This is a genomic window from Paraburkholderia sp. EG304 (genome assembly GCF_046543485.1).
Classification (GTDB): Bacteria; Pseudomonadota; Gammaproteobacteria; order Burkholderiales; family Burkholderiaceae; genus Paraburkholderia; species Paraburkholderia youngii.
On sequence record NZ_JBKGUA010000017.1, the window covers coordinates 1 to 56,350 of the forward strand.

Genomic DNA, 56,350 nt, shown 5'->3' on the forward strand with positions numbered 1-56,350 from the left:
GGCAGACTGGCGATGTCTCTCGCCATACCGAAAGATGCCAGGCCGGTCTGACACTATCTCATCTTAACGAGGACACGGAGAGTTTCCTGAAGGCGGCGTAGCCCGGCACCCGAGCAACCCGCGATTGGACTATGCAACACATCTTATGCGACTTGCGACTTTAGGTAGCGGCAGGCTCATAGGGCGGACCACAGTAATGCGGTAACCAACCCGCGGATATCAGTGTGACCCACCGTCGAGACGTACTGCTACGTCGCCCTCAGGAAATTCAGATGTACCCAGACCGAGAACCGATCGCGATTGACACGGAAAGTCATATCAGTTCACCGCCTTGACGAAGCCAGGATCGCCGATCAACGTATCGACGCTGAGCTTGACCGTGTCTTCGATCGCGATCGTGTTGCTGGTGAATTTCGGCGACTTCTGCTTCACGGTGCGCGTGGTCGTGTACACGACCTTCTGGGTCGCCGCATCGACGACCACGTAGTGCATTTTCAGCGTCCACAGCGCCGGCGAGCGCTTATCGTCCACCGTAAAGGCTTCGATGCTGCCGCTGAGCACGCGCTTGTTGTCGTCGATACGGAAACCGGCCACTCGCAGGCTGTTCGCGACGCCATTGCGCACGACGAGGCTGACCTCGTCCTTCAGCACGAGCCCGGTCATCCCGGTGTTTTCGATGCGGTTCGGGGACAGACGACCGTCGCGCGCGGGCAGATACGCGAAGTCGCTTGCAGGGGCGACGCTCAGCGAGCCGGTGCCGTGGGTCTTCGGGTGCGTCGCGCTGGCGCTGCTATTCAGGCCGAACCACGACCACGAGCACGCGGACAGCAGCGTGGGCAGCAGCACGGCGCCGCAGCCCTTGAGCACAACGGATTTCAACGGCGAACGCGCAGCAGCCATGCGGGAGAAAGCGGCGGTCGAAGTCAGAGGAGTTGCCCTTTTAAGTGGAGTCAGCCCGGTGAAGAACAGCATGGTAGCAGCGAAGCTTGCGTCTGGCTGGCTAGCCCGGCCATCATAACGGGCCGCGATAGCGATGGACATCGGGACAACGCCCGAAGGGCGTTCGACCACAGCCGCTCAGAAAAAGCCCGCCTTGCCCTGCGTGATGTCGGTCAGCGTTGCCTTGGCGCCGTCGAAAGCATTGGCGGGCACGCGCATCGTCATCTTCACCAGCATGCCGTAGGCGCTGTCCACCAGCGGATAGCCTTCGGCGTCCATCCATCGACGGACTTTGGCTTCGTCTGCATAGCTGACTTCGACGCCCAGCGAAACCTGGGCAATCCTCTCGACGCGCGGCGCGTCGAGCAGCGCGGACGCGATCGCATCGGTGTACGCGCGCACCAGACCGCCAGCGCCGAGCTTCACACCGCCGTAATAGCGCACGACGGCCGCGAGCACGCCATCCAGATCGTGATGCCGCAGCACTTCGAGAATCGGCCGACCGGCGGTGCCGGACGGTTCGCCGTCGTCGGACATGCCGGATTGGCCGCCCGCGAGCAGCGCCCAGCACACGTGCGTCGCGGCCGGATGTTCGTCGCGCAGACGCTGCAATTCGGCCATCGCGGCATCGCGATCGGCGACCGGGAGCGCATACGCGATGAAGCGGCTCTTGCGAATCTCGAGTTCCGCGCTCAGCGGCGCGGGCAGGGTATAGGTGGGCAAGGCGGAAACGTCGGTGGATGAAAAGAAGCACGCGGTACGCGCCGCGATGTCCGACATGGTAACGGATCGTCCAGGCGAGCGAGGCGCCGCGGGCAGGTTCGCGGCTTCGACTACAATGGTCCGCTGAACCCGCGCCCATCATTTCGATGCCGCGCATCGCGAGGAGACGACATGCTTGATCTATCCACGTTGGGGACTTTCGTTGCCGTCGTACTCGGGCTCTTTCTGATTCCAGGCCCGGCCGTGCTGCTGGTTTTGACGCGCACCATGCAAGGTGGACGCAAGGCCGGCATTCTGACCGGTCTCGGCATTGCAGCCGGCGATTTCGTGCATACGCTGGGCGCCGCGATCGGCCTCTCCGCGCTGCTGATGACATCCGCGCTCGCGTTCAATGCGGTGAAATTCGTCGGTGCCGCATACCTCGTCTATCTGGGCATTCGCGCGTTGCGCGAAAAGCATGCGAGTGCGCATCTGCCGGTCGTCGCGCCGGTGTCGGGTTCGAAGGCGTTCTTGCAGGCGATTCCCGCCGAAGTGCTGAACCCGAAAACCGCGCTGTTTTTCCTCGCGTTTCTGCCGCAATTCGTTCGCCCCGAACATGGCTCTACCTTCCTGCAGTTCGCGACCCTCGGGCTGATTTTCGTTGCCATGAGCGCGCTTTATACGACGCTGATCGTTCTGACGATCCGGCCGCTGGGCAAACTCGTGAAGCGTTTGACGTGGTTGACGCGTTGGCAGAATAAGCTCATCGGCGTGCTGTTCATTTCGCTCGGCCTGCGCGTGGCGGTGCAAACACGCTGAGTGCGGATGCGCGAGTGGCACGCACGATTCGGGAGACAGCGATGAATGAAGATCCAACCTCGTCGGCGCGCGCGATCGAGTTCTGGTTCGACTTCGGCAGCAACTACAGCTATCTGAGCATGATGCGGATCGAAGCGTTGGCGGCCGCGCGCAACGTGACGATCGTCTGGCGGCCGTTTCTGCTCGGCCCGGTATTTCGCCAGCTCGGGTTCGAGAACTCGCCCTTCGTATTGCAGAAAGAAAAAGGCGCATACGTGTGGAAAGACATGGAGCGTCAATGCCGCAAATACGGCCTTGCGCTCACGCGTCCCAGCACGTTTCCGCGCGCGGCGCTTCTCGCGATGCGCATCGCGCTGCTGGGTGCGAACGAGCCGTGGATCGGTGCCTGGCGCCAGATCATGCGGTTGAATTTCGCCGACGACCGCGACATCGGCTCGGTCGACGTCGTCAGCGAAGCGCTCGACTCGCTTGGCTTACCCGTGCAGAGCGTGATCGACGCCGCGCAAAGCGACGCGAACAAGCTCCGCTTGCGCGAGCAGACCGAACGGGCCATCGGCAAGGGCATCTTCGGTGCGCCGACGTTTTTTGCCGGCGGCGAGATGTTCTGGGGGAACGACAGGCTGGAGGACGCGTTGGACTACTGCGACGCGATCGCGGCGCGCCATTGAACGTCGAACGGAGCGCTCAATCAGCCTGCTGACAGAAGCGCCGGCCCGGTACATGTGAGACCACGGCCTGGGCGATTTCGAGTGGAGTACTTTCGGCGGGAACGACGCGACGGCTCGATTCGGGCTCGTGCTTCATCGTCCATTCGACGAGCCGGTATGAGCGGCCCCAAGGCTGTTGCAGCGGATCGGAGACCTTGCAGGAATGAATCTGGCGAGTCCACTGATGGTCGGGCATCGCACGCAGGTGTTCGACTACCATCTCTTCAACCATGATTTACCTCCTTCTTCTTGTGCGCGGGACCATGCTCGGCCGCGTTTTTGGCACCCTTCAAGAAAAAACGCCGCCGATGTTCTGGCGGCTCAACAGGGGATGAAGTACATACTTGCAGCGAACTATTAAGCGAAACTTAAGAACCGCAATCATTACGCAAACGGACCTCGCAGCGTGTAAGCGAGTGCAAGCGAATGCAAGCGAGAGTTGACAACAGTGGACGCGCACGCTCCCATGCTGGCCGAAGCGTCGCGAGCCTGCCCTCAAGACCCCGGCGGATCGGCCGTTATCAGTAGAGTTGGGGCGTCGACCCCGTTCGCCTTCAGGGCCGCCTTGCTGATACCGTGACGAAACCCGCCCAATCGCCGCTTTCCGAGCGTCTTCGCTCGCTCGTCGACACCGTGCAGTACAACGAGCGCACGTTGCGGCGCTTCCAGAACGTCGAGTTGCGTTTGATCGGCGCGCAGGATTTCGCGTCGTTTCTCGATACGTTGTTCAGCCATCTGCCGCGCGAATTCGCTCTCGCGAACGTGGTGCTGTGGCTCGACGACCGCGCGCCGATGCTGCTCGAACTGCTCGAGCCGGGCAACCTGCAAGCGCTCGATCATGCGCAGCTGAAGACGTCGCGCGAGGGCGGTCTCATCGCGCGGTCTCTGTGCGAGGACGATCGGCCGTGGCTCGGCCGCCCTGGCGAGATCGACGACGACGCGCGCCGCGCGTTGTTCGGCGCCGTGCCGGCCCAGGTGCCGGCCAGCGCGATCCTGCTGCCGCTCGCCGCGGGCAAGAGCGTCAGCGGCTATCTATGCCTCGGCAGCGACGACCCCGCGCGCTTCGTCGCCGGCATGGCCACCGACATCCTGGAGCGCTTCGCAAGCATCGTCACCGCGAGTCTCGACAACGTCGCGCATCGCGAGCGGCTCAAGCAGCTCGGCATGACCGATGCGCTGACCGGCCTCGCGAATCGCCGCTATTTCGACGAGCGGCTGCGCGAGGAGTTGATGCGCGCGGTCCGTTATCGCGCGCCGGTCGCGTGCCTGTTCATCGATATCGACGGTTTCAAACGCATCAACGATAGCCATGGCCATCAGATCGGCGACCGCGCGCTCGCCGCGGTGGCGGCCTGCGTGCGACAGCAGGTGCGGCTTGGCGACACCGTCGCGCGCTATGGCGGCGAGGAGTTCGCCGCGCTGGTGCAAGGCGATCTCAGCGACGCGCTGACCGTCGCCGAGCGCGTGCGGCTGGCGGTCGAGAATCTCGATGTGCGCGACGCGCACGGCGAGCGCATCGAGTTGTCGGTGTCGATCGGCGTGGCTGCGCGCGTGGTCGCGGGCAGCCCGGCCGACGCGATGTCGCTCGGTCAGGCGATGATGGACGAGGCCGATCGCGCGATGTATCAGGCCAAGCGCAACGGCCGCAATCGCATCGAGGCGCACGCCGATGCGCTCGATGAGCAGGGCTGATCGAGCGACGCCAACCCCAACACCAACTGCGCATCACACCCCGGCCGCATCCGGCGGCACCCCGAGCAGCTGCAATGCGCCGCCCATCACGCCGCTGAACACCGGTCCGGCGACCGTGCCGCCATAGAACGCCTTGCCGGCCGGGTCGTCGATCATCACGGCGACGATCAGGTGCGGATCGCTCATCGGCGCCATCCCGACGAACAGCGCGCGGTAGCGATTCGGCGCGTAGCCCGCGCCGATCTGCTTGCGCGCGGTGCCGGTCTTGCCGCCGACGCGATAACCCGCCACGCTCGCGGCGCGCCCGGTGCCGCCTGCGCCCGTGGCCATTTCGAGCATGTTGCGGATCGCGCGCGCGGTGGCGGGCGTCGTGACCGGTTCGCTGCGAGCGGCGAACGACGTCGGGTCGTTCGCATCGAGGGGCTCGCGCAGCAGGCTCACGCGCCGCAGGGAGCCGTCGCCGGCATAGGCGGTGTAGACCTGTGCGATTTGCAGCAGCGACACCGACAGCCCGTAGCCATACGCCATCGTGGCCTGCTCGATCGGGCGCCAGCGGCTGTACGGCCGCAGCTTGCCGGCGGCCACGCCGGGGAAGGGCAGCTCGGGCTTCATGCCAAGACCGTATTGCTGGTATTTGGTCCAGATCGTTTCGGCCGGCAGGTTCAGCGCGAGCTTCGCGAGCGCGATATTGCTCGACTTCTGCACCGCCTCGGCGACCGTCATCGCGCCGTGATTCGACGTGTCGTGAATCACGGCCGGACCGATCCGATACCAGCCTGGCGCGGTATCGATGATGCTTTGCGGCCGCACCTTGCCTTCGTCGATCGATAGCGCGACGACGAGCGGCTTGATCGTCGAGCCCGGCTCGAACGTGTCGATCACCGCGCGGTTGCGCAGTTGCCGGCCGGACAGGTGCGTGCGGTCGTTCGGATCGAAGCTCGGGTAGTTGGCGAGCGCGAGGATTTCGCCGTTGCGCGCATCGAGCACAACCACGCTGCCCGCTTCGGCGCGATGCTCCGCGATCGCGGCTTTGAGTTGCGTGTACGCGAGTTGCTGGATACGCCGGTCGATCGTCAGCTGGATCGTCGCGCCGTTGCGTGCGGGCACGAGCGGCCGCGTCTCCGAGATCACGCGGCCGAGCCGGTCGCGGATCACTTCACGCTCGCCCGGCACGCCTTGCAGTTGCGCGTCGGCGGAGAGCTCGACGCCTTCCTGGCCGTGGTCCTCGATGTCGGTAAACCCGACCACGTGCGCGGCCGACTCTCCTTCGGGATAAAAGCGTTTGGTGTCGGCGACCTGCGTGATGCCGGCGAGCCCGAGGCGCGACAGATGCTCGGCGGTGTCGGCATCGACCTGGCGCTTGAGCAGCACGAAGCTGCGCTCGCCGTTCAGACGCCGGCGCAGTTCCGCGGGCGGCAGATCGAGCAGCTTCGTGAGCGGCGCGAACGCGCTTTCGTCGACGAGCTTCGGCGTGGCCCAGATTTCGTACGTCGCGAGACTGACCGCGAGCATCGAACCATTGCGATCGACGATCCGGCCGCGCGTCGCGTCGAGTTCGAGCAGGCGCTGATAGCGCTTCTGCCCCTGGTCGACGTAGAAGTCCTGATTTACGACCTGCACCCAGAACGCACGGGCTGCGAGCGTCGCGAACGCGGCGAACACCAGCAGCACGATGAACTTCGAGCGCCACGCGGGCAGCCGCGCATCGAGCAGCGGGTTCTTCGCGGCTAACGCATAGGGATCGGGTGACGGAGGTTTTTTCTGGCGGATCATGGCGGCGGGCAGCGGACGTTACGTACCTTCGATTGAACAGGGCCGCCAAAACCACGCGGCTTGGCGGTAAGGACTATCGCTGGGCCGAGTGTAAACAAAACGTAATTTAAATGCGAGGAGTGTGAAAGAAGCGGCGTTTGGCTTCGAGCAACCGCGAGCCGAGCCGAAGCTCAAAAACGAACAGCCGCGCGGACTTGCAAAATCCGCGCGGCTGATTCGTTCGATCGATGCGTCGACTCCGACGCGGCGTGTTGATGAGGCGCTCCCCGCCTGTGGAGCGCCTTCTTCTTATGCGCGCCCGTCGCGGGCGCGGCGCGGGAGCGTCAAGCCGGCAACGCGAAACTCGCAATCGCGTCGCGCAACACGCCGACCTGGTCCTTCAGCGAATGCGCGGCGGCCGCGGCCTCTTCGACCAGTGCCGCATTCTGCTGCGTGACCTGGTCCATCTCGCCGACCGCGCGATTGACCTGCTCGATGCCCGCGCTCTGCTCGCGCGACGCGTGGCTGATTTCTTCGAGAATTTCGTTGACGCGCCGCACCGACTGCACGATCTCGCCCATCGTCGCGCCCGCGTTCGCGACCAGCGACGCGCCGGTCTCGACGGTATCGGTCGAAGTTTCGATCAGTGCCTTGATCTCCTTGGCGGCGGTCGCCGAGCGCTGCGCGAGGCTGCGCACTTCGGCCGCGACCACCGCGAAGCCGCGGCCCTGTTCGCCGGCGCGGGCCGCTTCCACGGCCGCGTTCAGCGCGAGGATATTGGTCTGGAACGCAATGCCGTCGATCACGCCGATGATGTCGCCGATCTGCCGCGAGCTCGCGGTAATCTCGCCCATCGTGCGCACCACGTCGTCGACGACGCGGCTGCCGCGCGTCGCGACGCTCGCGGCGTCGCTCGCGAGTTGCGCGGCCTGGCTTGCGCTGTCCGCGTTCTGCTTCACGTTGACCGTCATCTGATCCATGCTCGACGCGGTTTGCACGAGCGCGGCCGCCTGCTCCTCGGTGCGCTGCGACAGGTCGGTGTTGCCCGCGGCGATTTCGTTCGCGCCGACGTTGATGTTCTCGGTGCCCTGGCGCACGCGCGAGACCGTGTCGACGAGTCCCGCCTGCATCGTGCGCAGCGCATGCAGCAGGCTGCCGTTGTCGTGCGGCGCGATCGGCACCGGCGTCGCGAGGTTGCCTTGCGCCATCAGCCGCGCATGCTTGACCGCCACTTCGAGTTCGCCGCCGAGCGAGCGGCGGATGCTGCGCAGCACGACCAGCATCACAGCCGTGGAGAGCGCGCCGAGTGCGACCGTGATCGCGAGCCAGCGCAGCAGATTGCGGTAGAACGCGCTTTGCACGTCGTCCATATACATGCCGGTCACGAGGTACCAGTCCCATGGCGCGAAGTGCATCGAGTAGCTGGTCTTCGCGACCGGCTGCTCGCTGCCCGGTTTGGCCCACAGATAGTCGACGAAGCCGCCGCCGTCGTGATTGCCCGCGTTGACGATATCAACGAACAGATGATTGCCGGCCGGATCGGTGAACTGCGCGAGGTTCTTGCCGATCAGTTCGGGCTTGAACGGATGCATCAGCATGACCGGCTGCGAGTCGTTGATCGACAGGTAGCCGTCCTTGCCGTAGCGCATCGCGCCGAGCGTCGCCAGCGCCTGTTTTTTCGCGTCATCCTCGGACAGCGCATGCTGCTGCGCGAGCGTGTAGTAATGGGCGGTGACGTGGTTCGCCTCTTCGATCAGCGAGCGCAATTGCTCGCGTCGGTCCGAGATCATCGACGCGCGGTTCTGCCACGCGCCGAACGCGCCGATCAGGATCAGGCCAACCCACAGCACGGCGATCATCGACGTCAGTTTTCGGTTCAGAGTCATAGCGAGGGAAATGTACGTTGTTGCCAGTAGGTCTAGTGGTTTGCGGTCGGATGCCGCTCGCTGTGTTAACGGCGGGAAATCTTGTTAGTCGAGGCAGGGGAAACCCGCTGTCTTACATCGCTATTCATCTGATTAATAAGCGGATTTATTGGTTTTTTAGCGGCGCATGCGCGCGCCTAATTCGAAAAAGACATTTGCGCAATATTCGGGAATTTGAATTAACCGGCGATTTTTCGATAAGGCACAGCGATTGAAAAATGCGCACGAAAATCGACGTAAAAACGGCCGCCACGAGGTGCCGGATAAGCTGTGGAGCCAAATCCAGCAGGGTTCGCGTCAACATTCCACAAAACGCCAATCAAATGCAGGAATCCCATTAAATGACGGCGCATGCAAAAAAACGACACATTTTTCCACTTAAGCGCAACCACGAAAAACCGCTCAGACATTCAAAAGACTCGCGATAAAAAATTCCACTATAGTCGCCCTTTTCCGATTGCCAGCCGGGCATAGAAGAACGTCAATCAGCCCGCCACCAGGAGTCCCGAAGAATGAATGCACGCGAACCCGCTTTCGTTTCCCAGTCCCGCAGCGCGCGCCTGCGCCAGATGCTCGTCAGCAGTGAACTCGAATTCATGATGGAGGCGCACAACGGCCTGTCCGCGCGCATCGTTCGCGAAGCCGGGTTCAAGGCGATCTGGGGCTCGGGTCTCGCGATCTCCGCGCAGTTCGGCGTGCGCGACAACAACGAGGCGAGCTGGACCCAGGTGGTCGATACGCTCGAATTCATGGCCGACGCGAGCGATCTGCCGATCCTGCTCGACGGCGACACCGGCTACGGTAACTTCAACAACGTGCGCCGCCTCGTGCGCAAGCTCGAACAGCGCGGCATCGCCGGCGTATGCATCGAGGACAAGCAGTTTCCGAAGACCAACAGCTTCATCAATGGAGAGGCTCAGCCGCTTGCCGATATCGACGAATTCTGCGGCAAGATCAAGGCCGGCAAGGACTCGCAGAACGACGAGCATTTCTCGATCGTCGCGCGCGTCGAGGCGCTGATCGCGGGCTGGGGCATGGACGAAGCGCTGCGCCGCGCGGAAGCGTATCGAAGGGCCGGCGCCGATGCGATCCTGATTCACAGCAAGCTGTCGCGCCCCGACGAGATTCTCGAATTCGCGCGCGAATGGGCCGGCCGCGCGCCGCTCGTGATCGTGCCGACCAAGTACTACAGCACGCCCACTGAAGTGTTCCGCGAAGCGGGCATCAGCACCGTGATCTGGGCGAACCATCTGATCCGCGCGGCGACCTCGGCGATGCAGGCCGTCGCGAAGGAAATCCATGCGAGCGAGACGCTCGTCAACGTCGAGGACAGCATCGCCGCGGTCAACGAAATCTTCCGTCTGCAGGACGCCGACGAATATTCCGAGGCCGAAGACCGCTATCTGTCGGGCGGCCGCGCGGCCGGCTCGGCCGTCGTGCTCGCCGCGAGCCGCGGCAAGGGCCTCGAAGCGGTGACCGGGGAGCGTCCGAAGGTGATGCTGCCGATCGCCGGCAAACCGCTGCTGCGCTGGCTCGTCGATGCGTTCAAGAAGCAGGGCGTCAACGACATCACCGTGGTCGGCGGCTATCGCGCCGACGCGATCGATACCGCGGGCATCCGCCTCGTCGTCAACGAGCAGCACGCGCAGACCGGCGAGCTCGCGTCGCTCGCATGCGCACTCGATAAACTGACCGGCGATACCGTCATTTCGTACGGCGACCTGCTGTTTCGCAGCTACATCCTGCGCGATCTCGTCGAAAGCGAGGCCGCCTTCAGCGTGGTCGTCGATTCGTCGCTGACCGATACGGAGAACGCGAGCGTGCGCGATTTCGCGTGGTGCTCGGCCGCCGACGATCGTGGTCTGTTCGGCAACAGGATCGTGCTGCGGCATGTCGCGAGCGGGCCGGAGCAGTCGTCGGCGGCAAGCGCCGCGCAAGTGCCGCACGGCCGCTGGGTGGGTCTGCTGAATGTGCGCGGCGCGGGCCTCGAACGCCTGCAAGCGGTGATGCGCGAGTTGCAGACGCGCGGCGATTTCGCGTCGCTCGACATGCCCGCGCTGCTGAACGCGCTGATCGAAGCGGGCGAGTCGATCGAGGTGCAATACGTGCACGGCCACTGGCGCGGCGTCAACGATCTCGACGATTTCCGCCGCGCGGGCGACTTTGCGCACGCGCAGGTGCCGTTCGCGACGGCCGTCGGCGGCGCAACGGCGAACGATGCACACGGAGGCGCGCAATGATCGAAGCAGCACAGTTCGTCGAGGCGGCGCGCGAGCGCGGTTTCGACTGGTATGCGGGCGTGCCGTGCTCGTATCTGACGCCGTTCATCAACTACGTGCTGCAGGACGAATCGCTGCACTACGTGTCGGCGGCCAACGAGGGCGACGCGGTCGCGCTGATCGCCGGCGTCACGCTCGGCGCGAAGAGCGGCCGGCGCGGCATCACGATGATGCAGAACTCCGGGCTCGGCAACGCGGTCAGCCCGCTGACGTCGCTGACGTGGACTTTCCGTCTGCCGCAACTGCTGATCGTCACGTGGCGCGGCCAGCCCGGCGTTGCCGACGAGCCGCAGCATGCGCTGATGGGCCCGATCACGCCGGCGATGCTCGACACGATGGAAATTCCGTGGGAGACGTTCCCGACCGAGGCGGACGCGATCGGCCCGGCGCTCGATCGCGCGATCGCGCACATGGACGCCACCGGCCGTCCGTACGCGCTCGTGATGCAGAAGGGCAGCGTCGCGCCGTATGAACTGAAGGACGGCGGCGCGCCCGCGCGGCGCACGCCGGTCGAGCCGCGCGCTCAGTTCCGCGGTGTCGCCGCGAACGAACTCGCAACGCGCCACGACGCGCTGCAAAAGGTCATCGCGCATACGCCGCTCGACTCGACGGTGGTGCTCGCGTCGACCGGCTTTTGCGGCCGCGAACTCTATGCGATCGACGATCGCGCGAACCAGTTGTACATGGTCGGCTCGATGGGCTGCGTGACGCCGTTCGCGCTCGGCCTCGCGCTCGCGCGCCCCGACCTGCGCGTGGTCGCGCTCGACGGCGACGGCGCCGCGCTGATGCGCATGGGCGTGTTCGCGACGCTCGGCGCGTACGGACCGTCGAACCTCACGCACGTGCTGCTCGATAACGGCGCGCACGATTCGACCGGCGGCCAGGCGACGGTGTCGTCGCAGGTGTCGTTCGCTGGTGTCGCGGCCGCATGCGGTTACGCGTCGGCGGTCGAGAGCGACGATCCGGCCGTCATCGACGAGCTGTTCGCGGCGCCGCCGCTCGGCGGCCCTCGCTTCGCGCGCCTGACGATCCGCCGCGGCACGCCCGACGGCCTGCCGCGCCCGACCATTACGCCGCCCGATGTGAAGACGCGCCTGATGCGCCACATCGGCGCGATCTGAACCCGTACCAAATAGGAGCGCCCATGCTGCTGCTCAATCCCGGCCCGGTGACGCTCACCGAACGTGTCCGCAACAGCCTGTTGCAGACGGATCTGTGCCATCGCGAGAGCGAATTCTTCGATTTGCAGGAAGAGGCGCGCACGCGTCTCGTCGACGTGTACGGGCTCGACCCGAACGAATGGCAGGCAGTGCTGATGACCGGTTCCGGCACGGCCGCCGTCGAAAGCATGACGGCCGCGCTGGTGCCGCAGAACGGCAAGCTGCTGGTCGTCGAGAACGGCGTGTATGGCGAGCGCATCGCGCAGATCGCCGCGCAATACGGCATCGCGCACGAAGCGCTGAAACACGACTGGATGGCCGCGCCCGATCTCGCGAAGATCGCCGAACGTCTCGACGCCGACAAGTCGTTCACGCACGTCGCGGTGATTCATCATGAAACGACCACGGGCCGTCTGAACGACATCGCGGCGCTCGGCGCGTTGTGCCGCGAGCGCGGCCTGCGTTTGCTGGTGGACGGTGTCAGCAGCTTCGGCGCCGAAGCGATCGATTTCGCGGACGCGAGCCTCGACGCGCTCGCGGCGACCGCCAACAAGTGCCTGCATGGCGTGCCGGGCGCGTCGTTCGTGCTGGTGCGTCGTGCGGCGCTCGCACGCGCGGCGAGCCGCACGTACTACCTCGATCTTGCGCGGCTCGCGCGTTTGCAGGATCAGCGCAACACGCCGTTTACGCCTTCGGTGCACGCGTATTACGCGCTGGTCGAGGCGCTGCGCGAGCTCGCCGACGAAGGCGGCTGGCGCGCGCGTCATGCGCGCTATGCGGCGCTTGCCGAGCAGGTGCGCGCGGGGCTGGCCGCGCGCGGCATCGGCAGTGTGTTGCCGGCCGGGGAGTCGTCGGTGGTGTTGCGCGCGTACCGCTTGCCCAACGGTATCGCGTATCCGCAACTGCACGACGCGCTGAAGGCGCGCGGCTTCGTGATCTATGCGGGGCAGGGCGGGCTGTCGGCGGAGCTGTTCCGCATCTCGACGATGGGCAACATCCACGCGGCCGATATCGACCGCCTGCTGCAGGGCTTCAGCGACTTGGCAGGCTGACGCTGCGTCGAGCGCGGCTCGCTTATACCGGGTCTTTGTCCGGCGGCCCGTCGGGCCGCTGCGGCTCCTCGACATGATGCCCCGGCGACGGCGGCACCAGCGGGTCGGCTTCCGGGTCGCGGTTCGGATCGGCGTTCGGGTCGGGAATCGGGCTGGTATGCATGTCGTAGCTCATTGCGTCACCCTTGTGGTTGAAATGCGCGGGTCCGGCGTGGGCGGTTGTTACCGCCGATGCCCGCCGCCGCGTCGGTTATCTGTCTTCAAGCGTAGGCGCTCGCCGCGCTTCCTGCTCGTTCCTTTTGCTATTTTCTCGGGCGCTTGCGGCCGACGCTGAGCTGCCAGTAGCGCTCGGTCGCGAACACGTCTTCGTAATTGCCGGGGCCGAACGCCCGCAACTGGCTCGCGTACGCGTTGACCGCTTCGCGTTTCAGATGCGCGCGGCGCTGCACGTCGATCGTGTGGCCCGCGCTCGGCGTCGCCGGCGTAGCGACGATGCCGCGCTGCGCGAGATCGGCGAGCCGCGCCTGCACCGCGCCCGGTGTGAGCCGGTGAATCGCTTCCTCGTAACCGAACCAGTCCAGATGCGTGAGGCGCGGCAGGATTTCGCAGCACGCTTCGAATACCCGCGCATGATCCTCGTGATGCAGGCCGAGCGGCATCAGCAGCGTGTTGGCGGTCGTGCGGTAAATCGTTTCCTCCAGCGCCGCCGCCATCTGGCTGATCGACGGCGAGTCGGCGTACTGGCTGTCGCGAAACGGCATGCGCAGCGGAATCGCGTCGAGCACTTCGAGCGCGCGGTTGTCTTCGACCGTGCGTTCGCGGACCGCTTCATGGGCGTTCGCGAAGCCCGCTTTCTGGTCCCACTCGGTATGCATGTCGTGTTCGGGCGGCGCGGCGAACACGGTGCAGACGGCGGCGTCGGGATGGGCTGCGAGCAATGCGCCGCAACTGAACACGGCGTCGTCGAAATGGGGCGAGACGATGAAAAGGCGTGGAGTGGTTTCGCTCATGGGCTTGCGTCTGGGGGTTCGAGGCGGGGCGGATGAGGCGTCGAGGCCATCGGTCGTCATGGCGCCGCACGTGAAAAAAATGTGGCGTCACCTCAGCTTAGGCCTAATCGGCGCGGCTTGCGCGCGAAACTTGCAGCGCGCAAATCACGTGCCTGAAGTTCGCGGACGAAGGTCTCAATCGGTCCATCCAGCGACGGTCGCGGCTTTTCGGCTCGTCGTGCGTCGCTGTAGTGGCCTTTGGAGCGCACGTGTTTTGTGTAGTTCGCGAATTCTCCGAACACTGTCCTCCCGCCTCCCCCGTTCAGGGGATTGTTCCCCCGCGCAGCCGCGCCGATCATTGGCCCATTCGGGAAGGCCATCCATCCAGTTCAGGACTCAAGGAGACTCAGATGCGCGACAACGCCACGGCCGACGCGCCCTCGGCCTACGCCTATCCATTGCTGATCAAGCAGTTGCTGCACACGCCGTTCGTTCAGGCGCCGGACCAGCAGATCGTGTATCGCGGACAGCTTCGCATGACCTATACGACGCTGCGCGAGCGCATCGCGCGGCTCGCCAATGGACTGTCGCGGCTCGGCGCGCGGCACGGCAGCACGGTCGCGGTGATGGACTGGGACAGTCATCGTTACCTCGAATGCTATTTCGCGGTGCCGATGATGGGCGCGGTGCTGCAGACGGTCAACGTGCGCCTGTCGCCGGAGGAGATCGCTTACACGATCAACCATGCCGGCGCGGAGATCCTGTTCGTCCACAGCGATTTTCTGCCGCTCGTCGAAGCGATCAGGGGACAGCTCGAAACGGTGCGCACCTTCGTCTGGATCGACGAGGAAGGCAGCGAAGTCGCTACCCATACGATTCCGTTCTCGGCGGAATACGAAGCGATGCTCGAAGAAAGTTCGGATCACTATGAGTTCCCCGACTTCGACGAGAACACGCGTGCGACGACCTTTTACACGACTGGCACGACCGGCTTGCCCAAGGGCGTCTACTTTTCGCATCGGCAGCTGGTGCTGCACACGATCACCGGAATGGCGGCGTTGGCGAGCCCCGAATCCGGGCAGCGCTTTCACCGCGGCGATGTCTACATGCCGCTCACGCCGATGTTTCACGTGCACGCCTGGGGCATGCCCTACATCGCCACCGTGCTCGGCGTGAAGCAGGTCTACCCGGGCCGCTACCTGCCGGACCGGCTCGTGAAGCTGGTGCGCGACGAAGGCGTGACGTTCTCGCACTGCGTGAGCACGATCCTGCACATGATGCTCGGCTGTGAACAGGCGCGCTCCGTCGACTTCAGCAAGTGGAAGATCGTGATCGGCGGCGGTGCGCTCACGCACGGACTCGCGCGTGCCGCGCTCGAGCGCGGCATCGACATCTTTGCCGGCTACGGCATGTCCGAAACGTGTCCGTTGCTGAGTCTCGCGCAACTGCCGCCGGGTGCCGAGGCGCTCGACGCGGAACAGCAGTTGCGCCTGCGCTGCACGACCGGGCGGCCGGTTCCGCTCGTCGATCTGCGCATCGTCGACCAAGGCATGGAGGAGGCGGCTCACGACGGCAGCGCGTACGGAGAAATCGTCGTGCGCGCGCCGTGGCTCACGCAAGGCTATCTGAACAACCCCGAAGCGTCGGTGCAGCTGTGGAGCGGCGGCTACCTGCACACGCAGGACATCGCGACGATCAGCCCGATCGGCAGCATCCAGATCACCGACCGACTGAAGGACGTGATCAAGTCGGGCGGCGAATGGATTTCATCGCTGGAAATCGAGAGCCTGATTTCGCTGTACCCGGGCGTATCGGAAGTGGCGGTCATCGGCATCAGCGACGAGAAATGGGGCGAGCGGCCGGTCGCGCTGGTGGTGCTCAGCGAAGGCGCCGCGGTCAGCGAGGACGACATCAAGCGTCACGTGCTGACGTTCAGTGAGTCGGGACGAATCTCGAAGTATGCGGTGCCGCAGATCGTCAGGTTCGTCGACGCGCTCGAAAAGACCAGCGTCGGCAAGCTGAACAAGAAGTGGTTGCGCGCGCAGTTCGCCTGATGGATCGCAACGCTTCAAAAGCCTTGGCGCAATGGCTGGCGCGATAGCGCCTCATTGGCCGTTGCGCAGCAGTCCCAGCGCTTGCGCGCGCGACACCGCATGCGCGCGCTTGTCGACCGCGAGCTTCACGAAAATACTTTTCACGTGCGATTTGACGGTCTCGGGCGCAATGCCGAGACTGCGCGCGATTTCCTTATTCGACTGCCCCTGCGCGATCAGCCCGACGATTTCGCTTTCGCGCGCGCTCAGCGCTTCGCGTTCGGCGTCGCGCTGCGCATGGCTGCGGGGCTGATAAAGAGCACGCCAGCCGTCCCAAAGACGGTCGATGTAATGCGCCGCGTCCTTCGTTCGCACGGGGTTCCCCGCGACGCTGCGGCTATCGTCGCGCATCGCCTGCAGCAGCGAACCGATGCCGGCGCCCTGGTCGAGAATCGACTGATAAATGCCGGCCGGCGCGGCGACTTCGACGACCTCGCCGAACGCCTCGATCGCCTCGCTCAACCGGCCCGCGCTCATCCACGCGAGCGCGAGCGTGGTGCGCAAGCGCAATGCCAGGTAGTCGCCGTGACGGCTCTCCGCGCTGCGCCGTGCCGCGTTCAGATGGTCGACGGCCTCGCTCGTGCGGCCCCGCGCCATCGCCAGGCAGCCCGCGGCGAGTGCGCGATAGTTGTCGATTTCCGCCGACACGGGTGTCGACGATTGCGGGTCGCGTGCCGGGAGTCCGTCGAGTTGATGAACACATGCGGCGGCTTCGGTCATTCTTCCTTCGGCGATATGCAGCCGAGTGCGTTCGACGAACCCCGCGGCGACCAGACGCCGCCAGCCTCGCCGATGGCCGAGGTCTTGCGCGTGCTCGAGCAGCGCATAGGCGTGCGCGGTGTTCGCGCGCGCCATCGCGATACGGATCAGCACTCGATACGCGATCAGCACGCTATCGAGCAGCACGGCCGCATCGACGATCGGCATCAGATCGAGCAGCAGCGCTTCGGCTTCGTCGAGGCGGCCCTGCTCGTAGCGGATCTGCGCGAGCATCGGCGCGCACAGCGCGGCGGAGATCGACTGCGGGCCGGAGTAACGCTCGGCCAGATGCATCGACCTGGTGAAATACCGCTCGGCCAGCACGAAGTGCATCTGCTGCATTTCCGCGTGGCCGAGCAGGCACAGCCGGTATGTGGAGGAGAACACGTTGCGCTGGTCGTCCTCGATCGAATCGGGAATCCACGGGGTCGCATACAGCGCTTCGAGGCGGCCAGCCTTCCAGTGCGCGAAACGGATCACGTTGGACAGGACGTTGGCGGTCCACGCGTCGGCCGCTGGATGATCGAGGCAGGCCTGCGCGAGCGACAGCGCGCGTTGCGGATCGTCCTGCAACGCCGCGAGCACCGCTCGGATCGCTTCGCACTCCCAGCGCATGCGCGTGGTTTTGGGGTCTTTGTCGATTGCGGTTTCGCGTTCGAGCGCATCGAGCATCGTCAGCGCGTCGTCGAAGCGCAGTGCCAGCGCCATGCCCCACGTGATCGCGAGCCTGACCTGCAACTGCCCGCGCATCAGGTGCGCGGGGAACTGGCGCTGCCAGCCGAGCAGCGTCAGCAGATCGCCTTTCGTGACGAGCGACATCGCGCAGCGACCCATCAGCGCGATCGCGTCGTCGGTTGCCCCTGCCGCGATCGCGTGGCGCACCGCGTCCGTCCATTGCTGCTGTTGCGCGTACCACCGACAAGCGCGGCGATGCACGTCGGCGACTTCTTTACCGTACCGGGTTTCGAGCCGCTGGCACAGGTAGTCGCGCATCAGATGGTGATAGCGGAACGCGCGTCCCTCGATGTCCAGCGGTTGCAGCAGAAGCTGACGCGCGACGATCGCCTCCAGCATGTGCTGGCTGTCCTCGACGCCCGTCACCGCCGCGCACAGCGATGCACTGAGCCGGTCGAGTATCGACGTGCGCAACATGAAGTCGACCATGTCCGCCGGCAGATGCTTGAGCATGTCTTCGAGGTAGGCGGCGAACGGCCGCGACGCGCCCGATGGCATATCAGCTTCCGCACCGGGGGGACGTTGCTCGCGGGCCAGCACTGAGGCCGAAATGCGCAGCGCCGCGGCCCAGCCCTCGGTGCTCGCGAACAACGACTTGACGGTGGACGGACCCAGGCCCGGACATTCATGTTCGATGAAGCGCTGCGTCTCGTCGAAGCTGAAGCGTAGCGCCGCCGAGTCGATTTCGAGCAGTTCGTTGCTGGCCCGCAAGCGCGCGAGCGGCAGCGCGGAATCGTTCCGCGTGCAGACCACCAGGTGCACCCGCGACGGCATGCGCTCGATGAAGAACGCAACGGCATCGTGAATGACGGGCAGGCCGATCAGGTGATAGTCGTCGATAAACAGATAGACCTGATCATCGACTTCGACGAGTTCGTTGATCAGCGTTGCGACGATCGATTGCGCGGGCACGAGGGACGCCTCGGCCGTCAGGCCGATCGCCGACGCGCCGACATTGCCGCACGCGTGTCGCAAGGCCTGCGCGAGATAGTGCAGGAAGCGGGCGGGCTCGTCGTCCTCGGGGTCGAGCGACAGCCACGCCACGTGAGCGCCGGTGGCGCGCAGCCGCTCGAGCCACACGAGTGCGAGCGACGTCTTGCCGAAGCCCGCGGGCGCCTTGATCACGATGAGCCGTTTGTTTTCGGCCTGGGCCGTCAGAGCGACGAGCCGCGGCCGCTCGATCAAGCCGGATGGCAAGCGCGGCGGCACGAGTTTCGTGGTCAGAAGCAGGGAGGGTTTGCCTCGCGATGTCACGTCGATCTTTTGCATTGGTGGTTACGCAGGCCGGGGGCAACCCTGACGATCCCCCACAGCGCTACACCGAGTCACTACGGATTCCATCGCGCAGATCGATCTGCAGCCCCGGATAACGGTTCGGGAACCTCGTTCGATGATACGCCAACGGCCTCGCCGGAGGACACGCGTTTGCCGAGCCGTCGCAATCCTGGAACGAAAGAGTCAACCGTCGATAAAAGGGCCCGGGGAAGAACGGTGCAAGCGCCGCCAGCATCTTGAGCAAGGGCGAGATGATCGGGCTCCTGGCAAAACCACCCGAGAGCACCAGGCCCTTCAGCCCTTCGGCTGCCGCGTCGCAACCGCGATCGAGGAAACCGCGCGGTACGAATCGCCAACCAACACCCTCTAGTCCGCAAAGCCGGGGTTACGGCGCTCGAGCCGTCGCAGCAGCCCCGGCCAGACGAGCGCGCCTGGCGTCGCGCCCCTCGTCACAAGCTTGATCTGCTCCTTGATGTTGTCGAGAATCGGCGGCGCGATAGGGAGAAGCTTGCCGCCGCCCGCCTGCGCGCGGACCTGGATCATGCAGGCCGCTTCGAAGAAATACATCGCGACGAACGCATCCGCCGGCGTCCGGCCGACCGTCAGCAAGCCGTGATTGCGCAACATCAGATTCGTGTTGTGCCCGAGGTCCTGAACGAGGCGCGGTTTTTCCGCTTCGTTGAGCGCGATGCCCTCATAGTCGTGATAGCCGAGCGACGCGAGCACACCCAGCGACTGCTGCGACAGCGGCAACAAGCCTTCCGCCTGAGCCGATACGGCCACGCCGTTGATCGAGTGCGTGTGCATCACGCAAAGCGCATCTTCGCGTGCCGCATGTATGGCGCTATGGATCGTGAAGCCGGCCGGATTGATCTCGTACGGCGATTCGCTGACCTTGCGGCCGTCGAGGTCGATCTTGACCAGTGATGACGCGGTGATCTCATCGAACATCATGCCGTAGGGGTTGATCAGGAAATGATGCTCGGGGCCCGGCACGCGCGCCGAGATGTGGGTAAACACCAGATCGTCCCAGCCGAACAGCGCGGTGAGACGGTAGGCGGCCGCGAGATCGACGCGTGCTTCCCACTCGGCCGGGGAGACGTCGTTCTTCAGACTGATGGCGGATGAGCTCACGTCGATACTCCTCGTTTGACGATACGAGTCCATATGATGTACTCGAAGCCGCCAAAAATCTGTCAGATACGCGACAGGTCGCGTCCCGGCAACGCGGAGGTTAGCCGCTAAAGCGTGCGCAAATCGTCCGGCGTATCGACGTCGCGCAGAATGCCGGGATCGTCGACGTCGATGCGTGTCAGCGTTCGTGACTTGAGCAGCGCTTTCGCGCCCGTGTCGCCGTCCAGCGCGAGCAGCGCGTCGCGGTGCTCGCTGCCGAAGCCGACCGGATGGCCGCGCTGGCCGTCGTAGAACGGTGCGACGAGCGGCGCGCCGTTGTCGAGCGCGCGGGCTACCGCTTCGATCGTCGGAATTGCGATGCGCGGCATGTCGGCGAGCGCGACGATCCACCCTTCGGCGTCGTCGCTCGCTTCGATGCCGGCGGCGAGGCTCGCGCCCATGCCGCGCTCGGCGCTAGCCGCGAACACAACATCGCAGCCGGCATCGTTCAGCACGCGGGCGAGCGCGTCGGAGCCCGGCCGCACCACGGCGAGCACCCGCGTGACGACCTGCAGCAGCCGATGCGCGGCTTCATGCGCGACCAGCGTGCCATCCGGCATACGTGCGAGCAGTTTGTTGTGCAGCCCGCGCGGATCGAAGCGCGAGCCGTAACCGGCGGCGAGCAACACGCCAGTGGCGAGCGAGGCATAGGCCATCGGCGGATACCGGTAGAGAGGAATGCGCAGATTGTGCGATGCAACGGGGCGGGAGGCAAGCGCGGCAACGCAAGCCCGCCGCTCCCGCTTTCGCTGTTGCTCATTTTCCGGCGCTGCCGCCGGTTCAGGTCCGCACCACCTTGTCCAGCGTGATCGGCAGATCGCGCACCCGCACGCCGGTCGCGTTGTACACCGCGTTCGCGATCGCGGCCACCACGGCCGTGATGCCGATCTCGCCGATACCGCGCACGCCGAGCGAGTTGATGTACGGATCGGGCCGGTCGATGAACGCAATGTCGATCGTGCCGATATCGGCGTTCACCGGCACGTGATACTCGGCGAGGTTCGCGTTGGTGAAGCGTCCGAAGCGCTCATCGAGCGTGCTTTCTTCCTGCATCGCCGCGCCGATGCCCCATACGATGCCGCCCATCATCTGGCTGCGCGCGGTCTTCTGATTCAGCACGCGGCCGACGTCGTACACCGCGACCACGCGCGGCACGCGGATCGTGCCCAACTCCGCATCGACGTGGACTTCGACGAACACCGCGCCGAACGAGTGGAACGAGTACTTCTGCTTCTCGTCGCCGGGCTTCACGGTCGCAGTCGCCTCGATCGGCTTGCCGCCCGCGCGCGCGATGATCGCCGCGGCCGGATCACGCTTGCTGGGTTGCGAGCGGCTCACGACCCAGCCGCTTTCGACGGTGACGTCGTCGAGCGGCAAGCCATGCACGGGCGAAGCCGTATCGGCGAGCACCAGCGCGATCAGCTGGCTGCGCGCCTCGCTCGCCGCGTCGCGCACGGCGGGCGACACGCTGGCCGCCGACTGCGAGCCGCCCGACACCGGCGCGCGCGGCAGCGAGGAATCGCCAAGCGCGAAGTGGATCTGCTCGGGCGTGAAGCCGAGCGCGTCGGCGGCGACCTGGGTCATCACCGTGTAGGTGCCGGTGCCGATGTCCTGCGTGCCGGAGGCGACCACCGCGGTGCCGTCCGGCAGAATCTGCGCGAGCGCCGACGCCTCGCTGCGGTTGGCCGGGTAGGTCGCGGTCGCCATGCCCATGCCGATCAGCGTGTTGCCGTTGCGCATCGAACGTGGCGTTTGCGAGCGGCGCGACCAGCCGAACTTCTCGGCGCCGATCTGATAGCACTCGCGCAGCGACTTGCCCGACCACGGCTTGTGCTCCTGCGGATCGCTTTCCGCGTAGTTTTTCAGGCGCAGCGCGAGCGGGTCCATCTTCAGCGCAACGGCGAGTTCGTCCATCGCCGATTCGAGCGCGAACGAACCGGTGGTCTCGCCCGGCGCGCGCATGAAGGTCGGCGTGCCGACATTGAGCTGCACGAGCCGGTGCGTCGTCACCTGGTTGGGCACCGCGTACAGCATGCGCGTGACCATGCAGCAGGTCTCGGTCCAGTCTTCGATCATCGACGTGTTCGAGATGCTGTCGTGGCGCATCGCGGTCAGCGTGCCGTCATGCCGCGCGGCGATCACGAATTGCTGTTCGGTGCGTGGCCGCGCGCCGACCGGGCCGAACATCTGCGGCCGTTCGAGCACGAGCCGCACGGGCCGCCCGGTTTGCCGCGCGGCCATCGCGCACAGCGACACGTGCGACCACGACGAGCCCTTGCAGCCGAAGCCGCCGCCGATCAGCGGCGAAATCACGCGCACGTCGGACACGGGGATCGCGAACGTCTTCGCGAGCACCTGCGCGGCGCCGCTCACGCCCTGGGTCGAGTCGTAGACCGTCAACTGCGGGCCGTCCCAGTGCGCCATCGTCGCGTGCGGCTCCATCGGGTTGTGATGCTCGATCGGCGTCGTGTAGGTGGCCTCGATATGCACGTCGCCGCTTTGCATGCCGTCTTCGAAGTTGCCGCGCTGCGTGTCGGTCTGGCGGCCTTGCGGCTTGTCCGGCGCATGCGCGTGCGGCTTCGCCTGCTCGAAGTCGAGCGCCGCGGCGCCCGGCTGATAGACGATGCGCAGCTGGCGCGCGGCATCGGTCGCATGTTCGAGCGTATCGGCGACGACCACCGCGACCGGCTCGTTGCTGTAGTGCACCTGGTTATCTTGCAGAAGCGACAGGTGCCGGCCGGCCGGCGGCGAGAGCGCGGGCTTGCCGCCGTTCGGCAGACGCGGCGCGTTCTGGTAGGTCATCACGAGCAGCACGCCGGGCACGGCCTCGGCGCGGCTCGCATCGATCGACGAAATCGTGCCGGCCGGGATCGTGCTCGTCACGAGCACCCCATGCGCGAGGCGCGCCCCGGGGAATTCGGCTGCGTAACGCGCGTCGCCGGTCACCTTCAGCAGTCCGTCGACGCGATCGAGCGGTTGTCCGATCAGGTTCATGCGACACCTCCCGCATTGCCGGCGGCCTGGTTCACCGCGCGCACGATCGCGCGCTGCGCGAGCTGGACCTTGAAGGCGTTGTCGTGACGCGGCTGCGCGCCGCTCAACGCGGCCGCGGCGGCGTCCTTCAGCGTGGCCTGGCTGAGCGGCTGGCCGCTCAGCATGTGTTCGGCCACGTTCGCGCGCCACGGTTTGTGCGCAACGCCGCCGAGCGCGATGCGCGCGCTCTGCACGCGCTCGCCGTCCATCTGCAACGCGGCCGCGACCGATACGAGCGCGAATGCATAGCTCGCGCGGTCACGCACCTTCAGATAGTGCGAATGCGCGCTGAACAACGGCGGCGGCAGATCGACCGCGGTGATCAGCTCGCCGGGCTGCAACGTGGTATCGACGTCGGGCCGGTCGCCCGGCAGCCGATGGAAGTCGGCGAACGCGATCGTGCGTTCGCCGCTGGGGCCGTTCACGCGCACCAGCGCATCGAGCGCGGCCAGCGCGACGCTCATGTCCGAAGGGTTGACCGCGATGCATTGCGGGCTCGCGCCGAGGATCGCGTGCGCGCGGTTATGGCCGTCGAGCGCGGCGCAGCCGCTGCCGGGGATGCGCTTGTTGCAATGCGTAAAAGCGGTGTCGTAGAAGTAGCCGCAGCGGGTGCGTTGCAGCAGATTGCCGCCGACCGTCGCCATGTTGCGCAACTGCGGCGACGCGCCCGCGAGCAGCGCTTGCGACAGCAGCGGGTACTGCTCGCGCACCAGCGCGTGATTGGCCGCGTCGCTATTGCGCACCAGCGCGCCGATGCGGATACCGCCGCCGGGCAGCGTCGTCACCGAGTCGAGGCCGCCGATGTGCGTGATATCGATGAGCCGCACCGGCCGCGCGATGCCGCCCTTCATCAGATCGAGCAGATTCGTGCCGCCGCCGATGAACACCGCGCCGGGCTGCTGCGCGGCGCGCACCGCGCTGGCGACGTCGCCGGCGCGTTCGTAGGAGATCGCATCCATGTCGCTCTCCGTCAGGCGTGCTCGTGCGCGGCGCGCACCGCGGCGACGATGTTCACGTACGCGCCGCAGCGGCAGATGTTGCCGCTCATGCGCTCGCGGATTTCGTCGTCGGTGAGCGCGGCGGGACGCGCGCGCACGTCGGCGGTCACGGTGCTCGCCGTCCCGTTGCGGAATTCGCCGAGCAGGGCGGTCGCCGAGCACAACTGCCCGGGCGTACAGTAGCCGCACTGGAACGCATCGTGTTCGATGAACGCGGCCTGCACCGGACTCAACGTGCCGTTGCTCGCGAGTCCTTCGACGGTCGTGATGTTCTCGCCTTCATGCATCACCGCGAGCGTCAGGCACGAGTTGATGCGGCGGCCGTCGACGAGCACCGTGCAGGCGCCGCATTGACCACGGTCGCAGCCTTTCTTCGTGCCCATCAGACCGGCGTATTCGCGCAATGCATCGAGCAGCGTCACGCGCGGTTCGAGTTGCAGCGCGTACGCGCGGCCGTTGACGGTCAATGTGACGGAGCGCGGCGGCACGACGGGGTTGCTTTGCGGCGCGGGTCCGGTGGGTGCCTGCGCTTGCGCGCGCAGTTGCGGCGCCGCGCCGATCGTCGCGGCGGCCGCCGCCGATTGCAGGAAGCGGCGGCGGGACGGTTGGGAAGGTGTGGTGGTTTGCTCGGCAGTCGACTCTGAAGCGGGGGTGTCCCCGCAATGCTGACATTCTGTAGGCGTGGTCATGACGATCTGTTGACTCCATTGAAAGGTCAATGCAGGCTGACGACGCGTCGATGTCCAACGCATCGCGTTGACACAAAACCATTGAGCAGCAATTTAAGTGCCGTTGCAGGCGCAGCTACAACGGTATTAAAAACGCGCTGCAAGCGCAAAGCCGATCTGCGCAATAAAGGCAGGCCAATATGCGCAATGACCACGGGGGAACCCGGCTGGAGTCGCGCAAACACGTGCGAAATTGCACGTTTGCGCTTGGAAAAAAGCGAAAACGACCTGCGGCTCAACGCGCCCGGCAGGCGGTGAGGATGCCTCGCAGCAAATCGATCGGCGGCGGCGGACAGCCGGGGATCGTCACGTCGACCGGCAAGATCGACGAAACGGGGCCGCACACCGCGTAACTATTGGCAAATATGCCGCCCGTGCATGCGCATTCGCCGGCGGCAACGACGAGTTTCGGCGCGGGTGTCGCGTCGTACGCGGCGAGCAGGGCCGCGCGCATATTCAGCGTCACCGGCCCGGTCACGAGCAGTAGGTCCGCATGCCGCGGACTCGCGACGAACTTGATGCCGAGCCCTTCGAGGTTGTAGTAGGGGTTGTTCAGCGCGTGAATCTCCAGCTCGCAACCGTTGCATGAACCCGCATCGATCTGCCGGATGCACAGCGCCCGCCCGAGCAGACCGAGTATGTCCTCGCGAATGCGTCGCTCGTCGTGAAGCCATGCGTCTTCCGCCGCCGGCGCGGGTTCGTCGGGGAAATCGGTGCGCGCGAATTGCCGGATCAGTTGCCACATCAGAGGTCGTGCCCCGCGTAGTTCAGGTTGAACGACTTGTTGATCAGCGGGAAATCGGGAACGATGTTGCCGATGATCGCATGTTCGAGCGCCGGCCAGTTCTGCCATGACGGATCGTGGCAATGGCATCGGCCGATGACGTCGCCCGGGGCGAGATCCAGTGCGACGAATACGTCCCCTCGCCAGCCTTCCACCCAGCCTATGCCTTGCGCGTCCGCCGTTGCAGGCGCCATAGCGACGACCGTGGGACCGTCATCAGGAAGATTGGCCAGCAGCTCGCGGATCAGGCGCAGGGATTCATCGATTTCGGCGAAGCGCACGGCCACGCGCGCCGCAACGTCGCCGCGCGCATCAGTCACCGCATTGACCGCTACGTCGTCGTACGGAGCGGCGCGCAAGTTCGCGCGAACGTCGAAGGTTCGGCCGCTGGCGCGGGCGGCCATGCCACGCACGCCGAAATGCTCGACGACAGCGGGCGTCAATCGGCCCGTGCCGAGGAATCGATCCTGCAGCCCGGACTGGTCCTCGTAGACTTTTCGCATCACATGAACCTCGCGTTCGATGCGTTCGCATTGCTCCGTCAGCACCGCCGCGTGGTCGGCGCGAACGTCGACCGATACACCGCCCGGCACGATCCGGTCCATCAGGTATCGATGTCCGAACAGGCGGGCGTTCGTCCGTATCCAGTCCTCCTTGAGCCGCGAGAATTGCGCGAGTGCGAAGCCGAACCCGGCGTCGTTGCCCAGCGCGCCGAGGTCGCCGAGGTGGTTGGCCACGCGCTCGCGTTCTAGCAGAAGCGCACGCAGATATAGTGCGCGCTTCGACAGCTGCGTGCCGCTGGCTTGCTCGAGCGCCATGCAAAAGGCCCACGAGAACGCGACGGTCGAGTCGCCCGCAATTCTGGCGGCAACCCGATGACCCTGCGATCCAGGAGTCCGTTCAAACAGCCGCTCGACGCCGCGATGCACATAGCCGAGACGTTCTTCGAGGCGCAGCACCTTCTCGCCGACGACCGAGAAGCGGAAATGCCCCGGCTCGATGGTGCCGGCATGAATCGGCCCGACAGCGATCTCGTGTACGCCATCGCCCGCAACCTGCACGAACGGGTAGTCCGCCTCGCTCGACTCGAAGGCTTCGACACCGGTCGCCTGCCTTTGCAGCGGGAAATAGTCGTCGGGCCAGTTGCCGTGATTGAGCCACGGGCGCGTGTCCGGGGCGCCACGCGCGCGCAGGCCGATCAGATCGAAGATCGCCCGTTGCATGCGAGTCGCACAAGGGAAAACGGTGGCGAGATCGGGATAGTCTCCACCGGCACTCTGCTGACGCCCGATCGGCAGGCGCACCCACACGATGCCGTCATCGCATTCATACGCGGCGTTCACCGAGAATCCGTCTTCGACTGCTTCACTGCCCCACATTGCAACGAGGCGCCGCTGCTCCGATCGCGCGGTGCGCGCAAGCTCGAGCCACGCTGATTCATCGGCGCTCACCACTGCTGCGGGAATCTGGCCCGCACGATGTGTGAGGCAGGTGGCGGCAAGCTGTATCGATTCGAGTCGCATCGTTCACCCCGCCAACATCGTTGCGGCCTGGCGATACCACGTTGCCAGATACGGCGGCACATAGAGCCCCAGCATCAGCCCCAAGCCGAGATGCACGAATACCGGCAGCGGTGCGGGGCGATGTTCGAGCGGCTTGGCCGTCGTCGTCTCACCGAACACCATTCGCTGCACGCGCGCGAAGATCGCCGCGAACGCGACGGCGAGGCCGAGCAGTAACAGCGGCGCCGTCCACGGTAGCGTGTTCATCGCGGTCGTCAGGATCAGGAATTCGCTTGCGAACACGCCGAACGGCGGCAGACCGAGAATCGCGAGCGCGCCGAGCATCATGCCCCAGCCGACCGTCGGGCTGACCTGCAGCAGCCCGCGAATGCCTTCGATCGCCTGCGTCCCCGCCTTCTGCGCCGCGTGGCCCACCGCAAAGAAGATCGCCGACTTGACGAGGGAATGGACGGTCATGTGCAGCAAGCCGGCGAACGTCGCGACCGGGCCGCCGAGGCCGAACGCGAACGTCATCAGTCCCATGTGCTCGATCGACGAATACGAAAACAGCCGCTTGACGTCCTTCTGCCGAAACAGCGAGAACGACGCGATCAGCACCGACACGAGCCCGAAGCCGACCAGCAATCGTCCCGGCAGGCCATTGCCGAGTGCGCCGTCCGCCAGCACCTTGCAGCGCAGCACCGCATACAGCGCGACGTTCAGCAGCAGCCCGGACAGCACCGCTGAGATCGGCGTCGGGCCTTCGGCATGCGCGTCCGGCAGCCAGTTGTGCATCGGCACGAGTCCGACTTTCGTGCCGTAGCCGACCAGCAGGAACACGAAGGCGATCGACACGATGGACGGGTCGAGGTGCGTCTTGACGGCGGCAAGGCTCGTCCACAGCAGCGCATCGCCGTCGCTCAGTTGCCGGCTCGCGGCGAGGTACAGCAGGATCGTGCCGAACAAGGCCTGCGCGATGCCGACACCGCACAGGATGAAGTACTTCCAGGCGGCCTCGAGGCTTGCAGCGGTTCGATAGACGCTGACGAGCAGCACCGTCGCGAGCGTGGCGCCTTCCATCGCGACCCATAGCACGCCGAGATTATTGGTCAGCAGCGCGAGCAGCATCGCGAACATGAACAACTGGTACATGCTGTGATAGAGGCGCATCCGCGTCGCCGTCATCCGGCCGCGCGCTTCTTCGGTCTGCATGTACGGCCGGGAGAACAGCGACGTCGTCCAGCCGACGAACGCAGTCAGCGCGACGAGGTACACGTTCAGGGGATCGACGAAGAATGCACGGTCGAACGCGAACGACGGTCCGTGCTCGACGGTACGCGCGGCGAGCGCGAGCGTCGCCGCGAACGTCACGAAGCTGAAGCCGGCGTTCAGGTTGCGCGCGACCGGGGCGGGGCGCACGGCCGCCAGAGACGCGGCCGCCACCAGCGGAATGCCGAGCACGGCGAGCACGACGTGGGCGTCATTTATCTTTGAGCTTCTCGAGGTGATGGATGTCCAGGCTGTCGAACTGCTCGCGAATCTGGAACATGAACACGCCCAGGATCAGGATCCCGACCAGCACGTCGAGCCCGATGCCGAGTTCAACGATCATCGGCATGCCATTGGTGGCGGCAGTGGCGGCAAAGAACAGCCCGTTCTCCATCGACAGGAAGCCGATCACCTGGGGAACCGCTTTCGCGCGCGTGATCATCGCCATGAACGACAACAGCACGCACGCCAGCGCGATCCCGAGCGTGCCGCGCGCGGCCGAGGTCGCGAGTTGGCTGATCGGCGACGCGACGTTGAACGCGATGATCACGAGCACGATGCCGATCAGCAGCGTCGTCGGAATGTTGATCAGCGGCTCGACGTCGGCCTGAATGTCGAGCCTGCGCACGAGCCGATACAGGATCCACGGAATCACGCCGACCTTCAGCACGAGCGTCAGTCCGGCCGACACGTACAGATGCGCATCATCCGTCACGAAACCGAGGATCAGGATTGCCAGCACCAGCGCGACACCCTGCAACGTATAGAGATGGATCAGCGACAGGATGCGGCGCTGGCTCAGCATCGCGAACGACAGCATCAGCAGTACAGCCGCGAGGAAATTGATCAGTTGCGTCGCGTAGGCGTGCATTCAGGCTCCCAGCAGCAGATGGACGAGCATGCCGATCACGGCGAGCAGGAAGGCGGTCGCAAGGAACTCCGGAACCCGGAAAATCCGCATCTTCGCGTTGGCGGTCTCGACCACCGCCAGCGCAGCGCCGCCGACCATCAGCTTGACGAACAGCGCCGGCACCGCGAACACCAGCGCGAGCGGATTACCGGCCGCGGCGATCCCCCACGGCATGAACAGCGCAATACCGATGCACGAGTAGGCGAAGAGTTTGAGGCTGGCCGCCCATTCCATCAGCGCGAGGTGCCGCCCCGAATATTCGAGGATCAGCGCCTCGTGGATCATTGTCAGCTCGAGGTGGGTGGTCGGGTTGTCGACCGGCAGCCGCGCATTCTCGGCGAGCGACACCAGCGTGAACGCTATGCCGGCGAACGCCAGGCTCGGGTAGATGGTGAGTTCGCTGTGGCCGAGCGTCGCGACGATGCTCGTAAGCAGGGTCGACTGCGTGATCAGCGAGGCCGACAGCAGCACCATCAGCAGGGCCGGTTCCGCGAGGAAACCGACCAGCATCTCGCGGCGCGCGCCGAGCGTGCCGAATGCCGTGCCGATATCCATTGCCGCTAGCGACAGCGCGACGCGCGCGAACGCGAACAGGCCGACGAGCGCGATCGCATCCGCGGCGGGAGACAGCGGCAATTCGGTCGACAGCGTCGGCACGACTGCGCAGGCGAGCGTCATCGCTGCCCACACGACATAGGGCGCGCCGCGGAACACCGGACTCGCGCCATGAGCGACGACCGACTCCTTGTTGAACAGCTTGTGGAGCATCCGGTACGGCTGCCAGATGCTGGGCGCGCGCCGGTTCTGCAGCCACGCGCGGCACTGGTTGACCCAGCCCGTGAGCAGTGGCGCGGCGGCAAGCGCCACGATGATCTCGAGGCTTTGCGATAGCACGCCGGATACAGTCACCATCGTCTCACCAGCATCAGGAGCAGGATCAGCACGGCGAAGCTGTAGGTCAGGTACACGGCGATCCGGCCCGTCTGCAATCGACCCGCCCATTCCGCCGCGCGTTGCGTGAGTGCTGCGATACGGTCGTACAGAATCGACCACGTGCGGTCGGCGACCGAGACCCGGTAGGCCGGCTGCGCGTCGAACGGCGACGGCAGTTGCCGCTCGATGCGCAGCAGCGGCGCGAAGATCTCCCGGATCGGTTGCCCGAAGCCTTCGGCCGTGTCCTGCATCCGCGCGGTCGTGAACGGGAAGCCGCAACTCCACGGCGCGGCCCGTCGCAGCCGACCGTGGTAGAAGCGCCGCACCAGCACCCACGCAAGGCCGCAGCAGGCGACGAAAAACAGCATGAACACGACGGGCATGTAGCTCGCCCGCGCGGTCGATACGGGCACGAAGATTAGCCAGCCATGATTCTCCGCGCCGATGCCGGCGCCGACGAGCGCGCGCGTGACCCGGTCCAGTACCTTGACGAACTGCGTGGGCATCAGTCCCAGCAGCACACCGGCCACCGCGAACCAGCAGAACGCGAGCCGTTCCCATCTGTTCGCGTCGTGTGCGCGACTCAGTTTTGCTTCTCTCGGCTGCCCGAGGAAGACGATGCCGAAGAACTTGACCATCGTGTAACCGGCCAGCGCTGCCGTCATCGCGACGAGCGCGGCCGCGATCGGCACCGTCATCGCCAGCACGGAATTCTGCAGACCGGGCGTGAACAGGAAGCTTTGCAGCAGCAGCCACTCCGCAACGAAGCCGCTCATCGGAGGCAAGCCAGCGCTGGCTGCGACGCCCGTGAGCACGGCCCAGGCGGTCCACGGCATCACACGGATCAGGCCGCCGAGCTTGCCGAGATTGCGCTCGCCGGTCGCGTGCAGCACAGCCCCGGTGCCGAGGAACAGCAGGCTCTTGAAGGCCGCATGCGCGACGATCTGGTAGAGCATCGCGGTCAGCGCAAGCGCGGACAGCTCCGTCATCCCGTACGCGCGAAACAGCACCGCGAGCCCGAGCGCGACGATCATCAGGCCGATGTTGTCGATCGACGAATACGCGAGCAGACGCTTCATGTCGACCTGGATCGTACTGAACACCACGCCGAGCAGCGCTGTGGCGATACCCAGCACGAGCAGCAGCACCCCCCACCACGCGATCTGCACGTGCAGCAGGTCGAACACGGTGCGGATCAGCCCATACAGACCGACCTTCAGCACGAACCCGCTGAGCAGCGCCGATACCGGGGATGGCGCCGCGGGATGGGCGTCCGGCAGCCACACGTGCAACGGGAACACGCCCGCCTTGGCGCCGAAGCCGACTAACGCGAACAGGAAGGCGAGCGAGGCCCAGAACGCGTCGGGCGACTGCGCGCGCAGGTTGGCAAACGTGTAGTCGCCAGTGCGCGCCTGCAGGATGCCGAAGCAAAGCAGCAGCGCGAGTGCGCCGACGTGGGAGATCAGGAAATACAGGTAACCCGCGCGGCGAATCTCGCCGATCCGATGATTGGTCATCACGAGGAACGTCGCGGACAGCGTCAGCGTTTCCCAGGCGACCATGAACACATACGCGTCGTCGGCGATCAGCACGAGCGCGATGCTCGCGATGCAAACGTGGTACTCGAAGCAGATGAGTCCTGGCGCCGATCCTTCGCCCTTGCGGAAATAACCGGCGGAAAAGGCGCCGATCCCCGCGCTGACGACACCCAGCGCGAACAGGAAATAGCCGGATAGCGCATCGACGCGCAGATGGAACGGCAACCCGGGCAGGCCGATGGGCAGCACTGCGGTGGTCGGTTCGGTGAAGATGCCGGCGAGTCCCGCCGCTCCCAGCAGCAGACCTCCGAGCGCGCCGAGCGGAAACAGCCCGTGGGCGACGAATCGCGTGCGATGCAGAACTCCGAGACCCAGCGTGCCGACCGCGAGCCAGGCGGCTGCGACCAGCAGGACGAAATGGACGACCGGGAAGGGTGCCATCCGGAATGTCTCCAGTACGCTCGGTTTGGACGAGGAGCACGCAATGAGTTCCGGCTTGCCGGCCTCGCTCGAAACCCATTATGACATCAGAAACCAATCTGGATAACAGGATATGATAATGCCATTATCATGTGAACCACATGTTCGCCACGTCTTTGCCGTTGTTCCAAGCGATTGAGTGATCCTATGCCTGCGCAGTACTTTCGAAGCCTGACGGGAAAACACCGCAGCACGAGCGCGAACCGTCAGCTCGGGTTTTCTCTTGCCTTCGTCGCCGGCGCCACCAATGCCGGCGGCTTCCTCGCGGTCAGGCAATACACGTCGCACATGAGCGGCATCGTGTCCGCGATCGCGGACCAGGCGGCGCTCGGCGACCTCCGGCTGGTGCTCGCCGGCATCGGTTCGCTGGCGTCGTTTCTGGTCGGAGCGGGGTGCTCGGCGGTGCTCGTCAACTGGGGGCGCCGCCGCAGCCTGCAAAGCCAGTACGTGCTGCCGTTGGTGGTCGAGGCCGCGCTGCTGCTGCTGTTCGGTCTGCTCGGCAGCCACCTTGCGCTACGCGAAGCGTTTTTCGTCCCTCTGACCGTGATCCTGCTGTGCTTCATCATGGGGTTGCAGAATGCGATGATCACGAAGCTGTCGGGTGCGGAGATCCGTACCACACACATGACCGGCATCGTCACGGACCTCGGTATCGAGTTGGGTAAGCTTTTTTACTGGAATCGCTCGGCGCTCGTCGACGATGAGCACGCGGTCATCGCAAACCGCGCGAAGCTGAAGATCCACGGCACGATGCTCGCGTCGTTCTTCGTGGGCGGCCTGATTGGCGCAATCGGTTTCAAGCATGTGGGCTACGTGTCGACCGTGCCGCTCGCTGGCGCACTCGTCACACTGGCGATCGTGCCGGTCGTCGATGATCTGCTGACCTATCTCTGCCGGTTCGAGCGCAGGCACTGAACTCACGGGAGGACGGGAGAATGCTGGCGTGAAATGCCGGTTCTGATCGTGCCGTCGAAGGCAAATGCATTATAATTTGGTTAGCATATTTGCCGACTCGTCCTCGCAATGGAAACGAAAACCGCACGCCTGACCGTCCTGATCGACCCCGCCAAGAAGGAGGCATTCGAAATGCTCTGCTCGGCGCAGGATCTGACGCCGTCACAAGTCGTCCGCCAACTGATCCGCGAGTATCTCGAGCGTCACGGCGTGACCTACAAGACCAAGAGCCCGCTTGCCAAGCGCGGAAAGTAACGCCCGGGTCGACACCTCACGCCGGTCAACCGCCGATTTCCCAGTGCCCCTGTCCTTGCTCACGCCAGATCAGTCGCTTCGGATCGAGGCGCTCTCCCTCTTTCAGGCGGCGAGCAGTAACGGACAGCTTGAGTTCGTCTGCAAAGGCAAACGAGAGGGCACGCTCCAATAGCACGTGTCTGGGCGGCAAACGATGCCCGCTTTTCCACGCGAACGCGACGAAGTTGCTGTCGTCGCCGCACCGAACGAGCGCATAGCAAGCGCCAAATACGGATTTCAGCCACTCGAGGTGCTGCGGTATGGCCGGATCATCGTCCGTGAAGTTGATGACGAGGACGCCCGTCTCGGTCAGTCGCTCGCGGCAGGCGGCGAAGAATGCGAGGTTCGCACAGCGGCTCGCGATTCCTTCCGCGACAAACGCATCGAGCAGGATCACGTCCGTGCGGATGTCATCCTGCATCAGGTAGTCCGCGCCATCGGCGCAAACCACCTTGAACCGCGCGTCGTCCGCGGGAATTCTGAATACGTCGCGCAGCGCGATCACCTCGGGGCTGATCTCGACTGCGTCGATCGCGACCTCGGGCAGATGCCGATAGCAATATTTCGCCAGCGATCCCCCACCTAGTCCGATCATGCAGATGTGCGTGGAGGCGGGCTGCAGCAACAGAAATCCCATCATCGCGCGGGTATAGCCGAGCGTGAGCTTCTCCGGGTTCCTGAGCGACATGAAGCTCTGAGTGGAGAAGTGATCGAAGTGCAGCGACACCGCGTGCTGTGTCTCCAGCACGAACGGTTGACCATCACTGATTGGCGTGGACATGAATTTGACGAACGCGTCGTACGAGGTTCGATCCTCAGCCATTCTCGGTATGCTCGGGTAACCAACCATTCGATTGAATCATGCACTGCGGACCGCGCTTCGGAGCGGGGCCGCCAACGGCGAACGGCCCGTCAAACCTTCTTCAGAAGGCAGGCCTTAAGCATGAAGCTGCCGGCGTCGGTCTTGCAGTCGATTTCGTGATCGCCGCCGACGATCCGGATGCTCTTCACCTTGGTGCCCATCTTCAGCGTGATCGATGAACCCTTGACGCGCAAATCCTTGATCAGCACGACCGAATCACCGTCGGCCAGCACGTTGCCGTTCGCATCCTTGACGACGCTGCCGGTGGGTTCATCGCTCGCATCGGCGCCGGCGTTTGCCGACCATTCGTGACCGCAGTCCGCGCACACGTACAGCGTGCCGTCAGGGTAAGTGTTTTCCATTGCGCATTGCGGGCATGCGGGGGCAGCGTTCATTGCAGCTTCCATTGAAACGATTTCAAGTCAGTCAGTAAAAAGCAGGCGGGCAACCCGCCTCGCCAGAAGCTGCCGTCGTACCGACGGCTCACTGGCGCACAAAATTATAATCGAATACACATTCTATTACCTTCCAATTAGCATCTGCTTTCAGCGCCATTCATCAGACTTGCGGGCAGCTTCGCTGCGGATGTCGACCGGTTCGAGCAGGATGGAAAGTTGCGGGTGATAAATTTGCAACGGGCCAGCCGGGCCAAAATGGGGTCGGTGCTCGGTGCCATAGGCGACGGAGGGACGATCATGGCGAAGCTGCGCATTGCGACGTTCAACATCAACGGAATCCGCTCGCGCCAGGCGGCGCTATTGCAATGGCTCGAGCGCGAGGCGCCGGACGTCGTGTGTCTGCAGGAACTGAAGGCGGTGGATAGCGCGTTTCCCGTCGGCGCATTGCGCGAAGCCGGTTATGGCGCGGTGTGGCAAGGCCAGAGTGCATGGAACGGCGTGGCGATTCTGGCCAAAGGCGACGCGCCGCTCGAGCGGCGGCGCGGTCTGCCCGGTTTCGAAGACGACACGCACAGCCGCTACATCGAGGCCGCGGTCGGCGGCGTGCTGATCGTGTGTCTGTACCTGCCGAACGGCAACCCGCAGCCCGGCCCCAAGTTCGACTACAAGCTCGCGTGGTTCGATCATCTGATCGCGCATGCGGCGCAGCTGTACGAGAGCGGCCACCCGGTCGTGATCGCCGGCGACTTCAACGTCGTGCCGACCGACGAAGACATCTACAACCCGCGCTCGTGGCTAAAGGACGCGCTGTTGCAGCCGGAGAGCCGGGAGCGCTATCGCAAGCTGCTCGCGCAAGGCTGGACCGATGCGCTGCGCACGCATTTCGGCGACGAGCGTGTGTACACGTTCTGGGATTATTTTCGCCGTCATTGGGACACGAATTCGGGGCTGCGCATCGATCATCTGCTGCTGAGCGCGGATCTCGCGCCGCGTCTGCGCGATGCGGGCGTCGACCGCTGGGTGCGCGGCGAACCGCATGCGAGCGACCATGCGCCGACGTGGATCGAACTGGAGATGGGTCCCAGCCGCAAGAAGAAGAGCGGCTAGTAAAGCAGCGGGCGATCCGCTTCCCGCGGACCGCCCGCCTTGGTGCGACTGCTTCGCACTGTCGATCGGCGCCTAAGATCCGGCGCCGCGCCTGCATCAGTCGTAGTCGCGACCGCCGCGCGACCACAGCGCGCCCATCACGAACCCGGCGAGTGCGACGACAGCCAGCGTCGTGAACGGGTTTTCGGCTGTCGTGTCGCGCACGAGGCTCGTCGTGTTCGCGCATAACTGCTGCGCCTTGCCGCTCAATTCGCGCGCCTTGCCTGCCACCTGCGCGCTGGTGTCGCCGACTGCGTCGCCGACCGCGCTTTGCACCTTGCCGGCGACTTCCTTTACCGCGCCTGCCGCTGAATTCGTGTCCATATGCATCGCTCCTGTTGTCATATTTACGTGCGGGCGCGCTGCAATTGCAACGCGCCCGCACAAGGGCGCCGCGCAAGCCGCGCCAGTGCGGCGTCAGCCTGCGTCAGTGACGAAAGGGGTGCAAGAAGTGCGCCCGGCAACGCGGCGCAACGCATCCGGCCAGATGGAATGTGCTGGAACATCATCGTCGGCGCCTGGAATTGATGCCGACGAACACGGCCAGCACCATCAGAAAACTGCCGAACAGCAGCGCGGAATTGACCAGCACCTGGCGCAGCCCGAGGGTTTCGACGTCGATGAACGGATACGGATAGAAATCCGACAGGCTGCCGCGCCAGAACGTGATGCCGAGATAGGCGAGCGGATAGACGAGCCACAACAGGCAGTGGCGCAAGCGCAGATGGAAGCGCGGCACGAACAGCACCCAGTAGAGCGCGGCGAGCATCGGCAGCGCGCTGTGCAGCGACTCGTTGAGCAGGCGCCGGTAGGGTGACAGCGGCCACAGTCCGCGCAACAGCACGTTGTACGCGATGCCGACGAACACCATGTACGCGACCACCGCGGTCACGACGGTCGGCTGCCGGAAAAAGCGCACGAGCGGCGAGCGGTGCTTCCACAGCGCGACGCAGGTGAAGCAGAACGCGCTGGCGAGCACCGTCAGATTGGTCAGGTAACTGCTCATGCGCGCGAGCGCATCGAACACGGTGAGCCCGCGCGCGAGCGTGCGATCGATCGTCAGGTCGGCTTGCGCGAGGATCGCCATCCACGCGATCAGCGCAATGACTGCCGCCAACGTCAGCGACGACACACTGGGCGTATGCAGCGGCAGCTCGGATTCGCGCTGCGGAACGAGAGTAGGGCGCATGCGCTCGATTCTACGCGCGGTGCGCGCGCGCTCGCATGTGCTTTCGCGCGTATGCGAGCCGGCGGTTGCGAAAATGCTACGGGGTACTACGGGTGACGGTGGCGGGTCGCAAATCCGGTTGCAGCCGCGCCGACAAGGCCGGAAGCGCCGCGCTCACTGGTGACGATTCATCCAGCGTGCTACGGCCGCCGTCATGGAAGAACGCCTGCTCCGCGGCCTTGTTCAGCACGAGGATGCTGATGCGCCGGTTGGTCGGCTCGTCGGAGACATGGCTGTTCAGCGGCAGCACGTCGGCGAGGCCGCGCACCTGCAGCAGCTTTTCGCCGCGCATGCCGCCGGCCACCAGCGCGCGGCGCGCGGCATTCGCGCGCTCGGACGACAGCTCCCAGTTCGAGTAGCCTTCGGGGCCGGCCGTGTAAGGCACCGCGTCGGTGTGGCCCGCGATCGAAATGCGGTTGTCCACGTCGTTCAGCGCCGCGCCGATCTGCGCGAGGATCGTGACCGCGTACGGTTGCAGCTTCGAACTGCCGGACGCGAACATCGGCCGGTTCTGCGAATCGACGATCTCGATGCGCAGGCCCTCGTTCGTGATGGAGATGCGGATCTGGTCCTTGAACGCCTTCAGCACGGGGCTCTGCTCGATCAGCGCGCTGAGTTTCGCCTTCAGCTGCTGCAAGCGCTCGGCATCCATCGGCGTGGCGGCGGGCGTCGCGGCGCGCGGCGGCGTCGGCTCACTCTGGCTCTTCGTGCCGACGCCGGGCCGCGTGTCGGAGATATCGCGCCCGCCGCCCTGCACGACGCTCGGCCGCGCCGCTGCGGTGCCTTCCTTGCCGCCGAGCAGGCTCGACAGCGGTGTGTTGAAGTAATCCTCGATGCCCTGCTTGTCGTATTTCGACGTCGAGCCGAGCAGCCACATCAGCAGGAAAAACGCCATCATCGCGGTGACGAAGTCGGCGTAGGCGATCTTCCATGCGCCGCCGTGGTGCGCGCCGTGCTCATCGACCTTCCTCGAACGGCGCACGATGACCGGCGCGGGCGTCTCTACCTGCGACGCGCGCGATCTTTTCTCTCTCATGTTGCCGCCCCGGGTCAGGCCGACTTCGGCATCTTCGTCGCGCGCACCGCGTCGTCGAGTTCCTGGAAGCTCGGGCGGTCGGCGGTGAACAACACCTTGCGGCCGAATTCCACCGCGACCGGTGGCGCATAGCCGGACAGCGATGCGAGCAGTACGGCCTTCACGCATTGATAAGGCTTGGCTTCAGCGCGACCCTTCGCGTTCAGCAGATCGGCGACGGGGCCGATAAAACCATACGCAAGCAGAATGCCGAGGAAGGTGCCGACCAGCGCGCCCGCGATCATCTCGCCGAGCACGGCGGGCGGCGCGCCGACCGAGCCCATCGTGTGCACGACACCCATCACCGCGGCGACGATGCCGAACGCGGGCAGGCCGTCGGCCATCTTCTGGATCGCGTTGGCCGCCACCGACGCTTCCGCGTGATGCGTGGCCAGTTCCTCGTCCATCAGGTCCTGTATTTCGTGCACATTGACGTTGCCGCCCGAAATCATGCGCAGATAGTCGACGATGAAATCGAGCAGATGATGATCCTCCAGCACGTGCGAGTACTTCTGGAAAATGACGCTCTCTTCCGGGCTGGTGACGTCGGTTTCGAGCGCCATCATCCCTTCCTTGCGCGCCTTTTGCAGCAGTTCATACAGCAACGCGATCAACTGCAGATATTTCTCTTTCGTATAGCCGCCGCTTTTGAAGCACGACGGAAGTACCTTGATGGTTTTCTTCAGCGTCGAGATCGGATTGCTAACGACGAACGCGCCGATTGCCGCACCGAAAATACATAGCAATTCGAATGGCTGTACGAGTGCCGGCAGATGTCCGCCGACGCCAACAAAACTTCCGATCACAGAACCGATTACCAACACCCACCCGATTGCGACAAACATGCTTTCTCCGTTTTCCCTTGCGCGACGCACGTTAGTGAACAATGCGGAACGGGCCCTTTTTCAAGGGCTTTTCGTGCGTCGCGAACCTCTGCATGGATGGGTATACGGCGCGCTTCGCGTTTGCTGAAGTGCATGGCGCGACTAAAAAATGAAATTTCACCAAACGGTTAGTTTCGGTTGCAGAAAGTCGGTAAGTTTGTCCGCTTTTGAGTGCGATGAGCGCGAATCGGGGTGCGTGCAAAGCGCCGGAACATTTTTACCGATGCCGTTTTCGAACCCGTTATGATCGCGCGTGCAACCCTCGGTTTTAACCACGCGATGCGCGGAAAGCAAAAACGGAGAGAAAGCATGAAAGCCAACACCATTGCCGAACGGGAAGCGCGCGGCCGCGCCGCACGCGAGCGTTCGAAACGCTCGAGCCATCGGGCGGTCGGCGAGTTGCACCGCGACCCGATCGAGCTGCTGAAGCAAAGCAGCGCGGAGCGCGTCGTGAATCTGGTGCCGCTGCGCTATGGGCGCATGGCAGCCTCGCCGTTTGCGTTCCATCGCGGCAGTGCGATTCTGCAAGCGCACGATCTGAGCAAGGTGCACGACAGCGGGCTCAGCATGCCGATCTGCGGTGACGGCCATCTGATGAATTTCGCCGGCTTCGCGACTTCCGAGCGGCAGCTGGTCTTCGACCTGAACGACTTCGACGAAGTCTCGATCGGCCCGTTCGAATGGGACCTGAAACGCTTGTGCGCGAGCCTCGTCGTGGCTGCGCGGCAGATGCGCCTGAGCCGCGGCACCGCCGAGAGTCTCGTGATGATCGCGGTCGGCTCGTATCGCGATCGCGTCGCGCAATACGCGCAGTTCGGCGCGCTCGACCTGTGGTACGACCGCATCACGTTCGACCGCATGGCCGAGATCGCATTGGCGCCCGAGCGCCGGCGCGCGGTGCGGCGCGCCATGGAAAAGGCCGCGAGCCGCACGCACGAAAGCCTGCTGGAAAAAATGGCGTCGTTCGATGGCAATCGTTGGACCATCCACGACACGCCGCCCGCGCTGTTTCATGTGCTCGGTGCGAACACGCTGTTTACGGCCGAGGAAACCGAAACCTACCGGACCGGCAACGTCGAAAAGACGATCGAGCAGGTGTGGGGCGAGTACCGCAAGTCGATGTCGCACGATAGGCGCGAACTGCTCGATCACTTCACGAGGCACGACGTCGTGTTCAAGGTGGCCGGCGTCGGCAGCGTCGGCACGCGTTGTCTGGTCGTGCTGCTCGTCGATCACATGGGCAAGCCGTTGTTCCTCCAGATGAAGGAGGCGCGGCCATCGGTGATCGCGCAGTTCTATAAGTCGCCGGCGGTCAAGCATCAGGGCGAGCGCGTCGTGCAAGGACAGCGGCTGCTGCAAACCGCGAGCGACGTGTTCCTCGGCTGGGGAACGGGACCGCACGGGCGGCAGTTCTATTTCCGCCAACTGCGCGACATGAAGCTGTCCGCGAATATCGAGCTGTTCGACAGCGATCTGCTCGACGGCTACGCGCGGCTATGCGGCTGGATCATGGCGCGCGCGCATGCGAAGGCGAGCGGGCAGGCGATCGAGATCAGCGCGTACATCGGTCGCGGCGATCAGTTCGCCGAAGCGCTGAGCGGCTACGCGAGCGCTTATGCGGATCAGGTCGAGCGCGACTATGAGGTGTTCATCAAAGCGTGTCGCAGCGGCAAGCTCGAAGCGCGTACCGATGAGGATATGGCGGCGGATTTTCGCGTGTAGCGCTGGGTGCGCTGAATGTCACTTCGCGCGCGTCGTCACGCATCGACGCGCGCTTCGCGCAGCGTGACGAACCGCAGATGCCGCTCGCGCGCCGCTTCGATCACGCTCGGCAGCACCGCGAGAATCAGCGGCTGGCCTTCGACCGTCAGCGCGGCGTTGCCATCGTGCAGCAACAGGATGTCGCGCGCGGCGAGGCCATCGAGCAGCCGCCGCGCGACCACGTGCGGGTTGCGCTCGCGCGTATCGTAGCCGCGCCGTGTCCATGCGGCGAGACGCAGATCGAGCTTGCGCAGCACCGGCTCCAGAAAGAGGTTGCGCAGTCCGGCGGGCGCGCGGAAGAACATCGGCCGCGCGCCGCTGACGGTTTCGAGCGTGCGTTGCGCGGCGGCGATCTCGCGCGTCAACGCGTGCGGAAACGTGACCGAAAACGTATGCACGTGCACTTGCGAATGGTTTTCGAGCGCATGTCCACGCGCGACGATCTCACGCGCGAGCTGCGGATAGCGCTCGACCTTCGAGCCGATGCAGAAGAACGTCGCGCGCACATCGAACGCGTCGAGCAGATCGAGCACTTGCGGCGTGACAACGGGGTCGGGGCCGTCGTCGATGGTCAGCGCGATCGCATCCTCGTTGCGCGGGCTCGCGGGCAGGCGGGTCCAGTTCGGTCCGAGCAGCGTCGTGCGCGGCAACAATCCGGTGATCGTAAACAGCGCGTGATTCGCGACGATCGCGGCGAGCCACCATGGCCACGCGGCCGGTGCAACAGCCACGCCGATCAGCACGATCACGTGCCAGCCGATCGTGCCGTTCAGCAGTGCGGAGTTGCGGCTGCGCGGCCAGCGGCGCTGCGGGTTCGGGTATTCATTCATCGAAACGTGCTTCCAGTACGCCTTCGTCGGTCCACGGAAGGCTGTGAATCTTGCGCGCGATGCGCAACCGCGAACGATACCACTGTTGCGCGCGCCGACGTGCCACGGTCGGCGGCCACGTGCCGGCCGCAAGCGCGCTGAAAGACTGCCGCGGTTTGCGATCGCCGAGGCGCTGTTGTATGGTGCGGAGCGAAAAGCGGCGCGCGTGTCGATGGCGATCGGACCGGTTGCCGGCAAAAGCGCGCGTCCCGAGCCAATACAACAGGAGATGCGCGATGTGGCAATCAGGAAACGGCAAAGTGGCGCTGGTGACGGGCGCGGGCAGCGGGATCGGCCGCGCGTGCGCGCTGACGCTTGCGAAGCACGGCTATAGCGTGGTGCTCGCCGGGCGTCGCCAGGCCGCACTCGATGCGGTCGCGCAGGAAGCGCAGGCGCAGCACGGCGACGCGCTCGCGGTGTCGTGCGACGTGACCGACGCCGACAGCGTCGCCGCCCTATTCGACACGATCCGCGCACGCTTCGGCCGGCTCGACGTGCTGTTCAACAACGCGGGACGCAACGGCTCGCCCGTCGACCTCGACGAAGTGAGCATCGACGAATGGCGCTCGATCGTCGACACCAACCTGAACGGCGTATTCCTGTGCACGCGCGCGGCGTTCGGCCTGATGAAGACGCAAAACCCGCGCGGCGGCCGCATCATCAACAACGGCTCGATCTCGGCGCACGCGCCGCGTCCGAACAGCGCCGCCTACACGGCGACCAAACACGCAATTACCGGGCTCACGAAGGCGGTGTCGCTCGACGGCCGCAAATACGACATCGTGTGCGGGCAGATCGACATCGGCAACGCGGGAACCGAGATGGCCGCGCGGATGGCGCGGGGCGTGCCGCAAGCCAACGGCGAGATCGCGGTCGAGCCGTTGATGGACGTGCAGCACGTCGCCGATGCGGTGCTGCATATGGCGAGCCTGCCGCTGTCGGCGAACGTGCAGTTCATGACGATCATGGCGAGCAAGATGCCGTTCGTCGGGCGCGGCTGAGCGGCGCGCAGCACCGTCTCGCAACCGGGAGCGGCGCGCGCGCGTTCAACTTATACTGGGCGCTCCGCCGTCTCTCGAAGCAAAGCCACGCGCCGTGCCCCGCGCCAAACCCAGCGACGACCCGCCGCCGCAGCCGCCCGTGCGGCCCGATCTCGACGACTGCTGTCACAGCGGCTGCACGCAGTGCGTGTTCGATCTCTACGACGAAGCACTGGAGCGCTACGAGATCGCGCTGGCTGCGTGGCAGAAGCGGCAGGCGCAGAAAGCGCGGCCCGCGCGGCGGCCCGACACGCAAGGCGCGAAGTCGAAGCTGCAAGCGGACGCGCGTCGCTCGGCCGCCAGGCGCGGCAAACCGAACCCACACCGCTGATGCGCACAAGCAACTCCACGTCCCCGTCATGACCGACCTTCAGTTCACGCCGACCGAATCCCTCGCCGACCCGCACACGCTCGACGATCTGCATCGCTTCGTGCAGCGTCATCCGCGCCTGTTCGTGCTGACCGGCGCGGGCATAAGCACGGACTCCGGCATCCCCGGCTATCGTGACGACAACGGCGCATGGAAGCGCTCGCCGCCGATCACGTTGCAGGAGTTCCTCGGCACGCTGGCGATGCGTCAGCGCTACTGGGCGCGCAGCATGGTCGGCTGGCCGCTGGTCGCGCGCGCGCAACCGAATGCCGCGCATGTCGCGCTCGCGCGGCTCGAAGCGGCCGGTCACGTGCCGACGCTGGTCACGCAGAACGTCGACGGCTTGCATCAGCGCGCGGGCAGCCGCGACGTGATCGAGCTGCACGGCGGCATCGACGGAGTCAGTTGTCTCGACTGCGGCATGCAGCATTCGCGCGCAGCGATCCAGCAGACGCTCGAAGCCGACAACCCCGCGCTGCTCGACGTCACGGCAGAAGCCGCCGCCGATGGCGACGCGCATCTCGAGTGGCACGATCTCGGCGGTTTTCGCGTGCCGGCATGCTCGAACTGCGGCGGGCTGCTGAAGCCGTCGGTGGTGTTCTTCGGCGAGAACGTGCCGAAGGCGCGGGTCGTTGCGGCGTCGCATGCGCTCGATGCGGCCGACGCGGTGCTGGTGGCCGGCTCGTCGCTGATGGTGTATTCCGGCTACCGCTTCTGCGTGTGGGCGCAGCGCCAGGGCAAGCCGATCGCGGCGATCAATCTGGGCCGTACCCGCGCCGATCCGCTGTTGTCTCTGAAGGTGGCCGCGCCGTGCGGTGATACCTTGAGCGCGCTCGCTGCGTTGCTGGCGGGCGATTGAAAACGAGTACGTTCCGCGAATCACAATTAAAACCCGAGGAAACCGCATGCTGACGACGATCGAACAACTCGAAGCTCTCTACGCACAGCCAGCCGAGCGCTCGCTGCGCAAAGAGATCCCCTATGTCAACGACGACTACCGCGCGTTCATCGCGGCCGCGCCGTTCGCGGTGCTCGCGACGAGCGGCCCCGCCGGTCTCGACTGCTCGCCGCGCGGCGATGCGCCGGGCTTCGTGCGCGTCGTCGACGAACGCACGCTCGCGCTGCCGGACCGACCCGGCAACAACCGGCTCGACAGCTTGCGCAACGTCATCGCCGATCCGCGCCTCGCGCTGCTGTTCGTGATTCCGGGTATCGGCGAGACCTTGCGCGTAAACGGCCGCGGCCGAGTCTCGAACGACGCGGCGCTGCTGGACAGTTTCGCGGTCGCCGGTAAACTGCCGCGCACCGTGCTGCTGATCGACGTCGATGCCGTGTACTTTCATTGCTCGAAGGCGATCGTGCGCTCGCAGCTGTGGGAGCCGGCGCGTCATATCGAGCGCTCGGAACTGCCGAGCGCGGGCGAGATCCTGCAACACATCATCGCCGCGAACGACGGCGAACAATTCGACGCGGCCGCCTACGATCGCGAGCTTCCCGAACGCGTGCGCGCCACGCTGTACTAACGCACATCGCAAAACCAGAACGCAAGGCCGACCATGACCGACGCCCGGCAATATTCGCCATCCGCCGAACGCAATCGCGAACCGATCCTCGCCGTGCTGCGCGATGCGCTGCCGGCGCGCGGCCGTGTGCTCGAAATCGCGAGCGGCACCGGTGAGCACGCAATCTGGTTCGCCCGCGCGCTGCCCGGTCTCGACTGGCAGCCGAGCGATGCCGACGAACAAGCGCGCGAGTCGATTGCCGCGTGGACCGCGCACGCGGGGCTCGCGAACGTGCGCGCGCCGCTCGCGCTCGACGTGCATCAGCCGGACTGGGGCGTCGATGCGCTCGATGCGGTGGTCTGCATCAACATGATCCACATCTCGCCGTGGAGCGCGTCGCAGGCACTCGTCGGCGGCGCGGGGCGGCGGCTCGTCGACGGCGGCGTGCTCTATCTATATGGTCCTTACCGGCGTGGCGGCGCGCATACGGCGCCGAGCAACGAAGCGTTCGAGCAGTGGCTGAAGAGTCGCGATCCCGGATGGGGCGTGCGCGATATGGAAGCGGTCGTCGCGCTCGGCGACGCGGCCGGGCTCACGTGCGAACGGGTGGTCGCGATGCCCGCGAACAACTTCAGTCTGGTGTTGAGGAAGCGGGCAGGGTAGCGGGTAGATCGGCGGGTCGCGTATTCGTTCATGGGGTCCGCCAAACCTCAGTCCGATCACAATCCGAACCCTCCGCGCAAGCGCCGACGCGCGCACAATACCTGTCTATCTGGCGTTACGCGCAAGCTGGAGCACGGCAGGAGCACCGCAGCAGCACGAGCAACTGGCGTGCTTGCCCGCCATCAAGCGGCAAGCGCGCATTTCTTTTATCCTTTCACCCTCGACGCCGCGCCGGTGTTTTCGCAGCGCGGCGCCACGACATTTATTGGACTCTGGAGAATTCAAATGAGCAAACAGGCAATCGGCGTGGTGGGGCTGGCGGTGATGGGCCGCAATCTGGCGCTCAACATCGAGAGCCGCGGCTACGCGGTGTCGGTCTACAACCGTAGCCGCGCGAAAACCGACGAACTCATCGCCGAATATCCGGACCGCAAACTGGTGCCGGCTTTCACGCTGGAAGAGTTCGTCGACTCGCTCGAAAAGCCGCGCCGCATTCTGATGATGGTCAAGGCCGGCGAGCCGACCGACGCAACCATTGCCTCGCTCAAGCCGTTGCTCGAAAAAGGCGACATCCTGATCGACGGCGGCAACACGCCTTTCACCGACACGATCCGCCGCAACCAGGAACTCGCGAAGGCGGGTCTGCATTTCATCGGCACCGGCGTGTCGGGCGGCGAGGAAGGCGCGCTGAAAGGCCCGTCGATCATGCCGGGCGGCCAGCGCGACGCGTACGACCTCGTCGCGCCGATCCTCACCGAGATCGCCGCGAAGGCGCCGGACGGCGAGCCCTGCGTCGCGTACATGGGACCGGACGGCGCGGGCCACTTCGTGAAGATGGTGCACAACGGCATCGAGTACGGCGACATGCAGCTGATCGCCGAAAGCTATGCGGTGTTGAAGCAGGTCGTCGGCTTGTCGAACGAGGAACTCGGCAAGGTCTATACCGAGTGGAACCAGGGCGAGCTCGACAGCTATCTGATCGAAATCACCTCGAAGATCTTCAGCAAGAAGGACGACGAAACCGGCAAGGACCTCGTCGACGTGATCCTCGATCGTGCCGCGCAGAAGGGCACCGGCAAGTGGACCAGCCAGAACGCGCTCGACCTCGGCGCGCCGCTGCCGCTGATCACCGAGGCGGTGTTCGCGCGCGTGCTGTCGTCGCTGAAGACGCAGCGCGTGGCCGCGAGCAAGGTGCTCGAAGGTCCGCAGGCCAAGCCGCTCGAAGGCGCGAAAGAGGCGTTCATCGAATCGGTGCGCCGCGCGCTGTACTTCAGCAAGGTGATCTCGTACGCGCAGGGCTTCGCGCAGTTGCGCGCAGCGTCGGAAGAGTACAAGTGGGATCTCGACTACGGCACGATCGCGAAGATCTTCCGCGCGGGCTGCATCATCCGCGCGCGCTTCCTGCAAAAGATCACCGACGCCTACACGAAGGACAAGGCGCTCGCGAACCTGCTGCTCGATCCGTACTTCCGCGACATCGCGAAGAACTACCAGGCGGCGTTGCGCGAAGTCGTGGTGGCCGCGGTCAACGCAGGGGTGCCGGTGCCGGCGTTCGCGTCGGCGATCGCATATTTCGACGCTTACCGCTCGGAGCGTCTGCCCGCGAACCTCGTGCAGGCGCAGCGCGACTTCTTCGGCGCGCATACGTTCGAACGCATCGACAAGCCGGGCAGCTTCCACGCGCAGTGGAGCTAAGCGGTCGAAAAAACGGCCCGGCGCGCGTGATGGTGACAGCGCGCCGGGCCGTTGTTCATCTGGGATCAGCAACGGAGCCTTGCATTATTACCAGATACATCGTGGGTTATCTGTAAGCTTGAGCAAATGCGAAACGATTATTGCGCCAGGAGGAATAGAGTTTACCCTAGATCGTGACGCCTCTAAACTTGTTTTCAATCGCTGAGGGAAAAGCAGAAACCCCGAAGCGCACCACACAACAAGTCATTTGGAGGTTAATCATGAAGACCCTGATTTCCGCAGTTGCAATCGCCGCCGCCCTCGTTGTTCCGGTCGCTTCGTTCGCTCAAGCCAGCCAGCCGGTGACCCGCGCTCAGGTTCGCGCTGAACTGATCCAACTCGAAAAGGCCGGCTACAACCCGTCCGCCAACGACGTCAACTACCCGGTCGATATCCAGGCAGCGCAAGCACGCGTCGATGCGCAGCGCGGCACCGCCGTCGCAGCCAACCGCGCGGACACCAGCGGCTACGGCGCTCCGGCTGTCGGCACGTCGCAAGCAGGCCCCGCCGTCCTTCCGGCGAAGGCCAACCGTAACTCGGTGTACTTCGGCAACTAATCGCAGTAGAAGTGTGCAGGTGTAGTTGGAAGTCGTAGTCCGCTGTAGACGCCGCGTCGTGGAGTAGCGCGAGCGCGGCGGGCAAGAAAAAACGCCATCCGGTTCGATCGGATGGCGTTTTGTCGTTTACGGCGCCGTGCTGCGGCGGATTCGCGTCAATGCAGCGTTCGCTGCCGCCGACCGATGTCGTCGAACAGCGCGCGGCTCGGCTCCAGTGCGAGCAGCCACGATTCGTCGTAGCCGCTCAGATTGTCGAGCGCCTCGCGCAGACGCTCGATCGCCACCGCGGGCAGCTCGACGCTCGCCTCGACCCCGCTCGACAGCCTCGCGACGCTCGCCAGTTGCACGAGCGCATCGGCGGCCTCGGCGACGTCGGCGGCGAAGATCAGATGGGTGTTCAGCAGTTCGACGAGGCCGGCAGACGCCGCCACATCGTCGACGTTGAGTTGCACGGCCAGAAAGGTGGCTTTGTTCATCCTCGATTCCTCCCAGAATCCCAACGTTGTCGTGTACTGCTCCGCGCGGCTTGACTGAGTATAGGCGATGGCCGATTGCCCGCAACAATCGGACGAATCGGCCGTGGCAGGTCCCTCGCCGAGACGCGCGGGCCATGCGACCTATAATAGGGCCAGCCGTGCAAGCGCCGTCGCCGCGGGCGGACGGTGCCGCCCGCGGGATTTGCGCGCCTGCCAATTGCTCATCGACCATGAAGATCATCCGCAGCAAAAGCTTTACCGCGCCGCGTGCCTGGGGTGCGCTCGACATCGCGAACATGAACGGCATCACCACGCGTCTGCATTGGACCGACCAGCCGTACAAGTGGCACGTGAACGACGGCGAGGAAGTGTTCGCCGTGCTCGACGGGCGCGTCGAGATGCGCTATCGCGAAGACGGCGTCGAATGTTCGACGGTGCTCGAAACCGGCGACGTGTTCTACGCGACGGTCGGCACCGAGCATGTCGCGCATCCGCTCGGTACGGCACGCGTGCTGGTCGTCGAAACGCAGGGAAGCGTCTGAAGAACGCGGCAGTTTGACCGCGCGCGCCAGCGCGGCGTGCGTATGGTGCGCGCGCATAATATCCAGGCGGCTACAGACAGCCGCGATCTTATGCGAGCGTGGCGGAACGGCAATTGCTAAGGCGTCGGTTGAATCGGAACGAGACACACGTCGAGGAAAATCAGATGACACAACAATGGCAACCGACGGCGATCCGCGTGCTGATGGCGGCGGCGCTCGGCGTGGCGATCGGCGGCTGCACGACCATGCCGTGGGAAAGCACGCCGTTCTACAACAACGCGCCGTCGAGCGCGACCAGCCTCGCGAACGTCCCGGTTCCCGCCGGCTTCTATCGTGTCAATCCGGGCGACACGCTGGCCGGCATCGCTTCGGCTTATGGACGCAAGCTGCAGGAAATCGCAGCCTGGAACGGCTTGCCGGTCAACGCGGCGGTCGCGCCCGGCCAGGTGCTGCGCGTTTCTCCGCCGATGGCCTCGGGCAGCGTGGTCGCGCCGCCGGTTGCGGTGGCGCCGGGTGCGCCGGCCGCTCCGGGCGCGACGGCGAACGTGCCGCCGGGCGCAGTCCCCGGTGCGCCGGCCCCCGCGGCCGGGCCGCAGCAGGGCGTGCTGCAATGGCCGTTGCGCGGACCGGTCCTGCGCGCGTTCGCGCCGGGCAAGTCCAACGGCATCGTGATCGGCGGGCAACCCGGCGATCCGGTCAAGGCCGCCGCGACCGGCCGCGTGGTCTACGCGGGCACCGGCATCGAAGCCTACGGCCCGCTCATCATCATCAAGCACAACGACTCGCTGATCACCGCGTACGGCCAGAACAGCCAGCTGCTCGTCAAGGAAGGCGACGCGGTCGCGCAAGGGCAGACGATCGGCGAGGTCGGGGTCGATAGCCGCGGTGCGGCGTCGATCCAGTTCGAAGTGCGCCAGAACGGCCAGCCGGTCGATCCGCTGCAGTGGCTTCCGAAGTCCGGCGGCTGAGCATCCCCGTCGCGTCTATTGATTTAGCGTCTATCGACTCCTCGCAGCCGGATCGGCGCGCCTTGCGGGGACGCGCCGATTTTCAGCGTCGCCTGAATTGAATACACTGTATGGCTCGTTTGCCGGCGCGTACGCGTTCCTCCCGGAATGCACGCGCGGCCGGCTGCCGTAGGTTGTCATCCATGGACGCACAGGGACACACAATGATCGATTTGCGCAGCGATACCGTTACCCGCCCGACTCCGCCGATGCTTGCGGCGATGTCTGCGGCCGAAGTCGGCGACGACGTCTGGGGCGACGACCCCACCGTACTGCGTCTGCAGGCCACGCTGGCCGAGCGCACCGGCAAGGAAGCGGGGCTGTTCTTCCCGAGCGGCACGCAAAGCAACCTCGCCGCATTGATGGCGCACTGCGCGCGCGGCGACGAATACATCGTCGGCCAGCTCGCGCACACCTACAAATACGAGGGCGGTGGCGCGGCCGTGCTCGGCAGCATCCAGCCGCAGGCACTCGAAAACGCCGCCGACGGCTCGATCCCGCTCGAGAAGATCGCCGCCGCGATCAAGCCGATCGACGATCACTTCGCTCGCACGCGGCTGCTCGCGCTGGAAAACACGATCGGCGGCAGAGTGCTGCCGGAGCAGTACGTCGCCGACGCGACGCAGCTCGCGCGCGAGCGCGGCCTCGCGACCCACCTCGACGGCGCGCGCGTGTTCAACGCGGCGGTCGCGTCGGGCAAGCCGGTCGCGGCGCTCACCGAGCCGTTCGATTCGGTGTCGATCTGCTTTTCGAAGGGACTGGGCGCGCCGGTCGGCTCGGTGCTGGTCGGCAGCCGCGCGCTGATCGACGTCGCGCATCGCTGGCGCAAGGTGCTCGGCGGCGGCATGCGCCAGGCTGGCGTGCTCGCGGCGGCGTGCCTGTACGCGCTCGATCACAACGTCGAGCGTCTTGCCGACGATCACGCGAACGCCGCGCATCTGGCGGCGGGGCTGGAGAGCATCGAGCAGGTGAAGGTGCAGTCGGTCGCGACGAACATGGTGTTCGCGCAGTTTCCGCAACAGCATTGCGCGCCGCTCGAAGCGTGGCTCAAGGAGCGGGGCATCCTCACGCAGATGCTGTATGCGTCGCGCTTCGTCACGCACATGGATGTGTCGCGCGACGATATCGACACGTTCATTGCCGCGGTGAAAGGGTATTTCGCGGCACGTTGATCGCGCCGCAATGGTCGGAAGCGAGGCTGCTCGCATAGTTGCCGCCTCGTCTTCCCGCACCGGCTTCAACTCATGCGCGGTTCGTTCGAGCCGCGCTTCATGCAAGCTTTATCCTCGTCTCACGCGCCGTCCGGCGCACATCTCACTTGACCGCCGCCTTCGCCTGCACGCCCGCGCGATGCGATGGCGCGAAGAGCCGCAAGCCGCTCGCGAGGCTCGCGGCGCCGGCAAAGAACGCGCCGAGGCCGAGCGCGAGCGTCGGCCCATGCTGGCGTCCGGCGATGCCGAAGCACAGCGCTACCAACGCCGCGCCGGTCGCCTGGCCGATTAGCCGCGCGGTCGCGACGATGCCGCTCGCGCCGCCGCTGCGCTCCGGCGGCGCGCTCGCCATCAGCGCCTTCAGGTTCGGCGACTGGAAAAAGCCGAAGCCCGCGCCGCAGATCGCCATGCGGATGCCGATGTCGAGCACGTGCGGATGGGCGGGCAGCATCGCCAGCGAGGCCATCCCCGCCGACAGCACCGCGAGCCCGACCGCGCCGAGCAGCCCCGGCGGATAGCGGTCCGACAGGCCGCCCGCGAGCGGCGCGGCGAGTGCGACCACGACAGGCCACGGCGTCATCAGGAAGCCGGTTTCGACCTGGCTGCGCAGCAGCACGTCCTCGAAATAGAACGGCAGCGACACGAATGCGAGGCTCTGCGCGGCGAACGAGCAGACGGCCGTCACCGCCGACAGCGCGAACACCGGCCGCTTGAACAGATCGACGGGCAGCATCGGCGCGGAGTGACCCGCCTCGCGGCGAATCAGCAGCAGCGCGAACACGACCGCGATCGCCGTGGCGCTGAGCACGATCTGCATCGACGCGCGTTGCGCCGCCTCGCCGAGCGCGAAGATCAGCGCGGCGAACGTGACCACGTTAAGCAGGGCCGCCACCGGATCGAACTGATGCCGCCCCTGCGTGGTATGCGGCAGCGCCGGCATCGCGAAGCTGAGCGCGAGCACGCCGAGCGGCACGTTGACGGCGAACAGCCACGGCCACGTCGCGACCGACAGAATCAGCGACGCCACCGTCGGCCCGACCGCGAACGACACGCCGACGATCAGCGCATTGGTGCCGAGCCCGCGACCGAGCCGATGCGGCGGGTACAGATAGCGGATCAGCGCGGTGTTGACGCTCATGATCGCGCTGGCGCCCAGGCCCTGCACGATGCGCGCGGCGGTAAGCAGCGGCAGCGTCGGCGCCAGCGCGCAGCCGAGCGAGCTCAGCGTGAACAGCGCGATGCCGCCGATATAGATGCGCCGATGCCCGACGATATCGCCGAGCGCGGCGAGGGGCAGCAGCGTCGCGACCATCGCGAGCTGGTACGCGTTGATGATCCAGACCGACGCGGCCGGCGCCGCGTGCAGGTCGCCGGCGATTGCGGGCAGCGCGGTGTTGGCGATCGCGGTATCAAGCGTGGCGAGCGCGACGGCGAGCATGATCGCGGCCATCGCGCGGCGATTGGCGGCCGACATCGGGCCGTCGGCGGGGAGAGCCGGCGTGGGGACGCCGACGGCGGGGCTGAGCTTATCGGACAAGGCGTGGCTCGTCGGGTTGGGCATGCCGGCGTTGGCCGCTTCAGGAGAGGCGACGCGCGCACGGCGGTTTTGTTGTGGGCGAGGTGGCGCGCTGTCCGGACCACGGCGGATGAGCGTGGCGGCTTGTGCGGCGCAACGTCGCGATTGTTGCAGAGACGGCGCGATCGTGCAGAGAGGCGGGCAGGCGGGCGAAGATGAGGCGCTGAGATCTGCCGGCAACGCAACTAACCGTCAACCCCCGCCGGCATCTCCAAATCGGTGCGCGCCCTACATCAAATCGAATTCGCATCCGCACAAACCGTCCGGCAGAACAGGCGGCCCGATGCGATCACACAATTGGGGAATTCGCGGCTTCATTCCCCCGTCATGCATCGAAAAAATAATCGATGTGCGGTTTTGCACTGCATCCGGGCATCGGCCGCACGCCATCGCGCGGCAATTGGCGGATCCGCCGGGCACGGCATATGCGTCACCATCCGCTCGCGCAGCGATGTGCGCGATCCGCAAAATGTTCTACTCTGTTTTTTTAACCGTTCCGACAGGCACGCGCCTCCCGTCCGTCTTCCGTGCGGTTCGCGTCTGCCTTGTCGAACTTCCCGGAGGCTTCGATGACGACCGTCGATCTGGAATTCGACCAGCTCCACAGTACCGTCGACGCGCTACGGCGCTCAATTTCGAATCGCATGATGTACGGCGTCGGCAAGGACGCCATCACCGCTCACCCGCACGACTGGCTGCACGCCGCCGCGCTCGCCGTGCGCGACCGGCTCGTCGCGCGCTGGATGAAGACCACGCGCCTGCAATACGAGCAGGACGTGAAGCGGGTCTACTACCTGTCGATGGAGTTTCTGATCGGCAGGACCTTTACCAACGCGCTGCTCGCGCTCGGCATCCACGATCAGATGAAGGAGGCGCTCGCGAGCCTCGGCGTCGACATGGACGCGCTGATCGACATCGAGCCCGACGCCGCGCTCGGCAACGGCGGCCTCGGGCGGCTCGCCGCGTGCTTTCTCGATTCGATGGCGACGCTCGGGATTCCGGGCTTCGGCTACGGCATCCGTTACGAGTACGGCATGTTCCGCCAGGAAATCATCGACGGCGAGCAGGTCGAGGCGCCCGATTACTGGCTGCGCGCCGGCAACCCGTGGGAATTTCCGCGGCCCGAAATCAAGTACATGGTGCACTTCGGCGGCCGTACCGTGCAGCGCGGCGAGAAGACCGAATGGATCGACACCGAGCATGTGAACGCGACCGCGTACGACACCGTGATCCCCGGCTACGCGACGGACGCGACCAACACGCTGCGCCTGTGGTCCGCGCGCGCGACCGAGGAACTCGACCTCGGCGCGTTCAATCGCGGCGACTACCGCAACGCGGTCGACACCAAGAACATGTCGGAGAACGTGTCGCGGCTGCTCTATCCGGACGACTCCACACCGGCCGGCCGCGAGTTGCGGCTGCGCCAGGAGTATTTCTTCGTATCGGCGACGATGCAGGATCTGATCCGCCGCTATCAGCGCACGCACAGCACGTTCGGACGCTTCTCGGAGAAGGTCGCGGTGCATCTGAACGACACGCACCCGGTGCTCGCGATTCCCGAGCTGATGCGCCTGCTCGTCGATGTGCATAACCTGCCGTGGGACAAGGCGTGGAAACACGTGACGCAGATCTTCTCGTACACGAATCACACGCTGATGCCCGAGGCGCTCGAAACATGGGATGTTGAAATGCTGTCGCGGCTGCTGCCGCGCCATCTCGAGATAATCTTCGAAATCAACGCGCAGTTTCTGAAGCACGTCGGCGAGCAATCGGGCCACGACGTCGATATGATCCGCCGCATTTCGCTCGTCGACGAATACGGGCAGCGGCGCGTGCGCATGGCCTATCTGGCGATCGTCGCGAGTCACAAGGTGAACGGCGTGTCGAAGCTGCATTCGCAGCTGATGACGCGCGACATCTTCGCCGACTTCGCGCGTCTCTACCCTGACCGCTTCACCAACGTGACCAACGGCATCACGCCGCGCCGCTGGCTCGCACAGGCGAGTCCGTCGCTGTCGTCGCTGATCGACGCGCGCATCGGTACGCATTGGCGCAGCAATCTGTTCGAGCTCGAGCAGCTGCGCAATCTGCGCAAGGACGACGAGTTCGTCGACGCGTTCCGTGAGGCCAAACGACAGGCCAAGCTGCGGCTCGTGCACCGGCTCGCGCAGCACACCAAGCTGCACTTCGATCCGAACGCGCTGTTCGATCTGCAGGTCAAGCGCATTCACGAATACAAGCGCCAGCTGCTCAACGTGCTGCACGTGATCGTGCGCTACAACGAGATTCGCGCGAATCCGGAGCGCGACTGGGTGCCGCGCGTCGTACTGTTTGCGGGCAAGGCCGCGTCCGCGTACCGGATGGCCAAGACGATCATCAAGCTGATCGGCGACGTCAGCGAGAAGGTCAATCACGATCCGCTGATCGGCAACAGGCTGAAGGTCGTGTTCGTGCCGAACTACGGCGTGAGCGTGGCCGAGCTGATCATTCCGGCGGCCGATCTGTCCGAGCAGATCTCGATGGCCGGCACCGAGGCGTCGGGCACCGGCAATATGAAGCTCGCGCTCAATGGCGCATTGACGATCGGCACGATGGACGGCGCGAACATCGAAATCTGCGACGCGGTGGGGCGCGAGAACATCTTCATCTTCGGCCACTCCGCCGACGAGGTCGACGATCTGCGCGCAAGCGGCTATCGGCCGCGGCAGATTTACGAGGAAAACGAAGCATTACGCACCGCCCTCGATCAGATTCGTACGGGCTTCTTCTCGCCGGACGATCCGCTGCGCTTCTCGGATATCTTTCACACGCTGGTCGATTGGGGCGATCACTATATGGTGCTCGCCGATTTCGACGCGTTCGCGAAAGCGCAGAACGCAGTGGATGCCCGTTTCGTCAACAAGCACGCGTGGGCCGAAAGCGCGATCGAGAACGTCGCGGGGATGGGGCAGTTCTCGTCGGATCGCACGATCGGCGAGTATGCGCGCAATATCTGGCGCGTGAATCCGCTCAGTCTGGACTGAACTGGAGAAGCCGTGCGGGGCTGGCGTCGACCAGTCGCGCACGGCTTTTTCATGTTCGATCGACGCGCCGCGTCATGCCTTAGGCGCGGCAGCCGCCGCCTTCGCCCGATGCACGGCCTCGCCGACGCGTTCGACGAACTCGCGATCCGTGCTCATCAGCGCCTCGCGCTCACCGTCGGCCGTCTTGACCATCAACCGATGCGTGACGTCCTGAGTCACCCAGGTCAGCCAGCCGACCACGACCAGCATCGCCCCGGATACGAGCCCCGAAGCCGAATGCAGCACACCGCCGACGATCGCGCCGATCAGCCCCGCCACCGAGATCACGAGCGGCACGACCTTGTTCTTCTGCACGGTCATGACCTGCACGTCGACGATATCGCGCAGCGGGAAGACCTGGCCCGCGGCCGAGAGGGCGTTGCGCGTGACTGACACGCCGCGATCGTTGAATGGGATTTCCATTGTTTCAATGCAAGGGTGGTGAAGCGCGCAGCGTAACAGACTTCCCTCAAATTCCTAAAGTTAGGGAGTTTTTCGTTCTCTCTCAGGCCCGTGCTGCAACGGGCACGATTTTGGGGACAAAAAAAGAGCGCCGCGCATCGACGCCGCAGATCATTTCAACGCATATTCCGCCGTCGCGCTCTCTCTAGCGATTAGCAATCCGGAGTCGCGACTATTGCAGGAGAGGAAGGTCGAATGATTGCGGCCATGTCGTTCATCGCTGGATTGCTCGCGGTCTTTATTGTCTGCTATGTGCACTCTGAGATCCCCAGATTTACAAAGGGCGGGTTAACCGCGTCGTAGCCAATCTCGCGGTGTTTGGCGTGGGCTGCAGTTTTGGCTTCATTTGTGCGCGGTTTTCCAGCGCGCTCGCGCCATCATGGATTGGATTGGCCGGATGCTTCAGCGGTCCACCTTCCACCCGCAGCCCGGCGCGCCACGTTCGAGTTCG

52 protein-coding genes are annotated in these 56,350 nt (G+C 65.2%); 22 read left to right on the plus strand and 30 right to left on the minus strand.

Annotated elements, in window-relative coordinates; translation table 11 throughout:
• Nucleotides 1-318: 318 nt before the first annotated feature.
• Both ACLFKU_RS20660 and ACLFKU_RS20665 read right to left on the minus strand, forming a co-directional pair.
• On the minus strand, nt 319-900 hold the full coding sequence (locus ACLFKU_RS20660; RefSeq protein WP_410850283.1) for a hypothetical protein: 582 nt from the start codon (nt 898-900) through the stop codon (nt 319-321).
• A 177-nt stretch (nt 901-1,077) separates the two neighbouring features.
• Complete coding sequence (locus ACLFKU_RS20665) at nt 1,078-1,719, minus strand: IMPACT family protein (RefSeq protein WP_368584661.1); 642 nt, start codon at nt 1,717-1,719, stop codon at nt 1,078-1,080.
• 114 nt (nt 1,720-1,833) lie between these two features.
• Here ACLFKU_RS20665 and ACLFKU_RS20670 point away from each other — a divergent pair, with 114 nt between their 5' ends.
• On the plus strand, nt 1,834-2,460 hold the full coding sequence (locus ACLFKU_RS20670; RefSeq protein ID WP_410850284.1) for a LysE family translocator: 627 nt from the start codon (nt 1,834-1,836) through the stop codon (nt 2,458-2,460).
• Nucleotides 2,461-2,501: 41 nt separating this feature from the next.
• On the plus strand, nt 2,502-3,128 hold the full coding sequence (locus tag ACLFKU_RS20675) for a 2-hydroxychromene-2-carboxylate isomerase (RefSeq protein WP_410850285.1): 627 nt from the start codon (nt 2,502-2,504) through the stop codon (nt 3,126-3,128).
• A gap of 16 nt (nt 3,129-3,144) precedes the next feature.
• Here ACLFKU_RS20675 and ACLFKU_RS20680 read toward each other — a convergent pair whose 3' ends face one another.
• Nucleotides 3,145-3,399, minus strand: coding sequence for a DUF2866 domain-containing protein (locus ACLFKU_RS20680; RefSeq protein ID WP_368584664.1), 255 nt, complete (start codon nt 3,397-3,399; stop codon nt 3,145-3,147).
• Nucleotides 3,400-3,743: 344 nt separating this feature from the next.
• Here ACLFKU_RS20680 and ACLFKU_RS20685 point away from each other — a divergent pair, with 344 nt between their 5' ends.
• Entirely contained in the window at nt 3,744-4,859 is a 1,116-nt protein-coding gene (locus ACLFKU_RS20685) for a diguanylate cyclase (RefSeq protein WP_410850286.1), read from the plus strand.
• A gap of 33 nt (nt 4,860-4,892) precedes the next feature.
• Here ACLFKU_RS20685 and ACLFKU_RS20690 read toward each other — a convergent pair whose 3' ends face one another.
• The 3 genes from ACLFKU_RS20690 to ACLFKU_RS20700 form a co-directional block, all read right to left on the minus strand.
• The gene (locus ACLFKU_RS20690) at nt 4,893-6,632 is read right to left on the minus strand and encodes a peptidoglycan D,D-transpeptidase FtsI family protein (RefSeq protein WP_410850287.1); all 1,740 of its coding nucleotides are present in this window, start codon (nt 6,630-6,632) and stop codon (nt 4,893-4,895) included.
• 323 nt (nt 6,633-6,955) lie between these two features.
• Nucleotides 6,956-8,497, minus strand: a complete 1,542-nt coding sequence (locus tag ACLFKU_RS20695; RefSeq protein WP_410850288.1) for a methyl-accepting chemotaxis protein — start codon at nt 8,495-8,497, stop codon at nt 6,956-6,958.
• A gap of 218 nt (nt 8,498-8,715) precedes the next feature.
• Nucleotides 8,716-8,946, minus strand: coding sequence for a hypothetical protein (locus ACLFKU_RS20700; protein ID WP_410850289.1), 231 nt, complete (start codon nt 8,944-8,946; stop codon nt 8,716-8,718).
• Nucleotides 8,947-9,048: 102 nt separating this feature from the next.
• Here ACLFKU_RS20700 and aepX point away from each other — a divergent pair, with 102 nt between their 5' ends.
• The 3 genes from aepX to ACLFKU_RS20715 are packed head-to-tail and all read left to right on the plus strand — an operon-like array spanning nt 9,049 to nt 13,027.
• Nucleotides 9,049-10,776: a phosphoenolpyruvate mutase gene (gene aepX / locus ACLFKU_RS20705; RefSeq protein ID WP_410850290.1), complete on the plus strand. Its 1,728-nt coding sequence runs from the start codon at nt 9,049-9,051 to the stop codon at nt 10,774-10,776.
• Nucleotides 10,773-11,936 carry a phosphonopyruvate decarboxylase gene (aepY, locus tag ACLFKU_RS20710; protein WP_410850291.1) on the plus strand — a complete coding sequence of 388 codons (1,164 nt, stop codon included), beginning with the start codon at nt 10,773-10,775 and terminating at the stop codon, nt 11,934-11,936. Before aepX ends, aepY begins: the two co-directional genes overlap by 4 nt.
• A 23-nt stretch (nt 11,937-11,959) precedes the next feature.
• Nucleotides 11,960-13,027, plus strand: coding sequence for a 2-aminoethylphosphonate aminotransferase (locus ACLFKU_RS20715; RefSeq protein ID WP_410850292.1), 1,068 nt, complete (start codon nt 11,960-11,962; stop codon nt 13,025-13,027).
• Between the two features lie 22 nt (nt 13,028-13,049).
• Here ACLFKU_RS20715 and ACLFKU_RS20720 read toward each other — a convergent pair whose 3' ends face one another.
• Nucleotides 13,050-13,190: a hypothetical protein gene (locus ACLFKU_RS20720; RefSeq protein WP_167335679.1), complete on the minus strand. Its 141-nt coding sequence runs from the start codon at nt 13,188-13,190 to the stop codon at nt 13,050-13,052.
• 139 nt (nt 13,191-13,329) lie between these two features.
• Nucleotides 13,330-14,037 carry a PIG-L deacetylase family protein gene (locus ACLFKU_RS20725; RefSeq protein WP_368584670.1) on the minus strand — a complete coding sequence of 236 codons (708 nt, stop codon included), beginning with the start codon at nt 14,035-14,037 and terminating at the stop codon, nt 13,330-13,332.
• 389 nt (nt 14,038-14,426) lie between these two features.
• Between ACLFKU_RS20725 and ACLFKU_RS20730 the strand changes: the two genes are divergently transcribed.
• Nucleotides 14,427-16,070 carry a fatty acid--CoA ligase gene (locus tag ACLFKU_RS20730; protein WP_410850293.1) on the plus strand — a complete coding sequence of 548 codons (1,644 nt, stop codon included), beginning with the start codon at nt 14,427-14,429 and terminating at the stop codon, nt 16,068-16,070.
• 51 nt (nt 16,071-16,121) lie between these two features.
• Here the strand turns inward: ACLFKU_RS20730 and ACLFKU_RS20735 are convergent, their stop codons facing one another.
• From ACLFKU_RS20735 to hyfB, 12 genes are all read right to left on the minus strand, one after another.
• Nucleotides 16,122-18,872 (minus strand): LuxR C-terminal-related transcriptional regulator, encoded by a 2,751-nt coding sequence (locus ACLFKU_RS20735; RefSeq protein ID WP_410850294.1) that lies wholly within the window; start codon nt 18,870-18,872, stop codon nt 16,122-16,124.
• Between the two features lie 372 nt (nt 18,873-19,244).
• Nucleotides 19,245-20,012: a class II aldolase/adducin family protein gene (locus tag ACLFKU_RS20740; protein ID WP_410850295.1), complete on the minus strand. Its 768-nt coding sequence runs from the start codon at nt 20,010-20,012 to the stop codon at nt 19,245-19,247.
• 107 nt (nt 20,013-20,119) lie between these two features.
• Nucleotides 20,120-20,707, minus strand: coding sequence for an NTP transferase domain-containing protein (locus tag ACLFKU_RS20745; protein WP_410850296.1), 588 nt, complete (start codon nt 20,705-20,707; stop codon nt 20,120-20,122).
• Between the two features lie 124 nt (nt 20,708-20,831).
• Nucleotides 20,832-23,045 carry a xanthine dehydrogenase family protein molybdopterin-binding subunit gene (locus ACLFKU_RS20750; RefSeq protein ID WP_410850297.1) on the minus strand — a complete coding sequence of 738 codons (2,214 nt, stop codon included), beginning with the start codon at nt 23,043-23,045 and terminating at the stop codon, nt 20,832-20,834.
• Nucleotides 23,042-24,043, minus strand: coding sequence for an FAD binding domain-containing protein (locus ACLFKU_RS20755; protein WP_368584677.1), 1,002 nt, complete (start codon nt 24,041-24,043; stop codon nt 23,042-23,044). Before ACLFKU_RS20755 ends, ACLFKU_RS20750 begins: the two co-directional genes overlap by 4 nt.
• 11 nt (nt 24,044-24,054) lie before the next feature.
• Entirely contained in the window at nt 24,055-24,771 is a 717-nt protein-coding gene (locus ACLFKU_RS20760; RefSeq protein WP_410850298.1) for a 2Fe-2S iron-sulfur cluster-binding protein, read from the minus strand.
• A 274-nt stretch (nt 24,772-25,045) separates the two neighbouring features.
• Complete coding sequence (locus ACLFKU_RS20765) at nt 25,046-25,555, minus strand: NADH-quinone oxidoreductase subunit B family protein (RefSeq protein ID WP_410850299.1); 510 nt, start codon at nt 25,553-25,555, stop codon at nt 25,046-25,048.
• The gene (locus ACLFKU_RS20770) at nt 25,555-27,117 is read right to left on the minus strand and encodes an NADH-quinone oxidoreductase subunit C (RefSeq protein ID WP_410850300.1); all 1,563 of its coding nucleotides are present in this window, start codon (nt 27,115-27,117) and stop codon (nt 25,555-25,557) included. The genes ACLFKU_RS20765 and ACLFKU_RS20770 overlap by 1 nt, the downstream gene beginning before the upstream one ends.
• A gap of 3 nt (nt 27,118-27,120) precedes the next feature.
• A complete protein-coding gene (locus ACLFKU_RS20775) occupies nt 27,121-28,584 on the minus strand; it encodes a hydrogenase 4 subunit F (protein ID WP_410850392.1) in 1,464 nt (487 codons plus the stop codon).
• The gene (locus ACLFKU_RS20780; protein WP_410850301.1) at nt 28,577-29,236 is read right to left on the minus strand and encodes a formate hydrogenlyase; all 660 of its coding nucleotides are present in this window, start codon (nt 29,234-29,236) and stop codon (nt 28,577-28,579) included. Before ACLFKU_RS20780 ends, ACLFKU_RS20775 begins: the two co-directional genes overlap by 8 nt.
• Nucleotides 29,237-30,187: a respiratory chain complex I subunit 1 family protein gene (locus ACLFKU_RS20785; protein WP_410850302.1), complete on the minus strand. Its 951-nt coding sequence runs from the start codon at nt 30,185-30,187 to the stop codon at nt 29,237-29,239. It abuts the gene before it with no gap.
• Complete coding sequence (gene hyfB, locus ACLFKU_RS20790; protein ID WP_410850303.1) at nt 30,181-32,187, minus strand: hydrogenase 4 subunit B; 2,007 nt, start codon at nt 32,185-32,187, stop codon at nt 30,181-30,183. Before hyfB ends, ACLFKU_RS20785 begins: the two co-directional genes overlap by 7 nt.
• Nucleotides 32,188-32,373: 186 nt before the next feature.
• Here hyfB and ACLFKU_RS20795 point away from each other — a divergent pair, with 186 nt between their 5' ends.
• Nucleotides 32,374-33,141, plus strand: a complete 768-nt coding sequence (locus tag ACLFKU_RS20795; RefSeq protein WP_410850304.1) for a YoaK family protein — start codon at nt 32,374-32,376, stop codon at nt 33,139-33,141.
• Between the two features lie 108 nt (nt 33,142-33,249).
• Entirely contained in the window at nt 33,250-33,435 is a 186-nt protein-coding gene (locus tag ACLFKU_RS20800; protein WP_090809355.1) for a CopG family transcriptional regulator, read from the plus strand.
• 25 nt (nt 33,436-33,460) lie between these two features.
• Here the strand turns inward: ACLFKU_RS20800 and ACLFKU_RS20805 are convergent, their stop codons facing one another.
• Both ACLFKU_RS20805 and ACLFKU_RS20810 read right to left on the minus strand, forming a co-directional pair.
• On the minus strand, nt 33,461-34,297 hold the full coding sequence (locus tag ACLFKU_RS20805; RefSeq protein WP_410850305.1) for a spermidine synthase: 837 nt from the start codon (nt 34,295-34,297) through the stop codon (nt 33,461-33,463).
• An 89-nt stretch (nt 34,298-34,386) separates the two neighbouring features.
• The gene (locus ACLFKU_RS20810; RefSeq protein ID WP_410850306.1) at nt 34,387-34,731 is read right to left on the minus strand and encodes a zinc ribbon domain-containing protein YjdM; all 345 of its coding nucleotides are present in this window, start codon (nt 34,729-34,731) and stop codon (nt 34,387-34,389) included.
• 300 nt (nt 34,732-35,031) lie between these two features.
• Between ACLFKU_RS20810 and xth the strand changes: the two genes are divergently transcribed.
• Nucleotides 35,032-35,841, plus strand: coding sequence for an exodeoxyribonuclease III (xth, locus tag ACLFKU_RS20815; protein WP_410850307.1), 810 nt, complete (start codon nt 35,032-35,034; stop codon nt 35,839-35,841).
• 96 nt (nt 35,842-35,937) lie between these two features.
• Here xth and ACLFKU_RS20820 read toward each other — a convergent pair whose 3' ends face one another.
• The 4 genes from ACLFKU_RS20820 to motA form a co-directional block, all read right to left on the minus strand.
• On the minus strand, nt 35,938-36,204 hold the full coding sequence (locus ACLFKU_RS20820) for a CsbD family protein (protein ID WP_013091250.1): 267 nt from the start codon (nt 36,202-36,204) through the stop codon (nt 35,938-35,940).
• 181 nt (nt 36,205-36,385) lie between these two features.
• On the minus strand, nt 36,386-37,069 hold the full coding sequence (locus ACLFKU_RS20825; protein WP_410850308.1) for a Pr6Pr family membrane protein: 684 nt from the start codon (nt 37,067-37,069) through the stop codon (nt 36,386-36,388).
• A 76-nt stretch (nt 37,070-37,145) separates the two neighbouring features.
• Nucleotides 37,146-38,144, minus strand: coding sequence for a flagellar motor protein MotB (gene motB, locus ACLFKU_RS20830; RefSeq protein ID WP_410850309.1), 999 nt, complete (start codon nt 38,142-38,144; stop codon nt 37,146-37,148).
• 14 nt (nt 38,145-38,158) lie between these two features.
• Nucleotides 38,159-39,028: a flagellar motor stator protein MotA gene (gene motA, locus ACLFKU_RS20835; RefSeq protein ID WP_410850310.1), complete on the minus strand. Its 870-nt coding sequence runs from the start codon at nt 39,026-39,028 to the stop codon at nt 38,159-38,161.
• A 348-nt stretch (nt 39,029-39,376) separates the two neighbouring features.
• On the opposite strand from motA, the gene ACLFKU_RS20840 reads away from it, so the two are divergent.
• On the plus strand, nt 39,377-40,789 hold the full coding sequence (locus ACLFKU_RS20840) for a DUF2252 domain-containing protein (protein ID WP_410850311.1): 1,413 nt from the start codon (nt 39,377-39,379) through the stop codon (nt 40,787-40,789).
• A 35-nt stretch (nt 40,790-40,824) separates the two neighbouring features.
• Here the strand turns inward: ACLFKU_RS20840 and ACLFKU_RS20845 are convergent, their stop codons facing one another.
• Nucleotides 40,825-41,658 (minus strand): polysaccharide deacetylase family protein, encoded by an 834-nt coding sequence (locus ACLFKU_RS20845; RefSeq protein ID WP_368584689.1) that lies wholly within the window; start codon nt 41,656-41,658, stop codon nt 40,825-40,827.
• Between the two features lie 275 nt (nt 41,659-41,933).
• Between ACLFKU_RS20845 and ACLFKU_RS20850 the strand changes: the two genes are divergently transcribed.
• From ACLFKU_RS20850 to ACLFKU_RS20880, 7 genes are all read left to right on the plus strand, one after another.
• On the plus strand, nt 41,934-42,698 hold the full coding sequence (locus tag ACLFKU_RS20850) for an SDR family oxidoreductase (RefSeq protein WP_368584690.1): 765 nt from the start codon (nt 41,934-41,936) through the stop codon (nt 42,696-42,698).
• A gap of 94 nt (nt 42,699-42,792) precedes the next feature.
• Nucleotides 42,793-43,068 carry an oxidoreductase-like domain-containing protein gene (locus ACLFKU_RS20855; RefSeq protein WP_410850312.1) on the plus strand — a complete coding sequence of 92 codons (276 nt, stop codon included), beginning with the start codon at nt 42,793-42,795 and terminating at the stop codon, nt 43,066-43,068.
• A 28-nt stretch (nt 43,069-43,096) separates the two neighbouring features.
• A complete protein-coding gene (locus ACLFKU_RS20860; protein WP_410850313.1) occupies nt 43,097-43,966 on the plus strand; it encodes an NAD-dependent protein deacetylase in 870 nt (289 codons plus the stop codon).
• A 46-nt stretch (nt 43,967-44,012) separates the two neighbouring features.
• Complete coding sequence (locus ACLFKU_RS20865) at nt 44,013-44,630, plus strand: pyridoxamine 5'-phosphate oxidase family protein (RefSeq protein ID WP_368584693.1); 618 nt, start codon at nt 44,013-44,015, stop codon at nt 44,628-44,630.
• A 33-nt stretch (nt 44,631-44,663) separates the two neighbouring features.
• Nucleotides 44,664-45,272, plus strand: coding sequence for a DUF938 domain-containing protein (locus ACLFKU_RS20870; RefSeq protein ID WP_410850314.1), 609 nt, complete (start codon nt 44,664-44,666; stop codon nt 45,270-45,272).
• Nucleotides 45,273-45,557: 285 nt separating this feature from the next.
• On the plus strand, nt 45,558-46,967 hold the full coding sequence (gndA, locus tag ACLFKU_RS20875) for an NADP-dependent phosphogluconate dehydrogenase (protein ID WP_410850315.1): 1,410 nt from the start codon (nt 45,558-45,560) through the stop codon (nt 46,965-46,967).
• Nucleotides 46,968-47,227: 260 nt separating this feature from the next.
• Nucleotides 47,228-47,563 carry a DUF4148 domain-containing protein gene (locus tag ACLFKU_RS20880; protein WP_410850316.1) on the plus strand — a complete coding sequence of 112 codons (336 nt, stop codon included), beginning with the start codon at nt 47,228-47,230 and terminating at the stop codon, nt 47,561-47,563.
• A 155-nt stretch (nt 47,564-47,718) separates the two neighbouring features.
• Here the strand turns inward: ACLFKU_RS20880 and ACLFKU_RS20885 are convergent, their stop codons facing one another.
• Complete coding sequence (locus tag ACLFKU_RS20885; RefSeq protein ID WP_013091261.1) at nt 47,719-48,039, minus strand: hypothetical protein; 321 nt, start codon at nt 48,037-48,039, stop codon at nt 47,719-47,721.
• A 230-nt stretch (nt 48,040-48,269) separates the two neighbouring features.
• On the opposite strand from ACLFKU_RS20885, the gene ACLFKU_RS20890 reads away from it, so the two are divergent.
• From ACLFKU_RS20890 to ltaE, 3 genes are all read left to right on the plus strand, one after another.
• The gene (locus tag ACLFKU_RS20890; protein ID WP_368584696.1) at nt 48,270-48,581 is read left to right on the plus strand and encodes a cupin domain-containing protein; all 312 of its coding nucleotides are present in this window, start codon (nt 48,270-48,272) and stop codon (nt 48,579-48,581) included.
• A 164-nt stretch (nt 48,582-48,745) separates the two neighbouring features.
• Nucleotides 48,746-49,549, plus strand: a complete 804-nt coding sequence (locus tag ACLFKU_RS20895; protein WP_410850317.1) for a peptidoglycan DD-metalloendopeptidase family protein — start codon at nt 48,746-48,748, stop codon at nt 49,547-49,549.
• Nucleotides 49,550-49,752: 203 nt separating this feature from the next.
• Nucleotides 49,753-50,760: a low-specificity L-threonine aldolase gene (gene ltaE / locus ACLFKU_RS20900; protein WP_410850318.1), complete on the plus strand. Its 1,008-nt coding sequence runs from the start codon at nt 49,753-49,755 to the stop codon at nt 50,758-50,760.
• A 142-nt stretch (nt 50,761-50,902) separates the two neighbouring features.
• On the opposite strand, the gene ACLFKU_RS20905 is transcribed toward ltaE, so the two are convergent.
• Nucleotides 50,903-52,273: an MFS transporter gene (locus tag ACLFKU_RS20905; RefSeq protein WP_410850393.1), complete on the minus strand. Its 1,371-nt coding sequence runs from the start codon at nt 52,271-52,273 to the stop codon at nt 50,903-50,905.
• Between the two features lie 671 nt (nt 52,274-52,944).
• Between ACLFKU_RS20905 and ACLFKU_RS20910 the strand changes: the two genes are divergently transcribed.
• Nucleotides 52,945-55,398, plus strand: a complete 2,454-nt coding sequence (locus ACLFKU_RS20910; protein ID WP_368584699.1) for a glycogen/starch/alpha-glucan phosphorylase — start codon at nt 52,945-52,947, stop codon at nt 55,396-55,398.
• A gap of 72 nt (nt 55,399-55,470) precedes the next feature.
• On the opposite strand, the gene ACLFKU_RS20915 is transcribed toward ACLFKU_RS20910, so the two are convergent.
• The gene (locus ACLFKU_RS20915; RefSeq protein WP_368584700.1) at nt 55,471-55,860 is read right to left on the minus strand and encodes a DUF6232 family protein; all 390 of its coding nucleotides are present in this window, start codon (nt 55,858-55,860) and stop codon (nt 55,471-55,473) included.
• Nucleotides 55,861-56,350: the final 490 nt, after the last annotated feature.

Bases quoted from the DNA above. Each gene is read 5' to 3' on its own strand.
- ACLFKU_RS20810 (WP_410850306.1), bottom strand. From the start codon at position 34,731: ATGAACGCTGCCCCCGCATGCCCGCAATGCGCAATGGAAAACACTTAC.
- ACLFKU_RS20800 (WP_090809355.1), top strand. From the start codon at position 33,250: ATGGAAACGAAAACCGCACGCCTGACCGTCCTGATCGACCCCGCCAAG.
- ACLFKU_RS20905 (WP_410850393.1), bottom strand. From the start codon at position 52,273: ATGTCGGCCGCCAATCGCCGCGCGATGGCCGCGATCATGCTCGCCGTC.
- ACLFKU_RS20915 (WP_368584700.1), bottom strand. From the start codon at position 55,860: ATGGAAATCCCATTCAACGATCGCGGCGTGTCAGTCACGCGCAACGCC.
- ACLFKU_RS20805 (WP_410850305.1), bottom strand. From the start codon at position 34,297: ATGGCTGAGGATCGAACCTCGTACGACGCGTTCGTCAAATTCATGTCC.
- ACLFKU_RS20680 (WP_368584664.1), bottom strand. From the start codon at position 3,399: ATGGTTGAAGAGATGGTAGTCGAACACCTGCGTGCGATGCCCGACCAT.
- ACLFKU_RS20850 (WP_368584690.1), top strand. From the start codon at position 41,934: ATGTGGCAATCAGGAAACGGCAAAGTGGCGCTGGTGACGGGCGCGGGC.
- ACLFKU_RS20845 (WP_368584689.1), bottom strand. From the start codon at position 41,658: ATGAATGAATACCCGAACCCGCAGCGCCGCTGGCCGCGCAGCCGCAAC.
- ACLFKU_RS20890 (WP_368584696.1), top strand. From the start codon at position 48,270: ATGAAGATCATCCGCAGCAAAAGCTTTACCGCGCCGCGTGCCTGGGGT.
- ACLFKU_RS20730 (WP_410850293.1), top strand. From the start codon at position 14,427: ATGCGCGACAACGCCACGGCCGACGCGCCCTCGGCCTACGCCTATCCA.
- ACLFKU_RS20690 (WP_410850287.1), bottom strand. From the start codon at position 6,632: ATGATCCGCCAGAAAAAACCTCCGTCACCCGATCCCTATGCGTTAGCC.
- ACLFKU_RS20895 (WP_410850317.1), top strand. From the start codon at position 48,746: ATGACACAACAATGGCAACCGACGGCGATCCGCGTGCTGATGGCGGCG.
- xth (WP_410850307.1), top strand. From the start codon at position 35,032: ATGGCGAAGCTGCGCATTGCGACGTTCAACATCAACGGAATCCGCTCG.
- ACLFKU_RS20660 (WP_410850283.1), bottom strand. From the start codon at position 900: ATGGCTGCTGCGCGTTCGCCGTTGAAATCCGTTGTGCTCAAGGGCTGC.
- ACLFKU_RS20860 (WP_410850313.1), top strand. From the start codon at position 43,097: ATGACCGACCTTCAGTTCACGCCGACCGAATCCCTCGCCGACCCGCAC.
- ACLFKU_RS20820 (WP_013091250.1), bottom strand. From the start codon at position 36,204: ATGGACACGAATTCAGCGGCAGGCGCGGTAAAGGAAGTCGCCGGCAAG.
- ACLFKU_RS20765 (WP_410850299.1), bottom strand. From the start codon at position 25,555: ATGTGGCAACTGATCCGGCAATTCGCGCGCACCGATTTCCCCGACGAA.
- ACLFKU_RS20770 (WP_410850300.1), bottom strand. From the start codon at position 27,117: ATGCGACTCGAATCGATACAGCTTGCCGCCACCTGCCTCACACATCGT.
- ACLFKU_RS20795 (WP_410850304.1), top strand. From the start codon at position 32,374: ATGCCTGCGCAGTACTTTCGAAGCCTGACGGGAAAACACCGCAGCACG.
- ACLFKU_RS20885 (WP_013091261.1), bottom strand. From the start codon at position 48,039: ATGAACAAAGCCACCTTTCTGGCCGTGCAACTCAACGTCGACGATGTG.
- ACLFKU_RS20910 (WP_368584699.1), top strand. From the start codon at position 52,945: ATGACGACCGTCGATCTGGAATTCGACCAGCTCCACAGTACCGTCGAC.
- aepX (WP_410850290.1), top strand. From the start codon at position 9,049: ATGAATGCACGCGAACCCGCTTTCGTTTCCCAGTCCCGCAGCGCGCGC.
- ACLFKU_RS20670 (WP_410850284.1), top strand. From the start codon at position 1,834: ATGCTTGATCTATCCACGTTGGGGACTTTCGTTGCCGTCGTACTCGGG.
- ACLFKU_RS20880 (WP_410850316.1), top strand. From the start codon at position 47,228: ATGAAGACCCTGATTTCCGCAGTTGCAATCGCCGCCGCCCTCGTTGTT.
- aepY (WP_410850291.1), top strand. From the start codon at position 10,773: ATGATCGAAGCAGCACAGTTCGTCGAGGCGGCGCGCGAGCGCGGTTTC.
- ACLFKU_RS20745 (WP_410850296.1), bottom strand. From the start codon at position 20,707: ATGGCCTATGCCTCGCTCGCCACTGGCGTGTTGCTCGCCGCCGGTTAC.
- ACLFKU_RS20735 (WP_410850294.1), bottom strand. From the start codon at position 18,872: ATGCAAAAGATCGACGTGACATCGCGAGGCAAACCCTCCCTGCTTCTG.
- ACLFKU_RS20695 (WP_410850288.1), bottom strand. From the start codon at position 8,497: ATGACTCTGAACCGAAAACTGACGTCGATGATCGCCGTGCTGTGGGTT.
- ACLFKU_RS20750 (WP_410850297.1), bottom strand. From the start codon at position 23,045: ATGAACCTGATCGGACAACCGCTCGATCGCGTCGACGGACTGCTGAAG.
- gndA (WP_410850315.1), top strand. From the start codon at position 45,558: ATGAGCAAACAGGCAATCGGCGTGGTGGGGCTGGCGGTGATGGGCCGC.
- ACLFKU_RS20715 (WP_410850292.1), top strand. From the start codon at position 11,960: ATGCTGCTGCTCAATCCCGGCCCGGTGACGCTCACCGAACGTGTCCGC.
- ACLFKU_RS20870 (WP_410850314.1), top strand. From the start codon at position 44,664: ATGACCGACGCCCGGCAATATTCGCCATCCGCCGAACGCAATCGCGAA.
- ACLFKU_RS20755 (WP_368584677.1), bottom strand. From the start codon at position 24,043: ATGGATGCGATCTCCTACGAACGCGCCGGCGACGTCGCCAGCGCGGTG.
- ACLFKU_RS20825 (WP_410850308.1), bottom strand. From the start codon at position 37,069: ATGCGCCCTACTCTCGTTCCGCAGCGCGAATCCGAGCTGCCGCTGCAT.
- hyfB (WP_410850303.1), bottom strand. From the start codon at position 32,187: ATGGCACCCTTCCCGGTCGTCCATTTCGTCCTGCTGGTCGCAGCCGCC.
- ltaE (WP_410850318.1), top strand. From the start codon at position 49,753: ATGATCGATTTGCGCAGCGATACCGTTACCCGCCCGACTCCGCCGATG.
- ACLFKU_RS20760 (WP_410850298.1), bottom strand. From the start codon at position 24,771: ATGACCACGCCTACAGAATGTCAGCATTGCGGGGACACCCCCGCTTCA.
- ACLFKU_RS20725 (WP_368584670.1), bottom strand. From the start codon at position 14,037: ATGAGCGAAACCACTCCACGCCTTTTCATCGTCTCGCCCCATTTCGAC.
- ACLFKU_RS20785 (WP_410850302.1), bottom strand. From the start codon at position 30,187: ATGGTGACTGTATCCGGCGTGCTATCGCAAAGCCTCGAGATCATCGTG.
- ACLFKU_RS20780 (WP_410850301.1), bottom strand. From the start codon at position 29,236: ATGCACGCCTACGCGACGCAACTGATCAATTTCCTCGCGGCTGTACTG.
- ACLFKU_RS20720 (WP_167335679.1), bottom strand. From the start codon at position 13,190: ATGCATACCAGCCCGATTCCCGACCCGAACGCCGATCCGAACCGCGAC.
- ACLFKU_RS20675 (WP_410850285.1), top strand. From the start codon at position 2,502: ATGAATGAAGATCCAACCTCGTCGGCGCGCGCGATCGAGTTCTGGTTC.
- ACLFKU_RS20665 (WP_368584661.1), bottom strand. From the start codon at position 1,719: ATGTCGGACATCGCGGCGCGTACCGCGTGCTTCTTTTCATCCACCGAC.
- motB (WP_410850309.1), bottom strand. From the start codon at position 38,144: ATGAGAGAGAAAAGATCGCGCGCGTCGCAGGTAGAGACGCCCGCGCCG.
- motA (WP_410850310.1), bottom strand. From the start codon at position 39,028: ATGTTTGTCGCAATCGGGTGGGTGTTGGTAATCGGTTCTGTGATCGGA.
- ACLFKU_RS20865 (WP_368584693.1), top strand. From the start codon at position 44,013: ATGCTGACGACGATCGAACAACTCGAAGCTCTCTACGCACAGCCAGCC.
- ACLFKU_RS20700 (WP_410850289.1), bottom strand. From the start codon at position 8,946: ATGTCTGAGCGGTTTTTCGTGGTTGCGCTTAAGTGGAAAAATGTGTCG.
- ACLFKU_RS20840 (WP_410850311.1), top strand. From the start codon at position 39,377: ATGAAAGCCAACACCATTGCCGAACGGGAAGCGCGCGGCCGCGCCGCA.